The following is a 57,671-nucleotide window of genomic DNA, read 5'->3' on the forward strand; positions in this document are numbered from 1 at the left end:
TTGCAACAAATCGATACCTTGATTGCTACTCAACAAGTCACTACTGTCGCTTTTACTCAACACATCCATACCGTCAGCGTTGCATATCATGTCGAAACCGTCATTGCGGGCTTGCCCTGCAATCCATGTTTTAGGTGAGTTTGAGGGAACTACAACTTTAAGATCCAAAATGGACCCTGAAATAAATTCAGGGTGACGGGTTGTTGGAGGTGATAGGTTTTTGGTCGACTGGTTTGTGGGAATACGGCTTTATTCTCTCCCACCTTATGTTGAAAACAATTCTCATTACAATTTAACGTGTAATGTTGTTCCTATTATGTTTATAATCTTGCTCCCACAACTCTAATTAGCTAAGGACAGGAGCATAAGTTTGTACTCTTTTCTAATGGTGATATTGATAGGCATCGGTACACTTCTTTTATATTTATCAAATAGACATCAAAGACTTTTGGATAAGCCTTTAGCAAAACCAATGCAAAAGGTGGGGTATGCGTTTGCGGCCATAGCTATCGTTATTGGTGCATATTACTTTGTTGGCTCGGCTGGATTTTTTATCTGGCTTCTGATGTTAATGGTCGCACTATTTTCACTGCCTTTACTTATGCTCTGTCTTAATAGGAAGTAAAATCCATGACTCAACATAATAAAATTCAACCCCATTGGTGGAGTAAAACATTTGCGGGAGTGATCGGTGGGTTTTTCTTAACGCTTGGGCTTGTCGGTATTTTTGCGTGGTTGGGGCCAACGGGGTTAACTGAGCAGATCACAGAAGAACAAAGGCTTTGGAAAACGCAATTTAACATGTGGATCATAACGCCAATTTGGCTTTTAATCCTGTGTTTTGTTTATATGTTTAAAACTGGGCGTCAGGCATGGTTGTACTTAGGTGTTAGTGCTGTTATTTCCAACGCTATTGTCTATGTATTAAGGAGCCAATTATGAAAATTAGAAGCGATATTCTAAGGACATATCAATCACTGCATACATGGACTGGGATCACCGCCGGGTTGTTACTTTTCATTGGATTCTTTGCAGGCTCACTGACGATGTTTAGTGATACAATTAACGATTGGGCTACGCCTCCAAATTACCAATTGGATCAGGTTCATTCAGATAAACACGAGTTGTTACTTAAACAAGTGTTATCACAAAACCCGGATTCACTCAAAGCTGTCACGGTTAGTTATGATGAAAATAGCTCCCCAATTCACTGGTATGGACAAGGTTCTGCTCGCGGCTTTTCAATGGATGACCAAATCTGGCATGGTACGTTGAATGAGCAAGGTGAGTTGGTAGCGGAGTTACGACATGTCAATGAGTTATCAATGTTAATAGATTACTTGCATCGTTCAGCTGGGATTATCGGAGAGATTGGACACGATCAAGCGGGTGTGTATGTGCTAGGTATTGCCGCATTTTTGTATTTTCTTGCTCTCGTGTCAGGTGTTATTTTTCTCTTACCGAGCTTAGTAAAAAGCTTTTTTGCGCTTCGCAAAGAAAAGGGAGCAAATCGCTTTTGGCTAGACTCACACAACTTAGTTGGTATCGCGAGCTTACCTTTTCATATCATTATTGCGATCACCGTGGTTGTTTTTTCATTTCATGACTTGTTTTACGGTGGATTAAGCCAAGTATATGGAGACAAACCCATGTTTGGTGGTGGTGAAAAACATGAAGAGGTTCGATACGATATTCGAGAACTTGCGACATTAACTGAAATAAAACAAACCATTCATGACTATGCGCCAGGCTATGAAGTAAGTAGCATCAGGTTAAGCGGGTTGTCATCGGCCCACCCGTCTGCAAGCATATCTATCATAAGCGATAGAACTTTAATGCGTGGCCCTCACAATGACTATGTTTTTTTGAATCCATTTACGCTAGAAATTGACTCCAGCACCGTGAGGAATGAAAGTGGTGAGCAAAGTATATGGGCTGCCGTTGTCACGAGCTTTTTTGGACTTCACTTTGGGAGCTACGGTGGTGAACTTGGTCGATGGTTATATTTCGTTATGGGCTTAGGCGGTGCATTTTTGTTTTATAGCGGTAACTTGATATGGCTAGAGAAGCGACGCAAAAAGCAGTCATTAAAGCAAAGTCGTTCAAGCCACTTTATGGCTAATCTGACTATAGGTGTATCTTTGGGTTGCGCTATAGGTATTGCAGGCGTATTTGCAGCAAGCAAATGGCTAACGTTAACCAGTTGGAACATCAACATAGCCTATATGTGGGTTTATTATTTGTTGTTTTTTGTAACACTGGCTGGTGCATTTGTTTATGGTGCTGCAAGGTTTAGCATATTGAGTTTACAGATTTTAGCTGTTCTGTGTTTGATCATACCGACAAATTCTGTGATAGCGTTTGTACTCCCTTCAATTGGTATTTGGGCGCCAGACTCTCTTGGTGATCTAGGGATTGAACTTGGCGCAGTAGGTTTTGCTTTAGCTTCATTGTATGCCCTGAAACATGCAAAACGCCGTGTATATCACGGTGAAGAGAACAGCATTTGGTATTGCTCTAAACTCAGCAAAAAAGAGGTTGTTGAAAGCTTCAGCTAATGTATAAGTGGTCAGTTGAGTGCTGACCACTTCAATTTCACGAGTCTAAAATTGAGCCGAGTGAGACTTGGTTTCTGCCATGTTGTTTGGCGAAATAAAGAGCCATATCTGATTGCTTTACAAGTTCATGAGGCTCTAAATCAACTCCCCACCTAGTTGCTATACCAACACTGATTGTCAGTTTTATAATTGAGTCTTCGAACTTAACTACAGAAGCTTCAGTATGTCTTCTGATCAGTTCTGCTAGGTCAAATGCATCTCCCTCGTTGCACTCAGGTAGCAAAATACAAAACTCTTCTCCGCCGTAACGTGCCACAATATCACCCGCACGAGTACAGGTTTTTTTTAATACGTTGGCTATATGTGTAATACACTTATCACCACACTGATGGCCATATGTGTCGTTGATTTTTTTAAAATGGTCAATGTCGACCATTAATAAACTAACAGAGTGACCAAAACGCTTTGCTCGCAAGCATTCTGTATTTAAAGCGTCATTTAGGCTTCGCCTATTGAGCACTTGAGTGAGCTCGTCAATTCGAGAGATATGTTTAAGTTTGTCATAGGCAGTCTGAAGTTCCTGTGTTCTGTTGATTACTTCAGTTTCGAGCTGCATATTTGCTTTGCGGATTTCGGTCATACTTTTAGCTTGAGCTATGAAACGTTTTTTTCTCTCTGAATTGATTCTCTCTGCCATTGCGAATGACAAGCATGCTACCTCTATTGAGGTGCCTATTGTCAACGCATGTTCAGTAAACCAATTATTGGGTATAATATTCAATTTGTTGGCCGCAAGGATTATTCCCCCGCAAAGTGCGGCGTTCCAAGCTAATGAGTAGTAAGTCGAAAAATGTGTACCCTCAAACAGTTTTATTGTTCTTGTGATCACGCCCCACAAACAAGCTAATGACGCATACAGAATTATGACTCTGATCATTGTACCGTAGGAGAAGTACATTGATGCAAATAGCAGACAGACTCCGATTACGAAAAGTGACAAGCAACCTCTATACAGAATTTTACTATTTTTCTGTAATTCGAGTAATTTTACGATAAAAGAAGTGCCTGCAAGCACAGCCGCGAGTAAAAAGAATAATATTGATTGATCATTCCACCATAAGCTTCCTTGCCACAAGTATCTAAACCCTAGACCTGACAAGCTAAAATAGAAGGCGATAATGGCTGAAACGTACACAACATAGTAAAGAAAAGTTGTATCTCTTAGAGAGAAATACATGAGTACATTGTATATGGCCATAATGCTCATAAGGCCAAAATAGATCCCTAAAAAAAGTGTGGCTATTTGGTCGCTTTCGTAAAAGCTTGGTTGACTCCAAAGTCGGATAGGTAACTGTAGGGCACTGGTCGAATTCACTCTAACATATAGGGTGAGCGGTCCTTGGGTGTTTTCGTCTATAGGGAGGATAAAGTTATGGTGTTTGATCTGCCGATCTTCAAAATGCTGTTTATCGCCCAGTTTTGAATAACTGAGTACTTCATCTCCTTGCATCAAATAGAGCTTTATACTGTCCAGAACAGGGTAGGCTATTTCCAAAAAGTAACCGTTTGTGTCCCGAGGCAAACTAAAACTAACTTTTACCCAATAGGTCTCGGGGGTGTATCCAAGGTTAAAGTTGTCTGTTTCATTGATTTTCCAATGATTGTCCGGTAAGGACATTACGTCGACAATGCCAAATTGGTTATCTTGCAAATAATAGCTACCAGCACTTAAATTGACGTACTTTTCGTGTGTCAGTGTTAAGTCCGGTGCAGCGCTATGAGCAATTGAAGCGTAAAAAAATAAAAACACAAACAGGGTTTTCACAAGCGTTATATGCGTATGGTGATTCTATATAAAGCTTAGAAGTGTATAGAAGATAGAGCAAAGTTATATAAAAGAACACATCATACAGCTTTATGTATGTATCATCTGGAGCTTAGCGGTAAGTAATGACACCAAGTCAACAGGGGATAGTTGTTCGTTGCTAAGTCCGTATATTAGAGTCATAAAGTAGCAATCCATCATAGCTGTTGCTTTAATTTCATCATATTTATGGCCTTCAAAGAGCATATGTTTAAAGTCGTTCAATTGATCTTCAAAAAAGGCACTGTGCCACATTAAATCCTGTAATAGCGCTTTACTAAAAGGGCGGTTCTCGCAGTAAAAGCGGTAAAGAAATTTTGCGTAATGTCTGAGTCGTAGTCGAGGGCTCGTCTGCTCATTTTCTTGATGGGCTAATCTCAGTACCTCATCAATTCGCTGGTGCATCGCCAATTTTAATATGTCGATTTTATTTGGAAAGTGACTGAACACAGTGCCTGTAGCAACAGAAGCCTCCGCCGCTATTTGGCGAGTAGTTGTCTCGGCGTACCCATGTTTTTGGAATAATTGCCAACTAACGTCAAGTATTTTTTGGGCTGTAATTTCTCGTTTTTTCATACTAAATCAACATATTGAGCGCACCAAAGAGCTTACCACAAAATACGATACAGTGACAAAGTAATCTACACACTTGACAAAAATGAGCGCGCTCATTAAATTAATTGAGCGTGCTCAATAATTAAGGAGGTGTATGATGCTTACGCGGTTAATTGGTTATATTCTGTTTATTCCATTTATTGCTTTTTATAGTTACGTTTTGGGACCAGCACTGAAACTCGTATTGGTGCCAGGCGGTATGATGCTTTTCTTTTTTATTCTCGGTCCCGATGAGTTTTCAAAGCATTGGCAAAAAGCATTTTCCAATACTCAAAATGGGTGTAAAGATATGGCTGTAAAGCAAGGCAATTAGCAAGGCTCGTAGTTAGCTCAAAAAGCCATTGCTTGCAATAAGTTATATTTCCAGATAAAAGCCGCTATGAGCGGTTTTTTATATATTGAGGCTCGCTTTCAACTATCACTCGGGTATAATACTCACGATTTCGGCGCAACCCCTTTAGCGCTGTAGTAAGTATCGTTTAATTTAGAATTGAGGAATTATTATGACGGTTGGCATTATCATGGGTTCTAAGTCTGATTGGCCTACAATGCAACATGCGGCAGATATGTTAGATAAGTTTGGCATTGAGTATGAAACAAAAGTGGTTTCGGCGCATCGCACTCCTCAATTATTGGCCGATTATGCAACAACGGCAGCAGAGCGTGGTATCAAAGTGATCATCGCCGGTGCGGGCGGCGCAGCACACCTTCCCGGTATGGCTGCTGCTTTCACAAGTTTGCCGGTATTGGGCGTACCAGTAAAATCGAAAACTTTAAATGGTGTCGATTCATTACTTTCAATCTGCCAAATGCCAAAAGGTGTTGCGGTAGGTACATTAGCGATAGGTGATGCAGGCGCAGCGAATGCCGGTTTATTAGCAGCACAAATATTAGGTTGCCAGCAACCGGAAATATTTGAAAAAGTTGAAGCGTTTAGAAAAGCTCAGACTGAAACTATCTTAGCTAACCCAAACCCAGCTGAATAACATGAAAGTATTAGTACTAGGCGCGGGTCAGTTGGCCCGAATGATGAGTCTGGCTTCTACTCATTTGGGTATAAATGTTTTAGCTTACGATGTAGGTTCAAAACAAGTAATTAACCCAGTTACTTTTGAAGTGAAGCACACAACACTCGAACAGGAAGTAGAGCAAGCATATGCGATTACCGCAGAATTCGAGCATATTCCTGAAGACGTACTCGACGTATGTCAACAAAGTGGTAAGTTTTATCCTGGTGCAGAGTCAATCTCTATCGGTGGTGACCGCAGTAAAGAAAAAGCTCTTTTAGACAATGCTAAAGTTCCGTGCGCTCCTTATGCATTGATCACAGAGAAAAGCGCTTTTATTGAAGCAATCGAAAAGCTTGGTCTACCACTCGTAATTAAAACGTGTCAGGCGGGTTATGATGGTAAAGGCCAATGGCGTCTTAAATCAGCTGATGACGCAGAGCAAGTATGGTCTGAGATGAAAGGCTTTCTAGATACTGGCACTGAGGCTGCACCACACTCAATCATTGCTGAAAAAATGATCCCATTTGATAGAGAGGTTTCTATCATAGGTGTGCGTGATAAAGATGGACAATGCAAGGTGTATCCATTAACTGAGAACCAGCACACAAATGGCGTTCTGACCTTATCTATTGCTGGAAAAGAAAAGGCAGCGATACAAGCCCAAGCTGAAGCTGCATTTGAAAACTTGGCGTCAGAGCTAAATTATGTGGGTGTATTGGCAATTGAGTTTTTCGACGTTGACGGTAAATTACTAGTGAATGAAATTGCGCCTCGCGTTCATAATTCAGGGCATTGGACACAACAAGGTGCACACACCAGCCAATTTGAAAACCATATGCGCGCTATCACTGGCTTACCAATTGGCAGTACTCAACTTGTGCGACCGACTGCGATGGTAAATGTATTAGGTCAGCCTTCAATTCCTCAAGCGGTATTGTCTGTCGCAGATTGTACTAGTCACTGGTATGGAAAAGATGCTAAGCCAGGCAGAAAAATGGGCCATATTAATGTCTCAGCTGCTAATTTGCATCAGCTAGGAGAGCGGTTGGCAGAGCTGGCAGAACTACTACCTGAAGAAGATTACCCAGGAGTTAGCGCAACCAGCCATGCATTAATATTAAATTAGAAAAAGCCGAGCAACAGCTCGGCTTTTTTATGCAACATATACGCTAGAAGTTTTTATATGGTTAATATTAATTCAAATGTACTTAAGCTCTTGTTTATAGCTTGTTTCATTGTGTCAATTACCCCTCTAATTGGTTCCGCGATGGCTTTGTTTATGGGGATCTCTTTTGCCCTTTTATTTGGTAACCCATTCGACTTGCAAAGTGCACAGCTATCAAAGCTACTTCTCAAAGTATCTGTGATTGGGTTAGGTTTCAATGTAGATGTCATGCACGTCCTAGAAGTAGGTAGGAGCTCAATTGTATTAACGATTGTGAGTATTACCGCAATTATTGGACTTGGTGAAATATTGACCCAGTTATTCCGTTTGAATAAAAATACTGGCACGTTGATCTCTTTTGGAACGGCAATTTGTGGCGGTAGTGCTATTGCTGCGATGGCGCCTGTGATTAAAGCAAAACAAGATGAGATAGCAGTAGCATTAGCAATCGTATTTTCATTGAATGCGGTAGGTTTACTCATATTCCCATGGTTGGGGCACTATTTTGAGCTGACCCAAAGCCAATTTGCGCTGTGGAGTGCATTAGCAATTCATGATACGAGCAGTGTTGTGGGAGCTGCAGCTGCTTATGGTCCGGCTGCATTAGCCATGGCTACAACCATTAAACTTACGAGGGCAATGTGGATAGTGCCATATACTGCACTGGCTGGGGTATTCTGGCGCTCGGAAGAGAAGGCGAGTATCCCTTTATTTATTGTTGGCTTTTTACTTGCAGCAGCCATCAATACTTGGCTTCCGGAATACAAGCCGTTGTGGCAAATTGGTTACGAGTGCGCAAAAGCTTTGCTTGTAGGTACTCTATTTTTAATTGGTGCGGGTATTTCAAAAAAAGTGCTTAAACAATGCGGGTGGCAACCCTTTGTTATGGCGATAATTTTGTGGACGATTGTAAGCTCGGTCATACTTTTATTAATTATTGACGGTTTTATTCAATAAATTTACTAAATTTTTTTGAACCTTTTGAATAAGCGTCAGTCTGATTATTTGAGGCTTGGATATGCCTCATTTCATACTCGTTGTCCATCAACGACTATGTGAGCGCAGAGAGTATTTGGCCAGTAGCTTTACTGGCCTTTTTTTATACCTGTATGTTACTAAATTGTGTACACCTCCGCCACCAAGCTAAAAACTTTGGGTGTTTATCTAAAACCTGTCGAATATTGTTCTATCTTTTGATTAAATTGCGCTGATTAATAAATTAAAAGAAGAGCTCTGATGAAAAAATCCCTATTGAGCATTGCCGTCGCAGGCCTGCTGCTGACTGGTTGTCAAACAACAAGCAAACAATCAAACACTGAGGAAGCGAATAGTAACTCAGCTATTGTTTCGCAAGCCGTACAAACTCCGCTAGATTTTGGTAGTGAAAATATCACTCTAGAACAAGCGATGGCAGATCCGGATTGGATTAGTCGCTCTCCGGAAAGTGCATTTTGGGGTGCAGATAGCAATACCATTTATTTCAACCAAAAGCAGGTTGGAAATCAACTCAGGGATACATTTTCAATAAATAGCAAGGGTACAGAGCAAGTCGCCTTGGCTAGCTTGCACGAGATTGGCAGTAACAATGCTACTTTTTCTGCAGATGGTAAATACCAAGCATATACATTCCAAGGCAATATTTTTGTCAAGAACTTAGCTACCAAACAAATTAAGCAGATCACACGTTCAAGTGAAAAAGAAACGATTATCCAGTTTATGGTTTCTGGTGAGTTAGCATTTCGTGTTGCCGATACCTTTTTTACTGTTAATGTCGAGACTGGCTTGACCAAAGAGCTTGTTAAGATAAACGAGGGCAATACACCACAGGGTACACAAGAGCCAAGCACTTATATTGCCAAAGAACAACACAAGTTAATTGATTATGTGGCACTTACACATAAAAACGCGCTAGACAAAGAAGGTCGTCAGGCAGAATTAAAATCTCAAAATAAAACCATCGCTGACAAGCAAATTTATATTGGCGAAGGGAATAATCTTGTTGAAGCAAGTATCTCTCCAAGCGGCGACAAACTTATTGTGGTTGTAAGTAAAGATAACGTCTTTTCTCAATCAACGAAAAAAGACATGATGCCAAATTACATTGGTCAAGATGGAAATATTGTACCAGTGCCAGCCCGAAGTCGTGTGGCTGACAATAAGCCTGTCGAAGTTGAAGTGCTTTATTATGATTTAAAAGCTGATACACACAAGTCAATTAGCTTTGATGCATTACCTGGCTTTGACGAAGATGTGTTAGCAGACGTTAAAAAAGAGAATGCGGCAGCTATTGGTGAATCATACACATCTAAAAAAGAACCAAGAGCGATTAAAATGATGCGCGACTGGTATTGGTCTCAATCACCAATTCAGTGGAATAGCAATGGTGACCAAGTAGCCATGATGTTTAAAGCGTGGGATAACAAAGATCGCTGGATTGCTACATTAGATTTCGAAAACGGCGAACTCGAGCCTCAACATAGATTGCATGACAAGGCATGGGTCAACTATGCATACAACGATTTTGGTTGGTTGAACAACGAAGATGCATTATTTTTCCTTTCTGAAGAAAGTGGTTATAGCCACTTATATGTAAAACCAATTGATGGTAAAGCTAAGCAAATCACGTCGGGTAAGTTTGTAGTCTCAGATCCAAAATTGACAAGAGACAATAGTAAGTTTTTCTTTAAAGCGAATGTAGAGCACCCGGGTATCTACGAAATCTATTCAGTTGATGTCAATACGAAAGAGAAATCTGCTGTTACAGATTTAAATGGTATGACTGACTTTGTATTGAGCCCAGATGAGTCAAAAGTGTTACTAAAGCACTCAAAGATCATGATGCCAACTGAGCTTTATGTTGCAGATGCAAAACCGAACGCACAACCTAAACGATTGACAAATACGGTGTCGGATGAGTTCTTAAATAAGAAACTAATTGCACCTAAAATTGTAGCCGTTCCATCAAGCCATACTGATGAGCCTATCTACGCAAAAGTGTATTACCCAGCTGATTACAAACCAGGCGAATCAGGTAAAAAACGAAAAGCTATTATCTTTAACCATGGCGCAGGTTACCTGCAAAACTCGCATATGGGTTGGTCTGTGTACTTCCGTGAATTCATGTTCCACTCATTACTTGCAAGCGAAGGCTATGTAGTAATGGATATGGACTATCGTGCGTCTAAAGGATACGGCCGAGATTGGCGTACAGCAATTTATCGCCAAATGGGTACGCCTGAAATCCAAGATTTGGCCGATGGTGTTAAATGGATGACGCAAAATGCCAATGTAGATGAAGGCTCTGTAGGTACATATGGTGGCTCTTACGGCGGCTTCATGACATTTATGGCTTTGTTTACCCAACCTGAGTTATTCCAAGCCGGTGCTGCGTTACGTCCGGTAACCGATTGGGCATATTATAATGACCCATACACGTCAAATATTCTTAACAGACCTGATGTTGATCCAATTGCCTATAGAAGAAGCTCACCAATCTACTTTGCAGAAGGTTTAAATAAACCGTTGCTTATCAATGCGCCAATGATCGATGACAACGTATTTTTCCAAGACGTTGTTAGATTGGTACAACGTTTTATCGAGCTAGAAAAAGAAAACTTTGAAACAGCCATCTATCCAGTTGAGCCTCATGGATTTGTGCAGCCTTCTGGTTGGTTGGATGAATACCGTCGTATTTATAAGTTGTTTAAAGAAAATCTTTAGAAACTAGAATTTAAGGCCAGCGTCAAGCTGGCCTTTTTGGTGTTGTGTAACTTTCGGTTACGGCCTGAGTTACACGTTCTACTGCGCAAAACGTTACGTGATTTAGCTCTGTTTTCTAAATGATATATTTAACGCTTAATTTTTGTTGAAGATCAAAAACATTAAAAATGCAGATAGGTGCGAATGTACAGTAGATTGCGTTTGTGGATTACGGCCTGATATATTACAGGCCGCATTTTAAGACTTTACTGTTTGACAGTGAATCCCAGCTTATCTTTAAACAATGGCAATGCTAAAACTAAGCCTCCTATAGCGCCAATCAAGTGGGATTCGATGGCAACACGAGAGTCGATAAGATTGCCAACGTCAGCACTTGGCCCTGCATATTGTTCCCAAGCAAGTTTTCCAGCTATGCCCAAGAATAAAAGAATTCCTGTTGGCTCTTTAACCTGAATATCTTTTAGCGCGCCCCAAACAATAATTCCATGTAGCAATCCGCTTAATCCTGTGTATACTCTGATGTCGGGACAAAATAGCCAAATACCTATCCCTGTCCACAAGCCAAGAAATAAAACATGAATAAAATAGCGGCGTATTGAAGTATGCTCCGCGTGTAGTACCCATATAAATAGAATACCCACAAGATTTAGGGCCAAATGAGTCCAATTGGTATGTATATATTGACTACTCCATATCCGCCACACTTGACCTTCACTGATCAATTGGCGGTGAAACTCTAGAGTATCTCGCATATCGAATGCCATTAACAAGGTAGCAATTGTTGCTAAAACAATTGGTGGGACAATATATTGGCGGCTTATTGGAAGGTTGAAACCAAACATGCTATGTCTACAATAATAAAGGTATTTTTGTATATTGTGCCTGTTAACTTTTATGATGCCAACGAAGATTGAAAAGAAATAATGAATACATTGAATTTTAAGCACTCATTAATTGCGTTAATATTCGCATCTAGCTTACCTGTTGCGGCGGAACAGGCAGACCCTAAAAAGCGAGAAGCGCGCGAGCCTGAGGCCGCTACTGGTTTTACGGAAAAGAAAGACAAAATCTCAGAAAAATACATGGTGGTTGCAGCTAACCCTCATGCAAGTAAAGCTGGTCAGATCATGTTACAACAAGGCGGTAGCGCTATCGATGCCGCAATAGCTGCTCAACTTGTTCTAACATTGGTTGAACCTCAATCTTCAGGTATTGGTGGGGGAGCGTTTATCCTCCACTATGATAAAAGCAATAATTATCTAACAACATTTGACGGCCGTGAAACTGCCCCTAAAAAAGCAAATCATAAGCTATTTTTAGATAAAGAAGGTAAGCCTGTTAGGTGGATCGAAGCTGTTGTCGGTGGCCGATCTGTTGGAGTACCCGGCATTATACATGCGATGAAACAAGCTCATGACAAGTATGGTGTTTTAAAATGGCGCCAATTGTTTAAACCGGCAATTGAGCTCGCCAATAAAGGCTTTAAGGTATCGCCACGTTTGCATATGCTCCTTAAGAAGGAGTTTAATCCAGGTTTAACAAAGCTATCCCCAGCAAAAGAGTATTTTTACCCAAATGGCAAACCCTTGGCTATTGGCACTGTTGTCAAAAATCCACAACTGGCAAAGTTGTACAAAGAAGTTGCAGAGTATGGACCAAAGGCCTTCTATGAAGGTAAATACGCCGAAGATATGGTCAAAGCTGTACAAAACTCAAAAATTGCACCTGGCCGTTTGTCCATGACAGATTTAGAAAATTACCAGAGTAAAGAGCGTCACCCTGTCTGTACTTCTTATCACGGCTATAAGGTTTGCTCTATGGCACCGCCAAGTAGTGGTGGTTTGACTGTTTTACAAATTCTAAAATTGCTGGAAGGTAAAAAGCTAGCGCAATACAAACCAAACGACCCTCAAGCGATCCACCTATTTACCCAGGCTTCTCGCCTTGCCTTTGCGGATAGAAATTTTTACATTGCAGATCCGGACTTTGTAGATGTTCCAACACAAGGATTATTAAATCCGGTTTACCTTAAATCTCGAGCTCAGCTTATTGGTGAAAGAGACAACCCTAGTTTTCCGGTGGGTGATCCATCTATGGGCAAGCTGTCCTATGCACAAGATGATAGCTATGAGTTACCTTCTACAACGCACCTTTCAATTATCGATAGCAAGGGCAATGCTGTATCTATGACAAGCTCAATTGAAATGGGCTTTGGATCAACGGTTATGGTAAATGGTTATTTGCTTAATAACCAATTAACTGATTTTTCATTGTCACCAAAAATTGCTAATAAATGGGTGGCAAATAGGGTTGAGCCGAATAAACGACCTCGCAGCTCCATGGCACCTGTCATGGTATTCAACAAAGATGGTAGTTTGAAGCTTGTAGTGGGCTCGCCAGGTGGTAGTCGCATTATTAATTATGTTGCTCAAACCGTCATCGGTGTACTCGATTGGGGGTTAACGCCACAGCAAGCGATTAACCTTCCACGTGTGACGAACAGAAATAAATACACCACGCTTGAAAAAGGTACTAACTTAAAGGCAATAAAGCCTTGGCTTGAGTCAAAAGGACACGTCGTACGCATTTCAGACCTAAATTCAGGTATTCATGCAATAGAAATAAAAGAAGGCCTTTTATTTGGCGGAGCTGACCCAAGAAGAGAGGGCATTGCGCTTGGAGAATCTAGCGAGTAACCATAGGATATTACAGATTATTCAGTTATAATGTACGACCCTGTTTACGGATCTCTCATCCGTTTACAGGGTCGTTTTATTGGTCTGATGTGCATTAAATATATTGAAAATTTGTGTACTTAGACAATAATGATCCCTTATATCAAAAAATTAAGAGTCACAGCTTGTAAATATGACTAAACAAACCGATCCTAATTACCTCTACATCCCATATTCTGGCCCAACGTTATTAGAAACGCCTCTTCTAAACAAGGGAAGTGCATTTAGCCAGCGTGAGCGTGAAAACTTTAACCTAGCAGGTTTAGTTCCTCCTCGTTATGAAACCATTGAGGAGCAGGTAGAGCGTTGTTATCAACAGTTTTCAAGTTTTAAAGACAACCTCAACAAGCATATTTATTTACGAGCTATTCAAGATAACAATGAAACGCTTTACTACCGCTTAGTAAGAGATCACTTAGAAGAAATGATGCCTATCATCTACACGCCAACAGTGGGTGACGCATGTGAAAAGTTCTCTGATATCTATCGTAGTTCTCGCGGTCTATTTATTTCCTACGAAGACCGTCACAACATAGATGATATCTTACGCAATGCTACAAAAGGCAAGGTAAAGGTTATCGTTGTTACTGATGGTGAGCGTATTCTTGGTCTTGGCGATCAGGGCATCGGCGGAATGGGGATCCCAATTGGTAAGCTTGCGCTGTACACTGTATGTGGCGGTATTAGCCCAGCTTACACGTTACCTGTTATGTTGGATGTCGGCACTAATAACGAAAAGCTGCTGAACGACCCAATGTATATGGGCGCGAGACACAAGCGTATTAGCCAAGAAGAATACGATGAGTTTTTAGATCTATTTATAAAAGCCGTAAAACGCCGTTGGCCAAATGTGTTGCTACAGTTCGAAGATTTTGCACAGCCAAATGCTATGCCACTTTTAAAACGATACCGCGATGAGATCTGCTGTTTCAATGATGACATTCAAGGTACTGCATCTGTTACTGTCGGATCATTGCTAGCCGCTTGTCGGGTTAAAGGTTCTAAGCTATCTGAGCAGAAAGTGGTCTTTGTGGGTGCGGGCTCTGCAGGTTGTGGTATAGCAGAGCAAATCATTGCGCAAATGGTGTCAGAAGGTATCTCGGATCAACAAGCTCGTAGCCAAGTATTTATGGTTGACAGATTCGGCTTGCTTACCGAGGGTATGGAAGGGCTAAGAGATTTCCAAGCTGCGTTAGTTCAGTCTTCAACTAACTTAGAAAGCTGGAACTACAGTGGTGAATTTGCTTCTCTATTGGATGTCATGCACTGTGCTCAACCAGATATCCTAATTGGTGTCTCTGGACAACCTGGTTTGTTTACTGAACAGGTTATTAAAGCGATGCACGCTGGTTGCTCACAACCTATTATTTTCCCACTAAGTAATCCGTCTCGCCAAGTTGAGGCACATCCAAAAGACGTGATTGAGTGGACTGAAGGTAATGCAATTGTTGCGACTGGCAGCCCGTTTGAGCCAGTAGAATTTTCAGGTAAAACACATGTAATACCGCAATGTAACAATAGCTATATCTTCCCAGGCATTGGCCTAGGCGTTTTAGCAGCTAAAGCATCTCGTATTACGGAATCTATGCTTATGGTTGCCAGTGAAACACTTGCCGAGTCTTCTCCATGGGCGAACACCGGCAAAGGAAGCCTACTGCCGTCATTAGTTGAAATTGAGCAGCTAAGTAAGCGTATAGCTTTTGCTGTGGCTAAGAAAGCAATGGAAGAAGGTGTGACTTTAGACATGCCAGATGAGCGAATTTGGGCTGCGATAGACAAAAATTATTGGATGCCTGAATACCGCAACTACAAACGTTGCAGTATCTAGTCTAGAAAGTTTGCATAAAAACATAACGCCATGACTGAAAATTATTTGGTTATGGCGTTTTTTTATATAAGCCGTCAATCTATTTTATAAGTGTCAAAGTACGATTTGTTATTAGGTTAGGTGATTTACCCATCCATGAACGCAATCTAAACGTCAGACCTTCATAAAACAGAAACAATAAACCCCTCGGATTACATAGTTAACAAAAGTTAGGTTCACTCATTCAAATCAAAATTATATTCACTTTTTTAATTGCTTGTTATTAATCGAGTTTCTTGTTTAAGAAAGCCGTTTTTTCCGCTCTACATAGAAAACTAATTTATAAAAGCTATACTCAAGAGATAACTTTTCGCAAGGACTGCATACAGTAGGAGTAGCTATGCTGTCTAAATTTGCGTTTGTTGTATTTGTATTTTTGTCTTTTTCCGGCTTTGCCAACCCAATAAAAATCGAGATTGTTTCAGACTATAACCCTTCTTTTGGTGAAGCGCCCGGAGACTTGGCGACTCAGTTGCTGCTTATCATTACGCGTAATCTAAAAAATGATATGAAAATTGATTTTGTCCCAGCGAGTAGGGAACGTGAATGGAGGGAGCTGAAAAATCAAGAAAACGTGTGCTTGTACAATAAAGTAAAAACACCAGAGAGAGAAGCTATGGGCGTATTTGTGTCTTTTCCTCTAATGGCTTTCCCTTCAAACAGGTTGATTTTGCGAAACAAGAAATTTGTTTCAATCGAAGTTTCTCTAAAAGATGCCTTGTCTATGGGTCTGAGGATCGGTGTGACACAGGGCCGCTCGTACGGGTTAGAAATTGATGATTTTATTAAAGCTAATGCGGACAGACTGTTTATAAGTGAAGGCAATGACAGCGCATTTCGATTACGACAGATGTTGGTGCAAGGCAGGCTAGACGGTATTATTGAATACAGTTCGGTGTTTGTGACTGATTTCCCCTCAGAGGAGGTTCTTAAAGACATATCTTTTCATGCAATTGGAGATACTACCGCAACTATTTTTGGATATATTGCTTGCTCTGATACTCGAACAGGCCGAGCAGCAGTGGACTTATTCGAAAGAACACTGCAAAAGCGTGTGATTCAAGACTTGATCATTCAAGCCCACGCAAACCTATTCTTACCTCAAGAGGAAGTGTTTATTAGTAATTCACTTAAATCCGCGTTCAATATTAAAAATTAGCCGTATAAAACAAGAAATATCTTACAAAAAGGTGATTTGTATTGATGAAATAAATTATCAAATCACAATGCTTAATTATTAATAGTATTATTATTTAATAGTGTTGTTTTAATACTATTTAGCTATTTAGTTATACTCCATTATGATTCATTTCGATTCTCCATACATTCATTAGTCTTGCCTCACCATTAATTTACCATATTGAATTCTTATTTATTTTTCAAGTTATTGAAAAATGGTGTTTTATATTAATTTTGGAAAAGTCCGAACGCTTTTAACCCAGTTGTTTTTTAGTTTCAGAATGCTCATACACATTCAAGGGGATTACTGTTTTTATACTGAAATGACGATATTTTACGCATTTACAAGGCCAATTTTAGCCACTAACTTATGTTGCGAGAAAACGACGGGGTAGATAAATAATTTTACGACCCCCGTTAAAACAAATTTATATTTTCCTTTCAATTAGAGAGGAAGTTTTAATTAAACCAAAGTAAAAAAGGGATCAAAATGAAAATTAAACTTCTCGCAGCTGTAGTATCTTTATTTGCTATGAACAACGCAGTCGCAAGCGTTACAGTTAACGATGTAGATGGTTATGATCGTGAGTCTAACTATACGGGTGGATTTATGGACCGTATCGTAACTGACTCAGATCACTCACGTACTTTTGGCGCTTGGGCTTTCCGCGCTGATACATATGGTTCATGCTCTACTGGTGCTGTTTATGATGAAGTTTCAGGCGAGTTCATCGCGAACGTAGCGATTGCACCAGCTGGACATAACACTTGGCACATCGATAGAATCGTATTACAAGGCCAGTTTACTGAAGCTCAGTTGCAACGTACTCGTGTTCTATCTCTAAATTGTGAATCAGAAGCTGGTGAAAGCTTCACTGTAAAACACAAAATCCCAGCGGTACCAAAAATCACTTGGGATGCAACTCTAACGGGTGTTGGTGAATGGCAATCACCGGCTTGTGGCGGTCAGTCTTCACACTGTGGTGGTGCAGGTTGGTACGAGCAACTTAGCTATACATCATCTATTTTAGTTAACAATGGAACTGAAGACGGTTTCTGTACTTCTCAGATTAACGACGGCTTAGTCTCTAAAGTATTTAACGGCTATGATTCAACTCCTTTATTCCACACCAATCACTATGCCTTGAATAATGAGGTATATAACTACAACGGTCGTGTATTTAGACAAACAGTTTCTTGCCAAAACCCAGCTGGTACAACTGAACATGTAACTATTTGGGAAGTTACTGGTGAAAATGACATCAACCTAGTTATTGACCAAGTTAACTACAAATAAAATTGAACACCGATTAGAAAGCGATAAATAAATGGGCCAATAGGCCCATTTTTCGTCGTGGGGGCAAAAAACTCAGGCCGAACGATTACCGTTGTTGTTAATCCAATATTCTAGCTTCTCTATTACCTTGTCTGTTTCAATAGGCTTCGTTATGTAGTCATCCATACCCGCATCAAGGCATTTTTGCCTATCACCTTGCATAGCATTGGCAGTCATCGCAATGATAGGTATATTCGAATGAATTGCCCCGGCATTGGCCGCTCTAATATTTTTGGTGGTCTCATAACCGTCCATTTTAGGCATTTGACAATCCATTAAGATAGCTGTGTAGGGCTGTTCACCTTCCGCAGCTTTAATTTTATCAAGTGCTTCGAGTCCATTTTCCGCAATATCAACCACTAATCCGATGCTATCTAAAATGCGCATAGCAACCATTTGATTTACTTTGTTGTCCTCAACAAGCAAGATCCTCGTTTTCGCAGCCCAACTTCCTTGATTTTTACCACCTTTGTTACTTTCTTCAATGATCTTTGGCCTGTCTAAATAATGCCTAATATCGGCACAAATAGTTGACAATGCATTAAGCAAATCCTGTTTGGTGGTCGGCTTAGAAAAATAACCGTCTAACTTAACCGTGCAAGATTCAATAGCTGTGTATTGTTCTTTTAAGAGCGTCATCATAACTAATTTAACATTGTTATTTTGCTCATGCTTTCTTATCTCTTTAGCCAGTAATTCACCATCCATGCTCGGAAGAGATTTGTTAAAGAAAACAATATCAATTTGCCGTTTAGAGATCACGCGAAGTGCTTGGTCGGCATTGGTTGCGTCAAAAACAGTGACACCCCAAACCTCCAATTGCCTGCGAATTGCTTTGTTACTAGATACGATAGAATCAACAAGTAAGGCAGTTATGTTATAGCCCGATAAATTCACCGTGGTTGGGCTTAGCTCATCACTTTTGGATACGGCACAAGTTACCTCAAAGCAACTTCCAACCCCAACAGTACTTGAGACATTAACGTCCCCATTGAGCAGTTGGCATAAATTTTTGGTGATACTTAACCCAAGGCCAGTGCCACCGTATTTCCTTGTTGTAGAAGCGTCCACTTGTATAAATGAATCGAAAAGAGTGGTTAACTTTTCTTCGGGGATCCCGATGCCGGTATCTTGGATTTTACACGTAAAGATATAGCCTTGAGCTTCTTTGTCTGGCTCAAGCGTCGCGGATAGCACTATTTCGCCTTGATCGGTAAACTTGATTGCATTACTGACGATATTGGTAATAATTTGTCTTATTCGGCCAGGGTCCGACTTCACAATTGAACTGTCAAGATCAGCAAAATCCAGAATGATGCTTACGCCTTTCGTCTGAGCTGATAGAGCCATCGATTCAGCTAAATTTTCCAATAACTGACGAAGATCAAAATTGACATACTCTAATTCAAGCTTATCTGCCTCAATCTTGGAGAAATCCAATATATCATTAATCAAAGAGAGCAATGAGTGGGCACTGGTACTTGCAATATTAACGGAATGAGCTTGAGTTGAAGATAAACCGCTCTTTTTAAGCAGCTCAAGCATACCTATCACTCCGTTCATAGGTGTTCGTATTTCATGGCTCATATTAGCGAGAAATTCAGATTTTAACCGTGTCGCTTCCTCAGCCTTTTTCAAAGCTTCTTCGAGCCTTCTTGCCTGAGTTTCCAATGAGGCAGTTTTCTCGGACACTTGCTCTTCTAGTTGGACAACAAATTGTTTTTGTCTGCTAATTTCTGCTTTTTGTAGTTTGGTCCGTAAATATATGACCGCAAAAATACTGCTGGCAACCAATAAAACATAAAGTGAATAGGCCCACCATGTTTTCCAAGGGGGAGGAGATACATGCACATTAATAGATAAAGTTTTAGATCCCCACTCACCGTTACTATTGGTCGCTTTCACTTGAAATTTGTAGGTGCCACCATCGAGATTCGTAAATGAAGCGGTATTTCGATTACCTATTTCTATCCAGTTATCATCATAACCTTCAAGTTTATAAGCATATTGATTCTTATTTGGTGAAAGAAAGTCCAGCACAGAAAACTCAAGAGAGAAAATGTAGTCGAGGTATGAAACATAAATGTCTGTCACGTAGGAATACGGGGTATCTAAGTTGATTGGTAGGCCCATCTTGTTAAACCCGGTGAGTACAATGCCGGGATCGTTAAGCGTAGACTGCTGAACCAATGTACTGAAATACTCAACACCTCGCTGGCTATTTGTAAACAGTGTGTCATTTTTGCCTTTGATAAGGCTACTTGGGTAGTAATTTAAGCCGAGCAACCCGTTTCGGCTATCGAAGTTTATGACTTGACCAGAGGAAGGGGAAAACTTGGTTACGCCTTTGTTAGTGGTTAACCACAAATTGCCTTGCCGATCATCTGATATTGCTCTTATTAGATTGCTTGGTAATCCGTTTTGCATGTTAAAGTGAGTAAAGTTGTCTTGATCTGCTTGGTATAAATTAAGCCCTTGTTGCGTCGCTACCCAGATACTACCATCTTTAGTTTCATAGATATCTTGAACAATACTGCCTAATAAACTATTGGCCTGATAGGGGCTATTTACAAAAGATTGAAACTCTTGACTGCTTTCAACCCAACGGTTTACACCATTTCCAGTTCCAACCCAAATATTTTTGGAATTGTCTTGATAGATCGTGAGTACTTCCAAGTGAGACAAGCCAAATGAAGTACCCATATGCTTAAAAGTCTTTTTTAAAGGATCGTATAAATAGACCCCATTTTTGTATGTGCCAATCCATAGTATTCCCTGATTATCGACACATAAAGCTCTGATCTCGCGAAATTGTTCATGATTCATCGCTGTTTTTGGATAGGTAATAATTTCGCTTTGTTTGGTCTCTAGGTTAATTTTAGCTAAACCTTCATCCTGAGCCATCCACAGTGTGTTCTCCTGATCTAAATACAAAACAGGGCGCTCCAACAAGCGATTTTCACTAAAGCCTTTTTCAGAAGTGAAAACTGCGGGAATTAACATATCTAAAGTTTGGGACGCAACGCTCCACTTAAACAATTCAGATTTAGAATTCGCAACCAGAATATCTCCTTGATGGTCAACGGTAATCCCATTTGGAGTGGTTAATTCAGGGTTGTCGATGGACTTAAACTTGCGATGGGGCACAAGTTTAAAGATCCCCTGAAGTTCGTTTGTTATCCAGATCGTATTTGCATTGTCTTCGAATATAATTCGTAGTCCACTGTTATGTTCCAAATCAAGTTGAACTAGCTGCCCATTGCCCTGAGATAGTCTAAAAGCTCCTCTGCTTGTGATAAACCAGATGTAACCTTCATGATCTTCTATCATTGAGTTGACCTGACCAAGATGTTTACCATCCACAACGCCGATCTCTGAAAATGTTCCTCTTTTGTGATCAAGAATAAAAGGTCCTTGCTGGGTGCCGACGTAAATGTGTCCCTTTGAGGATTTCAATACATGCCGTATTTCGTTGGCGCCCGTTGGCGTGCTATTTTCAGGGTCTGGAAAAAAGTAGCGGTAAGTATTATTTTCTTTGTCGTATAGATTAAGCCCGTAGCTTGTAGCAACCCAAAGGCTCTGTATGTCGTGATTTTCAATATCCCAAATACGATTGTGTGATAGACCCAATGAAGTATTTGTGGTTTTCTTTATGTGTTCAAATTTATCGCCACCTAAATACCGACTCAAGCCATTATCATAAGATCCTAGCCATATTGAACCATCCAAGTCGTGAAGCAAAGATTGTATCCTGTTCGCTGCTATTGAATCAGTCCTTTTCGAATCGTGAATAAAGTTCTCAAACTGACCAGTTTTTGGGTCATACCTATTTGCACCACCTCCCCAGGTACCTATCCATATATCGCCACTTCGATCTAACATCAAGTTACCCGCGTCATTGTGGGACAAACCGTTCATCGTCTCACTATCAAATTCAAACAACGTGACTTTTCTGCCATCATAACGCATCACGCCGTTCTCAGCGGTTCCGAACCACAGCAATCCTTGTTGGTCTTGGATAATAGAATAGATCTCTGATGACACAAAGCCATCTTCGGCAGTGAGTTTTTTGACTGAATATTGATTTGACAGTACAGGGATATTCCCAAAACAAATAGAAGGGGCTGCGGTTACTATCACCCAAAAGGTGTACAATACTATAAGCCGTTTACCCATAAGCAATTTAATTAACCGGAGAGAGTTAAGTCTACTCATATTAGGCTAGTTTATATCGTGAACAATTTCTACGCTCAATAATGAAATTCGTTAAAAATTAAGTGTCTAATTTACCTGTGTCATTGAGTGGGACAGCGAAAATAGGGTACTGATAGTATTAAAAGACAAGTCAAAATGTACTGCTCATTCAAGAATGAAATATAGCATTCAGTAATGATTAATTTTAATATGGTTCAATAAGCCCGTTACCAACATCAGATTCAGGAATTTTGGAGAGTTTATGCGTTTACTCACAGCTGTTTTCTCAGTTTTATTAAGCACTTCTGCTGCTGCGGGAAGTATTCCGAATACTCCCCATTTATATGTGAAAGGCTATTCGGAAGTTTCGGTACAGCCGGATACTGCAATTATCAATGTAGCGATAAACGAAAAAAGCAAAAACCTTAAAGACGCAAAATCAAATGTCGATCGTGTTGTCGCCAAAGCGTTAAATATAGCAAAGAGCTTTGGTGTTAAAAGCAATCATATTCATGCGGAGCAACTGAACGTATACAAGCAAACAAGGTACAATAGAAGTACAAATGAGGAAGAGTTTACTGGCTTTAAAGTTTCGAGAAACATAACGTTGAAGCTAAAAAACATCGATAGATATCCGGAGTTACTACAGGCATTTGTTGATAGTGGTATCAACCAGTTCAACAATACTCAGTTTGTTGTAGAGGACAAAGCCGAAATCATGAAAGAACTCAACCAAACAGCTATTAAGCAAGCACAACTGGGTGCACGAGAGCTGGCAGAAGGGTTTGGTGTGAAAGTTGGGGGACTATACTCAGTGTCTTTTTCACCGATGAATACGCCTACTCAACCTTATGCAAGAGGTAAAGTAATGGCTGCAGAATCTATGAGCTTGCAAGATGCATATAGCACCGGGGATACCAAGCTTACAGCTGAAGTTTACGCTGTTTATTACATTGATTAAACTACACTTTTAAAGTCCCTTAAAAACAACGTATACTGTCTGGTATAAAAAGGAATAGGGGACTTTATTATGTTCAGCGGATTGTTTGCTGCAATTTGTACACTTTTCTATATCAAGCTCAGCCTCGATGTTATAAAATTGAGGAAGGGTCACCAGGTAGGCTTAGGTGATGCTGGGCATAAAGATTTGCAGGCCCGTATTAGAGCACATGCAAATTTTATTGAGTACACACCACTTGCCGTTATTTTAATTTTTATACTTGAATACCAATTGATAAGCGAAGCAATATTGCTCCCTTTTGCTGCGCTATTTTTAGCTGGAAGAGTTTTACATGCGCAGGCCTTAGCCAAAGCTAATATAAAAATGAGAGTCGTCGGTATGGGCTGTACATTCTTATCTTTGATTGGAATGGCGTTAATGAACGCATATTTATACATAATATGAACAAGAAATTTTTCGTTTTAGGTCTACCCAGGACCGGAACGACGAGCCTATGTGTCGCGAGTCTGGATATTGGGCTTAAAACGGCACATACGGCATATACCCAGCACACGTTGAAAACCGCTGAATTTATTGCAGACACCCCAGTCTTTAATGATTACAAACAGCTTCATGAGAAGTTTCCTGACGCCAAATACATCTATTTGGAGCGTGAACATGAGCTATGGGTCCCTTCCATTCGTCGCTTGTTACTGAGAATGTTGCCTAAATTAACAAACCAAAGTGGCGGCTTTAACGATACTCTAAAACGTTGCTATTTCGACGTTTTCCCAGAGCTATCTGAAGGGAAAATTCATTGTGATGAATACTTAATCGAGAGCTACAACAGACATAAAAAGAAAGTTTATACATTTTTCGAAGATTCAAATGTAGAACATATTTCAATAAACTTGTCTGATCCTGTGTCCTGTGAAACATTTTCACGGTTTATGTCTGTGCCAATGGCAAATATTCCTCATTTAAATAAAAAGGGAAAAGTAACTGCTTGGAATGATATTAAACATCCACTAAAGATTGAGTCAACAAGAGTTGGTAAAGTTGATAAAGACGTCAGCTTATACGATTTTTGTAAGTAATAATGTCCGATATTAAATAATTAATAAAGTTCTGCTTTACATAGCAGTTGTAGTAAGTGAGATAGAAATACCTATGTTTGAATTGAAGTATCACACTCCATTCGAGTGGACACACAAAGTAATGGATGATTTTGTAACATTTTTACAGGATCATGCAGCCGCAGAGAAAAAAGCCTCAGGAATGGCCATGTCAATGCTAGGGCATTACCCTGATAGAACTAAGCTTGTAAAAGCGATGGCTGACCTAGCGATAGAGGAAATGATTCACTTTAAACAAGTGCTTAAACTTATAAATGAACGAGGCTTAGCACTTGGAAATGATAAACAAGATCCTTACATCAAAAAGATGCGCTCTTTATTTCGACAAGGTAGCGATGAGTTTTTAATTGATAGATTACTTGTTGCTGCTGTTATTGAAGCCAGAGGACATGAACGATTTTCTTTGGTTGCGCAGGCATTGCCTGAAGGTAAAGATAAAGACTTCTATGTTGCGATTGCCAAGTCAGAAGAAAAACATAAAAACTTGTTTGTTGAATTAGGTTATGAATATTTCGATAAAGATATAATCGATGCGAGACTGGAAGAGATATTGATAGCAGAAGCACAAATATGTGAAAGTATTCCATTTAGTGCCGCATTACATTAATCTGGTTTCAAATAAAAGCACTCGTTATTAGAGTGCTTTAAATTATGTTAAATTGAATCGTTTATTAAATCCATCTAGAACAAAGTGGTAGAAATAGATCCACAACGAGGCTAAATCTAAACTTGTAAAGCGATTTTGATCGTCGTCTCTTCTACTTAAAAACACACAAGCGGCAAAATTATTTTGACTAAATCTAGTCATTAGCTTTTCAGTTCATAGGTTGGCTGAGATCTCAGGGTAGGGGCGATATCAGCCAATCAAAAGAAATATGGTTTGTACGCTTTAAACTCTAAACGTCGCTACCGATAATATTATCGAGCCTAACTTGATCATTATTTGTTTTTATCTGTAACCAAAGAGGAAAGTGGTCGCTGAGTTGAAATGTTGCCTCTTTGAAAGTTAACTCAGGAAATAAGACTGTTTCCATGAATTGGTCCTTAGAAAAATCAATTACGCCACCTCTACCTGAAAAGCTCACTTGATCACAGCGATGTAAAATTTGGTCATAATTTTTAGGTGTCCCTTGAGCTGCTGCAGTATCATTTATTCCTTTTAAGTTGTCGGGCATTTTCAATTTACTTTCGACTGTCAAAGCTTGATAAAAACGATCGTCATTAGAAGGAATATTGAAATCGCCAACTACAATTAAATCTTTATCAAATACTTTATCCTCATTGTCTTCCCATCGTTTTTTTATCCAGTTTCCAAACCCATTTAATTCGTCGATTCTGCCTTCGGTAGTTCCCCAACGAGCATGCATGGCCATTAAGATAAAATCAAATTGACCGGCTGAAAAACTCGCAAAGTAAGGGGAGCGCCACCAACTTTGGTTTGTATAATAGTCGCCATCAATTTTTTTTCTAGCTGGTGCTGCTTCAGCAGCCAAACCGGTAAAATTTACCATTCGTTCATCGTATAAGAAAGCTACACGCTCTCGATTTCCAGCTCTATCAGGTTGCCAGTCATTGATTACAAATTTCCAATTGGGGCCAAGTAAATTTAAAACTCGCTTAAAATCAGTTAAATCATCTCTAACCTCAGTGATTGCTATCAAGTCGAATTGGTAGAGAATTTGGGCGATGAACAAAATCCCGTCATCTGAACGACGCGATTTACCAAAATCTCGAATGTTCCATGTTGCCACATTGAGTGATTCATCTAGTGAAGATGAAGGTATGTTGGCCAACTCAATACGATTATTGAGTTGCCGAAGTTTGATAGCTTGATCTTTAGAAACTTTTGAATAGTCCATAACGGTTTCCTTGCTGTTTAGTTAACAACCATGTAGGTATAACACGAGATTTCCATATTTCAAGATGAGCTACGCTTAGGTTAATTGAGAAGTAAGTTGGTAAAATATCTAGAAGAGGTATCTCACGTTCACATCAATACAGAGTAGCTGAGTACACCAATAGCCTTGAAGCAATTAGTTTATTTACAAAGATACCGTACTTAATGTGAAAAAGTACTCATGTTATCTATCATATAGAGAATCAGGTAAATTATAAAAATCAGGAAGAGTTAACACTCAATGTCGTTAATGGATTGACTTTCAAGCTATTGAATTTATACAGATAATTACGAAGTAAGAGGTACGGTATTATCAACTGCCCAAGGTATAACAATCATTAAATATATCCCATAATTTACGTTATGTTAAATAGGATTTGTATCTAAATATCAAAGATAACACCTCTGCTTTTGTGGCGCTGTGAACGCCAAATCCAAGGTATGTCCAATACTAGACGGTATCGGACATATTAAGATTTCTAAAGTTCTCTCTTATTTTTCTGTCACTTCCCACGTTACATACAACGGATGTCCGCCACTAGGCACAGAACCAGGGTTGGCAGTTTCCATATCTTCAAACCCGTCGTCACCAGACCCAGCTTTGATGATGACGTCTAAAGAATTGTCTGAGACAGACGCTTTTGCAAAATTACTTTGTGCATACCCGCATTGAAAATCTATTTTTACTGTCGTTAGAGCTTGGTTACCAACAATCAAAGAAATACTACCTTCTGAACCAAGTGCTGCTGTAAGGGGTCGTTCATTTCTAGATTTAACCAAACTCTGAAATTCCACTTTCGATTCCTCTGAAAGCCCCGTAAATACTGGACCTCTGAAATTTTCGAGCCGAATAAACAAAATCAAAAAATACATTTGTTTTTAGACAAAACCCGCTCATTCCATATCATTTTGCGCTCATTCCTGCTCACAATACGTTTAGAATTAGACTAAAAATCGCCATTTTTAAAAACGTTTAAATGCACTTTAAACAGACTTTAAACCCGCTTTAAATACGGTTTAAACATCAACAAGCTTAACTTCAACAACTCGATTCATATCTGGATCGATTTGAATTGTGATCTGAATTCCGTTTGCTACAAATTGCAAAACGCTTTGGTTAAATGCCGAATTAGTTTGAGCTTGGACCAACTTCATTAACTCGGTCGTTTGTTCAAACCCGATAATTTGAATCGCTGTTTTTAGCATTGCTTCATCGATAACTACCAATGTGCTTTTGGTTTCGGGCGCAACATCTAAAACTGATTTGAATAAATTCGGATGCAAGTGCCCTAGCGTCAATTTCGTGCCTGACTCTGGTTTTCCTAATGCGTGCTTTGCAGCAACTGTTGAAACCTGAGATTTAAAATAATCTTTGCCTTCATTTATAGCGGCATTAAAAATTGGCGTGGCCACTTCTCGAATTGGGTGATCGAGTTTCGCAAGCATTTGGCCCGTTGCCTTATCGGCTCCTAACCATGCAAGACCAGGATTGTAATCCCAACCTAAATCTATACCCGGCAATCGTTCTAGCTCTTCACCTGTTTTTGGATCAACTTCGGTAAATGGCTTTTGATAATTCTTAAGTGCTGAATCTGGCGTAACAGTTATTCCCATTCGTTTGATGTCAGCGTCACTCATGCTCACGACTTTACATCTACAGTTCCAACCGTTCGGCGGATAATGTGTGTGCCAAAAATTATGTTCAATTGGTAAAAGTATGTAGTTCCACGCGCTATGTTGCGGTCTTACTCGCGAGTCACCTGCAGTTAAATATAAAAGATATGGCCTACGATGTTTTATCCTTTCTTGCTGTTGCCATCGCCCAGCTGCACGCGCGGTGTTTTTATTGTTTTGATAAATTACTTGAGTTCGCCAACCGCGTTTTCCATTGTATGACCAACCATGTTTAGCAACGGTTTTATCAAAGCGCGCTCTAAAATCAGTGATCGTCTCACCATTTTCAATTGCAGCAAGTACAGCTTTATATAAGTCATCTAACAATTCAGTTTTGGTAGCTCCGGCAACGGTAAACGCTCTTGCATGTATGTGACCAAGTAAATCTTTGTAAGACTCAGTTGGTATTTGAACTTTTGATTTTAGATTTGAAATGGCCTCGTCGAACTTTACGAGTTGGCCATATTTGGAAGGGATATCGGACATATTAGAGTTTGGCTATATCAAGGGAAATTGCCTGATCAGCGCCCTGCTCATCTCGCTTGTAAAACCGGATAAATCGACAGCTATCAATGGTGTTTACAGACTCGGCAATGATGTCCATGGCCTTTTGCCATTTGCCTGTTTCATCATCAATTTCAAGCTTGCGAAGACTCAAAATACGCTGCGGATTAATCGTGCCTTGCTTGTCAGTTGAGAACACTTTATTGACGATCGCTTTGATGTTTTGATTGCCACCTTCGGTCCAATCACTAATGCATTCATCTATCAATTCTTTGGCTATTTGTAGCTCTGGACCAAGCTCGATACGCTCCTGAATTTGTATTTTTACTGACAACGAATGGTCAAAAGATCGCAGTGTTAAATTGCCTTTTTTACCGCCTAAATTTACGCCATGCTCTTGTGCTAACAGGTCTAAAAAGTCGTCAGCTTCATCCATTTGTTGCTGCTTAAATTCAGCGAGTTCGCGTTGTTGTTTCTCTGCAAGTTCTATCGCTTTTTTGACATATTCGTCCTTTATCAGGTCAGTTTGCTTCACGTTCGTAAGTGCTACTAAGTTGCCTTTACCATCTTTTAAAAAGCCTTCAGGTATCGCATTCATATGGTTAAATCTCCTGTTGATTTGCCTCGTCCATTCCTTCTAAAACCTCTAATTCAAACGCCTTTACAGCAACCTCTGCCAAGGCTGAATTAGATATATTTGGGAACTCATCAAGGATGTTTTGTTTTAGTTCGTCTAGGTTGTTTGCTTGTTTAGCAAACTCATAAATCTTCTTAATTTCGGCATCTGTTGCCTGGTCAAACTCGTTAAAAACAGCGATATCAGTACCCTGTTGGTCACTTGAAAACTCCTGTTTTGATGGGGTCGCGATGCCTTGGCCATCGTCTTTTATTTCTAACAGTTCTTCGCCTTGTTGGGGCTCTGGAATACCCAAAGTCTTGTACACATAATCCTTTGAAACAGGCACCATTCGGGCTGATTCACGAATAACGTTAACGGTTTCGAGGTTAACTTCTTTCTTGTCACGCCAGACATATTTGGGTGCTTCACCACCGTCGAAATTCACTCTATGGATGGTTTCTAATAGTTGGTTTCGATAACCAGATACAAGCGCCCTATCAGCCCGTTGGTTTTCACCTGCGCGTTTAGCATGAGTCTCACTGGCTGCACGCGCACCGGCTTTTTGCTCTGTGGCGAGTGTTTGGGAAGTCAGCGCTTTACTCATTTCTGAGTTACATAAATTGATAAGCTGCAACTGGACTGGTTCGCCAGACATTTTGCTTTCTATAATCTCTAAGCTGGCGTCATCTGGGATGACTGCAATACCTTCAGTGATCAACTTAGCTAGGCCTTCTAGCAATTCGCCTATTTCCTTATCCTGCGTGCCAATTGGATATTTGCCCACAGGGAATGGCACACCAAATCGCTCGCATAACTGCACGAAAAACTTAAAGCCGCCGTGCTTAAACATCCAAGGCCAAAAACAGCTACTGAGTAGTGCAATACCATACGGGTTTTTAGCCTCTGGCATATGCCTAACACACGTCCAACGGTCTTCATTTATGGGCTCGCCTTCTGGGTTTTGGCGGGTTTTTACAAGGAGTTCGTGATCTGAATTAAAAGCAAAGCGCCCTGCTGGCCATTGCTCTATGGTGCTAGGTATCCAGGCATTATCGCTTTTTTCGAATTTGCCTAAATGCGTTACTGCAAACCCATGTAAAATCGCACTGTAGTTGTGCCAATCAATGTCCATCCACTGTGTATTTTTGGCGGGGCTAGAGGCCATGAGCGCTTTTGCAATCTCGAAACTTTTCATACTCGATTCGTCATTGCCGCCTGGCACCAATTCCGCATTGAATGCGAACATACCAGAGCGCAAACTACGTAATTCACCAATTACATGGGCATCACGGGCTATTTCGTCATATATCAGTGAGCTTTTACCTGCTTTGCGAAGTATTGGATCTGGGTTGGGCAGCTCACGCATCATGGCCCATAAAGCAGGATCGGTTTTACTCATCGAAAAGGCTTTTTGTAATGCGCGATAGCCTTTGTATGAAAGGTGGGGTTTAGACATGATAGCCCCCTATTGGTTTGGTCACTTTTCGGCTTCTCACCTTTGGAATACCACCCGCGCCTGTGCTGGATATCATCCATAAAATGGTGAGTGCACAACTGAGGTCATAGTGATGATTGCTTTGTTTCTCTGGCCAGTTTTCTAGCTCATCCATAAGTAATCGTGTGCGTCGAGTATGGAAAAGGATTTGAGCAGGTTCGTTGATCACAAAGGGTTCTAACCCCTCGATGCGTTCTTCTTGTGGCACAGTCGCCGTAATACCTCTAAGCGGTAATGCAACGCCTTGGTCTAAAGCGTCTTTGATGTAGGTTTGGCGCATAAAATCAAAGGCGTTATTGTTTTCAAAGCCCCAAACCAAACAGTTGTACTCAAGCTGCAGCTTTATCAAATCCTTTAAAAGTCGGCTGGGGCCGCGTACCTTGCGGCTTTCGTATTCAAGGTGTAATTGACCTAACTCTTTGGCCCAAAAACCGACGAGCAAAGCACTGGGGTCAGCGCTGGCTGTTTTGCCCATGCTTGGGTCGCATGCGCCATAGGGTGTCCACAGGTTTAAGCGGTTAATCCAAGTCTCAAACCGATAAAAGATCTGTTCTTCGTCTGACTTGGCAATACCTTGCATCTCACGGTTAAACTCACGTTTGTTCGATGCCCACATCACCATCAAGTCATACAAACTACGCACACTCGGCCAGCTGGTTTTAGCAGCCTTAGACATTTGCCTTTTGTTCTTAATCCAAAACCTAAAGCTGGGCTTTTCTTCCTTGGAAACAGCTCGGCCTTTGGCTGCCGCTTTTTTCTCAAATTCTTTGTCTTTATAAAGCATGAGCTCACGGCATTGCTCCCATAAATCCATTCTTTCTGGGAACTGTGAAATGGCCTTAAACCTATGCACTAAATGACCAGGTGCATGCTCTGCACGTGAGATGGGGTCGTCGCTATTAAGTACGGTGTTAACGCCTAAGAATTTAACCGAACCATCTGGTGGGCCAAGGTACTGTACAGCGGCTTCAAGGAATGCCCAGCGGCTATCCCTTTCTGTTGCTGAGCGTGCTTCTTTATCGGTGATGATGTCATCGGCTAACAATAATTTGGGACGGCTGGCCCCATGGAATGCACCCCTAACAGACTGATCAGCACCACGGCTTTCAAAGCGAACGCCTTGCGCAGTAACAAACTCACCAATTTTCCAAACCGGAGATGTTTGGCAAACCTCTGGAAAGTCGAGCATTAAGTTACCATTGTTTAGCAGTTCGGTTTTAACCACCTCTAGTGTTTTAGCTGGCATTTTGGCTTCAGCGCCAAACAAAATGGCGTAATCTATAAAGAGCTCAGGTTTTATAAGGCCCAGTTCGTTGCATACTGCCTCGTCTTGAAGTAGCGCCAATACGGCTACATAAACAGGTGCGAGTTTAACGCCAAGCGTTGATTTTCCTTCGCCTCGGGGCGCTACAAACCAGTTTTTCCAACCGTTTTCTAACGCAATGGCTTCAGGAAACCAATCCATGAAGTATTGTTGGAATTCACTTGGCTTTTGGCCTTCATCCAACCACATATGGTGCGGGAAATACGTATAGACAAAGTACTCAAAGTCGCCACTCAATACGCGTTTTCGACGCTCTTTGATCGCTTTTGGGCTAGGGTCAATATCACGGTGTTTTGCTTCTATGTCTCGTCTTAGTGACGAGGTAAGTTCTTCGACTTCCTTCAAAAAGTCTTTTGAATTGATATCTTTGGCCATTACTCTTCCAACTTCCTAGCTATGTATGGCCCAAAACCATCAATGATTTTTACAAAGGTCTCAGTATGTTCACTATGATGATGTGTGATGTACTGACCAAACTCTTTAATGACGGTGGCTGCAACGGCTAACTTTCCGATTTTCTTATCACCGCCCGCTAAGTCGATGACCGAGGTATACATGTCCTTTAGCTGCTTGAGCACCTTTGCCCGCTCAGCCAACGGCATGTCATCGCCCTTTTCTTTCAGGGCTTCAAGTGCCGAACTTACTTCAAGCGAGAACTCCTGAATAAACATTTCAGTAAATTCGCCTGCCGGTCCCGTTGCTTTTCTAGCGGCAGCTCGGGCTAAATCCCAGCAATCACCACAGGCTTTCGCATCAAGCTTCCATCGTCTTGCAGTGCTTTCTGGTACTTCATGCTTTCTAGCTGAGAGGGTCAGATTCAAAAGCCCGTTTACATAGCTATCACGGACAGCAGTCATCACTTCATCACCATGAGCCATTAACCGCCTCCTAGCTTCATCAGCTCTGATGTAATAGCTGCGGCCACACCTGTTAAGCCACTCGCGCCTGCTATTTTCAAGCGCGTATTTGTGAGCTGCTTTTCGGCTTTTTCGACTCTCACTTCAAGCTTATCTACTCGTGCATTGACGTCTGTTTTTATCTGTCTGACTTCATTCAAAATAGATGTTTGCGTCGCTTGAATTTGGCCAATTGATTGGAACAGCTGATTCTCTTGTTCAGGCGTCATACCATTCCCCTGTTTTCATCTGCTCAGCCAATTGGTCAGCGCGTTCTCCCACTTGCACTGCCCAGCGGCTATCGAACATTTCAATTGCTGCTTTATCCCAGTTTCCTTGCTCTACGGCAGCAAGTGTCTTTTTGAAAGCTAACAAGCCATGAATGCCAAGGTTAAAGGCCATGTTGATAAGTACGGCTTTGCGAGCGGGATTACATTTTGAGGTGTCGATGTGCTTTTCAACTTGGGCAGTAAAATAAGCAATATCGTTATTGAGTAGGTAATTGATTTCGTCGTCAGTCAGGCCTCTTTGCTCAAGGTTTCTGCCAACGCCTATCGATTGGTAGCCGCCAGGGCAAACATAGACTTTATGCTCGTATCCTTCATGGCCAATGAGTTGTTGTTTTAGTTTTTCCATGCCATTTCCACATGTGGTTGATCACGTGGCTAGTCTGGCAAATTAGGAGTGGGAAATTAGGTGTAAAATGTTTTACACCTGATCGTAGTAATGCTGCTCAATCTTTATTGAGGCCTATTTAGGAGAACTAACGTTTATTACATTTAGTAAATTTTCTCTTGTCCGTTTCCACCATACCTCATTTTCAATGCCAAATAAATCTAAAGCCTTCAGCAAGAGTGGTATCGCTTTTTCATTATCACCTACTTTCATTAGACACTCGCCTTGCATAGCAAATGCAATGTTTCTTTTTTGTTTGTATTCATTTGCTAATGTCTCAAGAGGTATGAGAGGTTTCAGTTTTGAATAAGGAAATTTTTTCTTGTCGTCATAGCGTGCTCCATAGTATGGATCTAGAGTTGCAGAAATCATGTTTGCAAGCCAATTCGCTTTTTTAGAGTACTCAATGAGAACAGGGATTGCCTTATCACAATTCCCTGATGAGAATAAATTTTTGGCTTTTTCTTCTAAGGCATCTACCTCTGGTTGTGTGATTAAACCAAGCTCTTTTACCTTCGAAGATGAGGCTGTTAAGTCAAACGGGTCAATTGCTTTTTTTACTTCCTCAGCATGACAAGTTACAGAAGCTGTGATCAAAATAGCCATAATTGCTTTTTTCATTTTATATCCTTTGAAAATCAAATTTATAGATATATTACCCCTTTAAATGCTATAGGTTAAGAATAATTACTTCCTGATATTAGCTTGCTACTACCGTTGGTCGCGCAAGTGATGTTTTGGTATAGTTCATCTAGCTTATCTAAAAATAAAACAAAATTTTTTAAGGAAGATTTAATTTGAGTGAGAATAAAGTAGATTTGGTTGATACCCATTCGAAATCAACTGTTGTAGACAACGGAGAAACTGTAGAGTTAAACGATGTTGGTAAATTAGTTGAAGGGTTTCTAACCCCCTACATACAAGGCCAGCAGTTAGTTGCTGCTGAGGCTACGAAGCGTGCTGAAATTCAAGCTAAGTTGATAGGTCGGGGTTTAAATTACTTTTTCGGGATAGCATTTTTGATACTAGCTATCGCATTATTTGCATTGTTTACTGGAAAAGATGACCTTGGAGAGAAAATTATTTTTGCGGTTATTACTTTTATTGGGGGGTTAGGCCTAGGTAAAAGCCTACCCAAAGGGAGCTAAACAGTCAGTTTTCACTGCATAGTACGAAAACTGACATCCAACAAACCTACAACTTCAACTCCATTTGCTTATGCGCATCTACTACTAATATCGGTGCGCCATTGGCTTCGGAGGTCACTATTAAGTTGATCATTTGTCTGGTCAACTTATAGCGGCGAACCAAATCTTGGACTGAAGCGCCCTGCTTAAACTTCTGTCTTATCTTGATGTTTCTTAGCTGGATTAAAATCTTGTCCAACTTTTGTCTTTGGTAAGTACTAACCGCATGATTAGAGGTGGGAAATTAGGTGTAAAATGTTTTACTGGCTATTAAGCTTTGTACAAAAAATGGTCTTTGCATTATCATAATTCGCTGAATGCTTTTGTAAAGGGCTGTTTTTTGGCATATATAGTTAATTCCTTGTATTTTGTAAAACGTTTAATTACTTTATAGCTAGATTTTTTAGTATTTCTACATGAGTTAAAAGGATTATTTCTATGGAGCCAAAACCAACATACTTAGACTGGCAATTTTGGACCGCTGTAACATCTATAATCGCTATAATCTTATCGCAAATACCACCGTTGCGTGTTTTTTTTAAAAAGAAGATGTTAACGGTAGAAAAGCATGGGTTGATAACTTTGAGTCACCGCATTGGCTCACCAACCATGGGTATATTTTTAATACTCCAAAATGAAGGAGGAAGAACTATAAATGTTAAGTCTATTGAGTTAAATGTTGTCAAAGACAAAAGGGAGTCTTTTAAGCTTGTTGGAAAAGGTTATTTTAAAGAGTCAAGTGATACAAATAGCACGCTACTTACTCCATTTAGTATCAATGTCGGAGAGTCATGGAGACACTCAGTCTTTTTCTATGAAGATTGGTCAAGAAAAAAGCAAACAGAATATAGAAAATTAGAGTCGGCTGTTAGAGACCATATACAAGCCCAAAGCCTCGGGTCTGAAAAACTGCATGAAGCAAAGCCGGAAGATGTTCAATCTTTAATTAACATTTTTGAACGGAGTTTTAAGTGGGAACCAGCTGAATATGAAGTTCAATTAAAAGTACTTGGCGACCAAGGGGACTTAATAGCACAGGATTCGTTTAACTTTGTTCTATTTGACAGTGATTCTGAAGAGTTGGCATCTTACCACAAGCAATATAAGTATGGTGATGGCGTTTACTACTATTCAAATAAATTACCTGGTGTATCTATAGATATATCCTAATTGAAACTGATTTCTCGTATTTTTAGGCCAGCCCCCACACCTAACAACGAAGGCTGATCACAAACCTACAACTTCAACTCCATTTGCTTGTGCGCATCGCCAACTAAAATCGGTGCGCCGTCGGCTTCGGAGGTCACTATTATGTTGATCATTTGTCTGGTCAACTTATAGCGTCTTACTAAATTTTGGACTGAAGCGCCCTGCTTGAGCTCCTGTCTAATCTTAATGTTTCTTAGCTGGATTAAAATCTTGTCCAACTTTGGTATTTGGTAAGTACTACCTGCATGGTTAGATAACGCCCTTGCCATATCAACGCTAAACCGCTTACAAAATTCGTGATTAGGCGTTGGCGTATCGGGAATAAAAAACAAGTTGCCCTGCTCTTCACTTAAGGCGTTTACTGCGTCATCCAGCCCCATAACTTCCACAAACAACCGCAAACCGTGTGGCAGCAAAGATGCATCCAATTCATGCTCAGCCATCGTCTAATTCCTCTAACAACTGCTCAATGCTGAACTCATTTGATGCGGCCTGCATTTCTCTTGTTTCATCCCATTTGGTCCTAAGCTTGCCAATACGCTTAATATTTGGCGGTAAGTTATCGTACTGGGCCTCTTCGTAAAGCGGTCTGTCTGGGTTAATTAGGATTGGTTCACCTCTAGGCATGATTCGTCTCCTTACGATGTAGCCATTGCTTTAAAATCTCTATCACTGCTTGCCAGTGACCTTCGGCATTATATAGGCGCTTACCGTCACAAAACTTCTCACAAAACACATCACATGCCTGTTTTGAATCATCTTCGACTTTCCCAGCACTGGCCAATTGACTCCAGAGGCTATAAATCAACCTCAATTGCTTTGGCATTTCAGCCATATTCCGATATCGCCATAATAATGCCTTTTGTTGGTTCTTATTAAGGCCAGTACAACTATTTGTGAGACCACCGCTTATCTGTTTAACGTTTTTTACATGGCATACCTGATCAATGCCTGCCGCCCTTTGCGCTGCTTTAATTGCTTTTATCATCGGGTTCATGCTGCATCCTCCACGCGTTCTACTCGGTGTTCTGGAAATACCACAAACTCTTCTAGTTCAAAGTCCCACGGTTTGGAGTTATCAACACATAAAGTCGCTATGTGCCCAAAACGGTTGGTAAATTCCTTGGTAAAACTTACCTCTAAATTAACCTTGGCTATTTGCTTGCACTCGTATAACCTCTGCCCAAGGAAAATACAAAACGCCGCTGGTACATTGCCGTTTGCGCCATCTAATATGGACCCGCTTGGGTCTTGCATGGCTAAAACATTCAGCATGTGTTGGTCGGTTAGCGTGTCATTTAGTACAAAATGACCGCCAAAGGTATTGTGATATATCTTTACTCTTAACATGGTGTTTTCCTTAATTTATGAGCCCAGTTGCAGCTAGGCTCGTTGCTTTATACAGCTTGTTGATTCAGTACATTGGCGAAGATCGAGTTCACCAAGAGCTTGTCTAACTTTTTGTTTGGGTTTTTCCGGCTGTGACTCAGGATATGAGGGAGCAGGTTTTCGACTAGGAGCCTTGAATTTCCCTCTACCCTTTTATGCAACCACTGCCACCACTGCTCGTCGTTTGATTCAAGCGGCACAGTGCCCTGAGTTAATTCATTGAATAGGTTTTTGATGTCTTCTACGGGTACTTCACCAATGGGTTTTGGCCAAAAACACACACGAGAAGAGATAAGCTCATAGCGTTCGTTAGTTTGCAGCTTATCGACCAGCTGAATATTGCCAATCAAACACACACCAACTTTTGCAGCATCTGAAATGGTTCTAAGTGGGTCTAACGCGCTAGGTTTACACTTGTCGGCTTCATCTAACAGGATGATGCGCTCGGTGTTTTCTATGGTTCTAATGATGTTTTCAATATTCTGCGATACGCTTGATTTTTTCGGTAATCCCAAAGAGCGACATAAAGACTCAATTACTTGCTTGCTGGTCGTTTGCTCACTGCCCACAATCAAAATCGCTTGTGCGTTTTCTTCGCAGTAGCGCTCTAGCCCTTTGCTTTTACCAATACCCGCTTGGCCTGCCACAACCGCAAAACGACGCCTCGCTCTTGCGTGTTCACACGCCATATTAATCATCTTCGCAACGCTGGTTGATACAAATGGCACTTCGCCGTATCGAATGGTAATAACAGGTCTATCATCACACTCATTGTCGGCTGCGGCGTCGTCGCCAGCGGGGGCAACAATGGCATATATGTCATGCAAGTACTTGGTTGGGCTCGCCGCATACTTACCAGAGAGTAGCTGGCTAACCGTCGAAGGTGACTTATTAATCTTTTTGGCAATGTAAGTGCTGTTTACCCCTTGGTTTGCAATGTCTTCATCGGTCATGCGCTTTTTAATGCGCGCTACAATCAACTTATCATTGGCGTTATAGCAGTCCGCAAAGCCACTCTCGCTGCCAAACTCTTTGGGGTCAAAGTCACCAAAAAAGTGTGCCCACATTACATCTAGTAGCTTTTTAGGGTTTGTTGGTGACTCGCCATTCAGTACTGAATTTACTTGGTTTAAGTCATAACCTAAGCAATAGTCCTCTGGCCCTAAGGCATAAAACTCAATTTCTTCGTTAATGAGCTTTACTTGAACTTGTTGCTCGTCGCTGTAATGGTTGGTGAACTTATTCATGAATGTCTCCTAAATCTAATGGGTATTCGTTAGTAACGGGGGCAACGTGTTCAACCTCAAAATCTGAGAGGTCCATGTTTAATACTTCAGGTTCAATTTCAGGAATGGCTTGTACATCTGCGGCCAGTTCTTCAACGGCGTCTACGTCAATCACACGTTTTTGGTCAGCTCTTGCACGCTTTTCAGAAAGCTGGTTTTGAATGCGCTTTTCTTGGCCTTTAAGCCGATTAAGGTCGGCTTCTTCAATTCGGCTAGTAGGCAACGCCTCAACCTTGTGCTTAATGCGGCAGTTCATAATGAACTCGCCAGATTGCTCATACAGCACAAGGTAGGTGTCGTCGTGCAAGTCATAGCCTGCAACCAGCTCTTTACCGTTAAATTGAAATAAGTAGTCAGCGGTATACACGCGCTTATGTAACTTTATTTGGCCACGGGCTACTTTCACTTTGGTCCTTGGCAGTACCACAAAATCCGTAATGGCAGGCTGCTCTTGAATAAGCCCCTCTTCCCATACTTGCATGCGGGTTTTACCCTTTATCTCCGGGTGTGGGCTGTTGTGGTAATGCTCTAAAAACGCTTTAAACTCCGTTATCCACTGGTCTAAAGATGGCAGCTCTCGCTTGCCTTTTTTCACATCGTTAAGCAGCTTAAGCTTTTCGCGCTCGTTATGGTCTGGGCCGCAGTAGCTTTTAAAGCGCTTGCCAACGTGCTCTTCCATATGTTTAAAAAAGCGCTCAATCCACTTAGCACGGGCATTTCCGGGTATGGCAAAAATGACCTCAATATCAAACTGCGCATAAACACCACAGCACTTATCAGACATCATTTTTGACCTATAGCCACTGCCGTTATCGACATACAACATGCTTGGAATATGCTGATGGGTTTTAATTGAGCGGGTTAACGCCGTCATGGTGGCGATGGCATTTTCAGACTCGCTAATCTCCCAGCCAACAATGCAGCGGCTCGCCACATCTTGAAATGCCGTTAGCTCAAAGCGCCATGCTTTACCTGTTTTTGGGTGTGCCACATATACATCTACTTGGTGGCCGTCGCCGTTATAAATAAAGCCAGGGGCAATATGCTTAGTGGAGCGAATAATAAAGTCTTTGTGCTTTTCACGATAAAGCTTTGCGCCCATACGGTATGGGCTTTGCGGGCCAAGTTCGTGCGGCATAGAGTTTATAAAACGTCTAACTTGGCTTGCCGTTGCATCAAAACCGAGCTTTTTTAAGTCTTCAGCAACCAATGCGAAGCTGGGTGAGTTAATACAGTGGTATAGCTCCAGCGCTTTAGCTGCCCATTTAGGCTGCGCGGGCGTTCGGCCTTTGTGTTGTGGCAGTAGCCCTTCAACACCTTGTTGTCTATAGGCATTGACCCAATTAAAGGCCGTTGCACGTGTTGGTACTTTGCCAAGCTCACGAACGGCTTGGTGTATGGCAGGTGTTACTAGCCCATTATTGAGTGATTCAACAAGTGCAGCCCTTGCTTTATCTACACTTAAGCCACTTGCAATCCAGTATTTAACCAATGCGGTACGGTTTTGTGCCGTTTTGCGTGCTTTGTCGCTGGCCTGTGACCATGCACTTTGGCTCACAACCGCAGGTAAATTGTTAAATCTAATTACAGCAGGATGCATTACTTGATCTCCTTGCTTTGCTTTTCTACTAAAAATTGTTCGAGCAGCCGGTTACGTTCTGTTTCAACGTATTGCCACTCAGCTTTTGTAAACTTCGGTAGGTGTTCAATGCCTTCAATATGCCCAGCAAACTCGCCACTTAAACGCTCAAGCGCTGTACCAATTTGGCTGTAGATTGCCGCCCAGGTGTGATGCAATACTTGCGCAGCACTTACACGCGAGTCCAAATCCAATTGACGGTTATCACACAGCTGACTAATTTGCGTGATGGTGCTAACAAGCGCTTCGTTTAGTAGCTCGGTATTACAAATGGCGTCTTTGCGTATCTCACTAATAAACACATGCATGTCAAAACGTACTTGTGGCACTTTACGTAGTTTTTCATGTTCCAAGTCATTAATGGCCCGCGCCGCAGTTACCTGTAATTCGTCACGCTCTTTTATCAAATCGGCCACTTGTTGCTTTATGGCGTTACCTGATGTCTCGGCCAGCACTTCGTAGTCTTCGTCGTCTAGCTCTTTAAGCGTTTCGATTGGTACTTTGGTAAGTTCGTTAAGTTGATGAGTGTTCAAATTCAAAATGGACAATTTGTCCACTTTGCTTTTGGGCAAAGCTTTTAGCATTTTTGCTATAGCCATGGCCCTGCTAGCCGTTCGTCTATGAATGCTTTTCTCATGTAATAGAGAATTAAAACGCCCATGTTCTGTTTGCGACTTCAACCAAAGCAATAACACGCCCATTTTTGCGGCGTCTGTAAATTGTCTATTTGCTAGGAAAGCCACTTGATCCATGCATTCATCAATGGTCGCTGGTAACTCGACATACAAAACAGATTCAAGCTGACCTATTTGGTATTCGATCTCTTCAGCAGATTCAGGACAAACTAAGTCAGAACTCATAACAACTCCGAAATTCAGGCAGATCTTGGTCTTTGATAGGCATGGTTTAAGCTCCGAAATTAGGTATTGATTTTGACTGCTTCGAGAATGGATTCGCGCTTATCATTTAGTTCGCGTATTTGGACCTCACATTCTGAGGCTTCTTGCAGTTTTTTAGCGCGTTCGTCTGAGGCGCTGTACATAAGAGGCATAAGCAATATGTTGGCAGGTTCAACACTTTTAATGGCCCAACATAAAGCTGGTAGGTATTGAATTGGCATTGATGTGGGTTGGCTTGGAGCAAACCACTTATTAAGTTTAGCCTCGTCTACTTCAACAATGTCTACCTTAAGTGCCGCGTTCATGCGTTGGGCAAGGCCATTGCGGGTAAACCCACACCTGCGCATACAAGCATTAACGCATTGGCTAAAATGGTGGAGTATTTCGCAATCAGGCGGTATCTCGCTCTCTAAAATGTTCATGGATTCTTGATTCTCAGACATGGTAAAAATCTCCTTAAATTAACCTAGACTTGGTGGTTCTATGGGTTCATGCTTGGGTCAGGCACAGGCTGGCCCGCTTGGATTGCTTCAATGATTTGATTCCGCCTTTGGGTCCGATCTTTTGGACCGCGTTTTGGCTTCGTAAGGTATTTGTTACCGAAGACTTCTGTTCGTTTCTTGTTTAATGCTAAGCATATTGCTTCGGCGATGACGAAAGATTGAACCGCGCCTCTTGCAACGTTAGCGACGTGTGAGTTTGAGACTCGCTTTGCTTTTGCGATATCTTCAATCTGTATGTCTTTGTTTGATAGTTCTTTCTTTATGTCTTCATATGACATTGTTGTGTAAGTCATGTTAGATTTACCTGTGTTGTAAATTAATGTTGGTAACTATATTTGTCAGTGTTCGTTTATTAAGCTAGTGATAAATATTCTTACTGTCAACTGGAAAGTTATTTTGTTTTTTATTTTTTAAAGGTATTGACTGTAAACTATGGTTATCGATAGTATCTCAGAGTCAGAGATTGATCTTGTGATTGAGCGCTTACGAGAACAACTAAGCGTGAAAAGTAATCGAGCACTTTCTGAAAAGTTAGGGTTGTCCCACAGTGGCGTTGCTATGGCCAGAAAGAAAGGTACGTTACCCTATGGTCCAATAGTTAATGCATGTGTTAACTACAAAATTTCCTTGGATGAGGTGTTTGGAATTGATGTAGACCAAACATCTGACAGTAGCTCTACGGAAGAAAAACCAACAAAGAGTGAAGACGTAAGCAGAAACAGTGCTGAAGATGCGTTAGCTGCAATCGCCCTTGTTGAACAGATAATAGATGATTTACTTTACTCGAAAAACTTGGATGCAGAGCGCGAACTTCTGATCCGTAAAAAGTTAAGGCCAATGTTAATTGAAAAAACATTTGAGCATAACTTTAACGAAGTCATGGTTAAAACCATTGCGGAGGGAGCGCTCTATATGGCCTTTTAAAGGATAAATTATGATTAAAACAAAACTTGCTACAGCAATGCTCGCGCTTGGATTGCTGTCAGCCCCTTCTCTCGCTCTTGAGCCACTACCAGACAGAGCTCGTGTTCAGCACATGAATACCGACTTGTTACTACCAGATGGCAGCACACTCAATGTGGATGTGTCGTTTGACTGTGGTAGCGATTATCAAAACACTGCTGTTATGGTAATGAGCGATTCCGGCGCAAAATTAATCGCCGCTGCATACACCCACCTATACGGCGAAGCCGCTGGCCAAGCAGTAATGGATACATGGCAAACTAAACAAAACGCCTCCGACCCACGCAAACCAACTTACCTATTTATCCTCGCACCAAGAGATCAAGATATTAACTGGCAGTCGAAAAATATAAATAAACTTAACAATTTTTTATCGCGTGTTAGTATTAGTGAAACAAATAAGTTGGACCAAGCATCAGAATCTAAACCGGAAATACCCGTAGTATTGGCTGGTTGCGGTGTAAGAAACCATAATTCTCAACAGGTTCAGTAACGCATTTATGGGGTGACAGTTCGCCCCTAAGCAGGAAGGAATTCTTAGCGATGTTACCAGCAAGGACAATAATTGCAGCGCTAGCAATGCAAAGTAGCTTAGCCTGCGCGTTGGATTTAGAGCATTTAAGTAGTGTTGCTCAAGACAGCGATAACTATATTTATTTCCCGTCTCACAAAGGGTTGTTGAGATATGACGGGCAGCACATTTTAAACTTAAGTGAGTTCTCTAATTTACCTAAGGGATTAGCAAACGATATTGAGATCAGCAAAACCGATATTGCCTATGTTTTGTATACGTCTGGGCAAGTTTGGTCTATTGATTTAAAAACGCTTAAATCAGAAAAATTTGCTGAAACTTCTGCAACTAACATTGAAATCACTCAAAGCTCTTTATTTGCGCAAGAGCGCAATCGAATCACTGAGTACAACTTAGTGACAGGCGCGTTTTCAGTTAGGTTATCTGGCAAAGAACATATCTTAGATATTGATACTGGTTATGAAAGTGTTTATGCGCTGGCCAATGATGGTTTATATCATTTTAAAAAAGTCGACATCGAGAACGTAGTACCAAAGCAAGTTAACAGGGGTAACCTAGAAGTCACTCCGCATGGTGCCGTTTATTTTGCTAATGATCACTTGGGCTATTATTCACATCTACAAGACACAACAATCGTTAACGATAAAATAGAGAACGCGAACAACTTAACTTATGTGCCTCCCTACTTTCTTTATTATACGGATCGAGACACAGTAAATGAGGTTGCGCTGTCTACCTTGGAACAGACCAGAGCTGATATCAGTTCGACAAGTAAGTCTTACCTCTCGCTTTTTGCAGACAAACGCCAGCAGCTTTGGGGACTAAACATTAATGAGTTTGGTGTGGTCGAAGGAAATAGCCGTACAACACCTCTTAGACTTGGTTCCGCATATAACCTGATAGAACGCGTAGGTAAAAGCTGGTGGATTGGCAGTACAAAAGGCGTTTATTCAAATGACGAGCCTATTACTTGGCTAAATAATGCCATTGGTGAAGGTAAAGAGTTTGAGGTCACAGCGTTTTCGTATTTTGCTGGAAAGCTAATTGTATCGACTAGTATTGGCGCTTTTGCAGTATCTCCAGAGCTTAAAACTGTAGACAAGATATACGCGGGTTACGTTTTAAACTCGTCTGTTATAGACGAAAAGTTTTATTTGGCAACAAATGATGACGCGATGGTTGGCTACAATGCAAAGCTAGAGTATGAAAACTTTAATACCATCAATTCAGTCTTAGTCAGTAAAGAAGTTTTAAACGTTACCCAAATTGAAAGCGATATATACATCAGTACGGCGGCTGGTCTAGATAAAGTTGTTGGCGAAAACGCGGTTACTCAACTGTACCAGGGTGATCATAAAGTCACAGATGCGGCAGAGCTGAACGGCCAATTGTATATGGCCACATATGGTGACGGGCTTTTAGTTAGTGTTAACAATGAATGGACTAAGGTGCCCTCTCCATCTCATATCCGAGAAATTGTAGAAGCTAAAGACAAGCTTTATCTGTTAACGAATAACGGTATACATGTTTTTAGCGGTGATTATGATGCAACTCGACTCATCAGAGAGACACAAAACCACTCTTTCATCGTAGGTAGCTTACGAATTGTTGATGACCAGTTTATCGCGATCAGCGACAAGGCATTTATAGAACTGGTCGAAACCCAATTGCACGAGTTAGCCCCACCCGTTGTGAGCTTTGTAGAAACTAGCAATGGCATTCACTTTCAAGATGATAAGCTGGAAATAGAAAGCAGCGAATGGATGGTGATATCTGTTTCAAACCTTCAATACGCAAATAATGAAGGCGTACACTTTGAATATCAGTTTAATGGCAGTGATTGGCGTCCTATCAATAGCGCTGAGCTGCATTTAAATGGTTTGGAGCCGAATAGCTATCAAATACAATTTCGCCAAGTACTGGGTAACACGGTTAGTCAGCCAAGAACCTACAACTTTAAAGTTCGTTCGCAGTGGTATAACTCTCCCAAGGCTCTCAGTATCTATTTCACAATTGCCTTACTAGCTGTGGGTGCAATTGCGTTTTACACCTACTTTTGGATCCAATCGTTTAGACGAGTATACAGACAAAACGAATACAAACGTCAAAGTAGCAATGTTGGCCAAGTTGCCATGTTAAATGAGCAAGCAAAAGAGCTTATTAGCTCAGGCGACGACACAATGTTTACTGAGGGTTTAGTTAAGTTAGATAAAATATCTGAGCTGGTTGCTCCGATAGTTAACAACGGCCCTTATCTTGGAGATCAAAAGCTCACCTCTGGTGTTGATTTATTGCAAGTTCAATCAAGCCTGCAAGCCAAAATAAAAGTTAACTTTGAGGTTGTGCTTGGCAATATCAAGCTCGACCCGCAATTAGAGCAAGACATTTATGCTGTTGTGTATCACGGCCTTCAAAACGCGATCCGTTACAGTGAAGGAAGCCAAGTAAACGTGTTCATTCACAGGCACAGAGCAAAAATTGAGGTTCATATTGAAGACGACGGCATTGGTATACCGCTACGTTCTCGCCTCCACTTCGGCGAAGGCCTATACAAGATGAGCGATGTAGCTAAATCATACAAAACCAAGTTTAAGCTTAAGTCGTCGCGCAAAGGTACCAAGATTCAGATCATCTTCCCGCTTATTGAAAGAGATAGAATGAGTAAGGAAGATATTGAGAGAGAGATTAGGGAAAGGATGTAGTAAATATGTATATCAAAAAAGTTTTGAATGGGGGCAGCGCTTGGGAGCATTTAAAGTCCGACCGATCCGAGGTTTTAGAACAGCTTCAAGCCGCATTAAAAGGAATTACATTAAATGATATTTGTAATAGTGCACTAATTCGAAGCATAGGATTAATAAGGAAAAAAGAAATAGAAAAAAGTATAATCGCTAATGAGTTGCTTGGCTCCTTTTCTGAGACTAGTAAGTGGCATTATTATTTCATAACAAGTGAGTCGTTGGAGGCGCTTCAAATTGATAACTTATTGTTCTTTACTCCAGAAAGATTTAATAGAAGGTACTTTTTACCGAGAATATGCAGAAGGGAAATAAATTTCGATAACAGATTTTATGGTTTAAGATTTGACAGTCACATTCCAGTATTTATCGTTCTAGACAAAGAGTTTCTTATAGAGCATTTTAAAGACAGTTATGATTTGCAGTCTTTTTATCGATTTGACTATGCAGAAGTTGATCTTGAAGAAGTATTTGGACACTCAGTTCCCCCTTTCCCATTTCTGGTTTTGGAAGTTGGCGACGAGCTTACCGAACAGCCTAAAATAATAAGTATCGCGTGTTCCAATGACTTGGGTGGTACATCAGTTTCGTATATAGAAGAAACATTTGAATTTCCGGATGCATATTATCAAGCAGGAGCATCTGTTTTATCGTATTTTGGGGATGTATTAAAGCAAACGGCGCCAGATATAGATACTAAAGTACTGCTCGAACAAAATGGTAATGAAATTGTAATAACGATAACTCTACCAGTCGAACATCGAAAATTAATAGATTCAATTTATTCTAATTTCAAAAAGATATTGGCCAGAGAAACTACAATAGATTCGCTCTTTAATGCCAATAGTGTAAATGCTCTCAGGTTAATTCAAAAGCTTGAGTTGGCCGAGCTAGAAGTTAAACAAACTAATCGTGCTTTCTTGATGCAAGGCAAAACTATAGACAGGCAAGAAAAGGTTATCGATACATTAGTTAGACGGATTGAAAGTTTGGAAGAGTTATTTGCCTCATCAAATAAGGGACATAAGGAAATAATCAATAACTGTCAGAGTACAATTCATGCAATGGTAGAAAAAGAAGAGCGTCTATTGACGGCTCAAATTCACCAAAATGAAAAAACTCTGGACAGTTTAATTACGTCGTTAGAAAGCTCCAGTGATATCCAGCTATTACTAATTGACCTTAAAGAAACGTTAGAAACAAATACCCTATCACCAAAAAAAGCAGAAGAAGTCGCAACTCTTATTTGCAAACAATCTCCTTCAACTTCAAAATCATTAATTGATCTGATGGAAAACTCTATCTATGGGGCTAGTGGCAATTTGTTGTTCACAGCACTTCAAGAAGCTGTAAAGGCGATCGTTTGATCGCCTTATAGTTAATTTATGAAGTGATAGAGCTGGCAAGCTCAACATAATCAAAATATTTATCTAAAGCCCAGTGCTCATCAGTTAAATCAAAGCTATTAGTTTCCTCTTTGTACATATACTTTACGTACTTTTGGGGATCTTTTGTTTCATTAGGCATAGGTAATTTAGTTGGTTCATTTCTAGGGCCGGTGGTAGTCTTTCTTGTTTTGTAAATTTCAAAGATTACGCCAAACATACTGGATATACTATTAGCTTTTTGTGGAACGTTTTTATATAAACTGCGCGCAAAGACTGCTGAATCATTACTGCTAGAAGTTACATTCTTATTGTGCTTTTCTGCAACTTTAGGGTCTACTCTAGAAACTTTTTCAGTTTTCTTCTTTTCATACGAAAACTTAAAGTCCGGATGATCGTACTCACAAAGTAATTGAAGGAGTAAGAAAGAGTCAAACTTTTCATCTTCAGGAACACATATAATAATTGATTGGTATTTTTCGAATAATTGGGTCATTCTCCTAAGAGACAAGCCATAAATAATACCGATACAGGCAAGTGCGCTTGCAAGATGATCATTGATGGATTCACCTTTTTTAAGTAATGGCCAGGACAATACATCTATTTTGTCCAAGTTATCTGAGCTTTCGACCAACAGTCTAGAAAACTCAACTTTATTGGGCTCAGGTAATCGAGCACTCCTAGTAAAAAAACGAGATAGATATTCTTCACCATTGAACTGAGGCCCATATACCGCCTGTACTGAGTGGCTTAATTGCTCAGTATCTGTTGCCATGACAAAAACAAACCCTTTGATACCAAACAAATGTTTCACTATCTCTAAAAACTCAATAGCGTAACTAGGCCTACACCTATCTAGTTCATCAACTAGAATGATAATATTTTTGTTTTCGTAATGTTCGGCAAAGTGAGTTAGCTGCGTTTTGATATCGGTTAATGCATTCTTCTGATAGATATAATTTTCTGAAAGCTGTTTTCCAACTACTTGCTGTGTATTTATATCATTAAAAATAGCTTTGTCTTTTGTGAACTCGTAAATTGTGGAATTCTCAAACTTTCCCGAAAGGTAAGTTGCTCCGCCAAGTGCTACTACATTCCAAAGCTTTTTAATTTGGCCTGCTATCTTTTCTTCTATTTGTGCAGCCTGTTCACCTGAGTGAAGTTGGCCGATCTGGCATATTATCTCATTAATAATTACCAAAATTGGATCTTTGCTAAAGTCAGATTCCCAAGCGTTAATATATATAACTGGGAATTCATCAGCGAACCTAAGTTGACTGTATAGCTGTCTTAAAAAATGTGTCTTTCCTATCCCCCAACTCCCATTTAAATTCATAACCAATGGTTGAGTTTGGCCTTTTATATATGCAGAGATAAAGTCTCCATAACCTTTGTTTCCCAGCTTACATTTTTCCCAATTGTACTCGCCCTTCCAACTTACAAAAGGGTCCTGTTTACTAGACATAATTTTATTCCTTTTAATAACTTTGCAAATTGCAGCTTGAAAGCCTACATGTCGTTTTTGGCTTCAAAAAGAGCTTCATACAACTGTTTAATGGTCTGGTACTTCGTGAAATCACCCTTATTAAGTACTCTTAGATTTGGTCTTTCAGCTTTAACGCCATCCTGGTTTCCTTTTGTATGTTTAGCAACGTTTGCATCACTCAGGCTTGGCAACGGTTGGCCTGGTATATCTCCAAAAAAATAGTAAGGACCTAACTTAAGGCTTTCTTGATCAAAATAAATCCAAATGATACAACCTGAGGGTTTATCTGCGAGTTTTAGGTTTACGTTTTGACGTGAGGTCTTGCTTCCGATAAATGAAGCTTTTAGCTGGACATGTCGTACTACTTTATTCTCTTGTAAAATGACATCATAGTATGAATTGCCAATCTCGGGTTTTCCCACTTCTAATCGACAATCCTTTTCTCTCCATGACAGTTTTAACAACTCACCTATAAAAAGGTGCTCTATAAGTTTCTCTCTATATGAGGAGTTTTCTGAATGTTTGCTCATAACATAGCTTACTTTTAATAATTTTAAATATCTTTGTACTTGGATAGTTTTACCTTGCCCTTTGTGAATAATATATTCCATTAAGGTATCCGCAATCAATAAAAGTAAACGGCAATATGACCCATGCTATGCCAAGTTTATAAATCGATGAAAAAGCTCTGTAGTTCATTCTAAGCGTTTAAAGTTAAAACCCGTGTGTTCGTTCGACTCAAGAGTTTTTAAAAAGATTGAGGGGTTTTTAAAAAGGTTTTAAAAAGTGTTCCTGTGCACATCAAAGTCATGTTTCGGGTTTGGGTGGTAACTTTACAAGTAAATTTTACCTGCCAAGTTACTTGATTAGTGTAAGGTGCAGAGGGGACGTTGCTTGCTGTATTCAACTATTTACCTTTAATAGTTGATCGTTTTTTCTTGGCTGTTTAGTCTATTAAATTGCTCTAACTACCTTATATGTAAAACCTTTTACGCCTAATTTTCTATTTCTCCCCCGCTATTCTGAGCTCATTGATTCAACGATGAGCACCCACAATGGAAAACACTGAGTTTGACTGGTATGAGATTTTTGCTGCCGGCACCCACACCGACTCAAACGGTAATACCCAAGAGTTTACTGCCGCAGATTTAGATTCTGTGGTCACAAACTTTATTCCTAAAACTAGCCCCTTGGTCATTGGCCACCCTAAGACAAACGACCCTGCATGGGGTTGGGTCAGCGACTTAAAAGTCGAAGACGGTAAGTTGTTTGCCAAAGCCGAAGAGGTCGCCGCTGAGTTTGCAGAAGCGGTCGAAGCAAAGCGCTACCCAAATCGCAGCGTGCGTTTAGAAGGTGAACCAGGTAACTACTTTTTAGGTCACGTTGGTTACTTGGGTGGTAAGCCACCTGCTGTTGCGGGTATGCCTTGGCAATTCAATGAGGAGTCAAAAGGCGCTGTATTTGAATTTGCTGCCAGTGAAGCCAGTGAGCGTGTTGAAGATGTAGCTATGCAAACCGCGCGTTTATTTACGGACTTTATGGGTAACTTACGCGAGTGGGTTATAGAACAGCACGACCTAGAGACCGCAAACCGCCTTATCCCTAATTGGGAAGCTGACTGGCTTAACCGCAAAACCATCATCGCTGAACACGAACAAGACAAGCAGCGCTATGGCAATCATGCCTTTAGCACCCCTTCCAATAACTCCGAGGAACTAGAAGTGAGTGACAAAACTAAAAACGAACCCACCGAAGCCGAAAAAGCATTGCAGGCCAAACTGGACGCGGCGAACGCAAAGAACGCCGAGCATGAATTCAACCAACGTAAATTTGATGCACAAACGTTTATTGACACCAAGGTCAATGGTGGTAATGCCCCGCGTATCACCAAAACAGACGGTTTGGCTGAATTCATGGCACACCTTGAAACAGACAGTGCCAACACATTTGAATTTGCTGCTAGCGATGGCAATCAAACCTCGTCGGCCAAGCCAGCCGAGTTCTTTAAAACCTTGCTGCTCTCATTGCCTGAGCAAGTCGGACTCACCAAAGACTTTAGCCGACAAGACGACAGCGACGAAACCGAGATTGATAACTCGGCTGATGCGTTGGCTGCAAAGGCTTTGGAGTTCCAAAGTACGCAAGCCAATAAGGGCATAACAATTAGCCTAAGTACAGCCATGGACCACGTGACGCAGGAGGCAAACTAATGGCCATACCAGGATTAATCAGAAACTTTGAGTCTGACGCCCCATTACCTGCAAACCGTTTTGTCGCGGCTGATATCGGCGATTTTATGGCAACCAAGGCAACAGGCATACAAAGTCCCATTTTAGGCGTTACTGAGCAAGGCACCGACAAAAAGCTGCGTGTTGATGTGGTCATGACACAGCTTGCGCCGATAGAGCTAGGCGGCGACTTTGCGGGCGGTGAATACGCTGTGAGCGATAGCGAAGGCCGAGCAATTCCGCTAGACCCAACGGCACTTGCAGACGATACCGAAATCCACGTAGCTGGCAAGGTGCTCGAAAAAGGCGACGCGGGCACCATTGTTGATATTCATATCGCCCCATTTGTGATCATTAAATAAGGAGCATTGCCATGAGTGATGGAATGCCATTTACCCCCGATGTACAGCAAACGGCGATTGCAATTGCTTATAACAACCGCCAATTAATCGCAGATAGATTACTCCCCTATGCGCCAGTGAACAGACGCGAATATAAATGGGGTGAGTACAATCTAGCGGATAAGTTCACAGTGCCAGATACCAAGATTGGCCGTAAGTCAGAACCAAACCAAGTTGAATTTGGTTATGAAGAGCGAACAGGTGGAGTAACTGATTATGGTTTATCTGACGTTGTGCCAAACGACGATATTACCAATGCACCCGCTAACCACAGCCCTTTGAATGTAGCCACTGAAAACATTACAGACTTGGTCCTGCTTGGTCGTGAAGTTCGCGTAGCTCAAAAATTTTCAGATCCTACCAACTTCGGTATTCATAAAAAGCTGGGCACCGGGGGGTTAAAAAAGCTGGATGACCCAAACCTTGATATCTTGCGCTGGCTCTTAAACTTGCTCGACGAGCCATTGATGCGCCCTAACAGCATGACCATGTCATTTAGCGTTGCAACAGCGCTTAGGACCAATAAAAAGTTACTGAAAGGCTATAACGGCACAACAGGAGACGAAGGGCTGGTGCCTTGGGCCTACATCAAAGAAGCACTTGAGATTGAGCACGTCAATATTGGTCAAGCGCGATTAAACATCGCTAAAAAAGGTAAAACCCCAGTCTTTGAACGCGCGTGGGGCAATAACCTAGCGCTTACCTACCATGACCCACTGGCCAGCTTTGAAAACAAACGTATGACCTTTGGACTCACTGCCCGTTACAAGAACCGTGAGTCGGGTAGCAAGCCAGTGTCTGCGGGTTTACGTGGTGGCACCAAAGTCATTGTGGGTGAATCAGTCGAAGAGCAAATCATTGCCAAGGGGTGCGGTATGTTACTCACTGATGTACTGACCCCAGCTTAACTATTTAGCCATTAACTCCCTATGGGGCTTCGGCCCCTTTATTGATAAGGAAAGACCTATGTTTGTAAATGCACAGCACACAGTCAATACCTTGAGTGTCAAACTGTTGGTTGAATATGCCAATGGTCGATTTTCACTTGTCTACGGTTCGCAAGAAATCACAGCAGAAGATATAGAAAACGCTCTGTTAGCGACACCTGAAACAGACATTCAAACCACTGTATTCAATTGGTTTGAAACCGCCTCTACTAATGTAAATAACACGATTGCAGGTTATGTGGCCAAGTTTGAGCTCACGCAAGCGGAGGTGAATGCCTCACCACTACTTGGCATTGCCGCAGACCTCATGCGCTACGAACTGTGCAACAACGACGCTGACGAAGGCCTTTTGACCAGGCGTAAAAATGCCATGTTGGAGCTAAGTAAAATTGAGTCTGGCACCATTCAAATTAAAGCGCCCTCGCCTGTGGCCTCTGGGCCTATTCAAACCAAAACCCCAAGCAGTAATTTTGATTGGGCTAGGTACTAAATCACTCACTTTATATAAAGGAAATGATCATGTTTAACTTTTTTAAAAGAAAGAAGAGATACAACAAACGCCGCTTAGTGGATTCAAAACCACAGGTTTACGATTCAAAAATGCATACTTGGGTTTGGCTTGAGAGTTTGAGCTTATCCGAAAGAGAATATGACGAATTACCGCAAGACAACAGCGTTGCTGATTGCACTCATAGTTCTCGTAGTGACACTGACAGTAGTCAAACATGCAGTTCGATCTCTCATAGTAGCAATGATAGTTGGTCCCCTAGTTACAGTTCCTCTGACTCGTCATCGAGCTATAGCGGTTCTTCTAGTTCATTCTCGTCGGGTTGTAGCGGCTCTTCAGATTCTGGTAGCTGGGATTAAAGCATCATGGCGGGCGTATTCATTGATATCTCGGGCGATGCGTTAGAGAAGCTACAAGTGCTCAACCATAAAAGCCAAGTTCCTGAAGATGTGTTGGACGACATAGGCGCATTTTTAGATATGGATGTCACCACGCGCTTTTTAAACGAACTTGCACCGGATGGCACTCGTTGGGAGCAATCCGACGCCGCAAAAGCGCGTAAAGGGCTAACACTGACCGACCAACGTAATCTTGCTGGTTCAGTAACCCATAACGTACAAGATGATGAATTAGTGCACGGTTTGTGTGAGAAGTACGCCGCGATACACCACTTTGGTGGCAAAGCAGGACGCGGCCATGCAGTCACCCTCCCTGCTCGCCCAATTATCGGCGTTGAGCAATATCAAGCTGGCGTAATCATTGAAACGCTGACCGACTGGCTTGTTTAAACGGAGTTTAAAGCATGTTTAATTTCGATTTAAACCACATTGAAAAGGCATTAAACAAAGCGCGTATTGCCAAAGTGGGCTTTGCCCCTGACTTTAATCAAGCGCGCAGCAAATCCGTGCACACTCCTTTGTTGTATGTGTTGCCGCTCGACGAAGATTATCAGCCAACAAACAGCATCACGGGCCAAGACGAATATGCGGTTACTGAATTGTTTGCGGTGATGATTGTGATCCCCTGCCACAACGCCAACAGGCAAACCGACCAGCAAATTGAAACACTACGGGAGCGTGTAAAAGACGTACTTGCTGGCCTCACAATTGCGCCTTATGAACCCATCAAGCTTCATCGAGGCCGCATGGTGGAGCTGAACCAACAAACCAAAAACCTCATTTATCAGTGCCAGTTTTCAGTCAGTGGGCACATAACCATCAACACCAAGGAACCAACATGAAAGATGACAAACCAACCCCTAAAAAGCACAGCCCAACTGAGATTGCCAATCAAGTTCAACAAGCCCTTAAACAAAACGGCAATCGAAGCAATGCAGCCGGTGCATTTGTACTCGATGGCGACACCATTAAACCAGGAGCAAGCAAATGAGCTGGCGATTTAAAGACAGGCTAATTATGGCCGACTCCCTCGGGACCACCCTCACAGGCAACCATGCGATATATGCGAGCGAGGTTGAATTTAACATTGAAGCCGAAACCGAAAAAGACGAAATTGAGCGCGCTCATTCCGGCTCTAGCCTAGAGATTATCTATGGTGAGCATGTGACGCTGAATTTTAAAACGCCATTGGCCATGAGTGGTAGCGCAGGCTCAGCGCCAGCCATTGCACCCCTGCTATTAGCGTGTGGCATGGTGCAAGTATCGAGTGCCAATGCGGTTACATTCACCAAAGGTGCGGCCACCAAAGCAACGTGTTTAATGCGCTTTGGCCAAAACACACACGTGCTTTCTGAGATGCTTGGCACTTTTAGCATTAACCTTGAAAAAGGCCAGCCCATGATTAACTGGCAGTTTAAAGGCCTATTCAGTGCGCCGATACAATCAAGCGGCCCGCCACCTGTTGATTGGTCCCGTTGGAAAAAGCCCGCAACGCTTGGTGTGACCAACAGCAGCGCATTTAAATTAAATGGACTAAGCCGTACCTTACACAAACTCACCGTTGATGTAGGTAATAATGTGATCTTCGACCGCGCCATTAATCACGAAGAAATCCTCATTACGGGTCATGAATCCACGGCGAATATTACTGTCACCAGTGATTCCCTATCGCTATTTAACCCGTTTGAGCTGGCTGGCAGCATACAAACTTTTGAGTTTAACCACGGCCAAGGCGCTGGTAACAAAGTGACGTTGTTAGGCCGTTTTCAAATGCCCACGCCTAAGTATGCAAGCTTAGAGAGTGAGCTCACAGGCTACGAACTGGACGGAAAGCTCGTCCCCAGTGACAATGGCTATGACGAATTAACCTTAGTATTTGAGTGATCCTTATGAAATTAAAAAAATTAGAGCAATTAAAAGACGCCACTATTCATGCCCCACTTCATTTTGAGTATGGCGGCGTGGAATTTAAGTTCAATGCACATATTAAACTTGTGCCAGAGCAAGACATTGAAAAGCTCACCGACCCGCGTAACACCACAGATAAAGCCATCGTAGAGCAGCTGCTTGTAGGTTGGGACGACTTTGTAGATGAAGGTAAAAGCATCCCGTTTTCAAAAGACGTGCTGGATGAAATGCTGGGCTTTGGCGGTATCGCCGGGCGCTTATCAGCGGAATGTATCAACGCGCAATATCGAGTGCAGGAAAAAAACTAATCGACGTGGCCAAGTGGTTTGTGGGTGACTTGGCCACACAATCCAAAGCACTTGATGATGATTTAGCCTATTTTGGTGCGCCAGTTGAGGTGGAAACAAGCAAAGCAGATTTATACGTACTCCCACAAAACTGGACAGCGGTTAAAGCGCTCTCAACAGCAAACACCCAGTGGCAATACTGCAAAGATGGCATTGAACTGGCCCTCGATTATGCCAGGGCTGAAATCGCTTGGCGCTATGCAGATATAGCCCTGACCCCCACTGATTTTGACAAGCTCCAATTCTTAGAGCGCACTGTAATAGGACTACTAAGGCGACCCGATGAAAAACCAATTGAACCTAGCGCTTCGCTTAAAGTATGACGGTAAAGCCGTTACCGCAGGTACTAACAAGAACATTCAGGATTTAAACCGCCTGCCCGGAGTTATTCAAAATCAGGTGGGCGCTAATCAGCGTGTGAGTGACAGTCAGTCCAAGGTCGCCAAGAGTCAAACAACAGTCAGTAAAGCGGTCACAACTGGCACTAATCAAAACCTACAAGATTTAAACCGATTACCAGGTGCTATTCAAAATCAGGTAAAGGCTAATCAGCGCATAGGGGCAAGCCAAGCTAAAGTGATGCAGCAGCAAACGGCGATGAGTAAAGCGACGTCTGCAAGCACAAACAAAACGATTAATGACTTAAACCGCTTATCCAGCGCCATTCAAAACCAGATAGCAGCAAATCAACGACTGGGTGAAAGCCAAGCAAAAGTGCTGCAACAGCAAGCGGCCATGAGCAAAGCGGCAGCTTCAAGCGCGAACCAACATATCCAGACGTTAAATCGCGTACCGCAGAGTATCCAAAATCAGGTGGCCGCAAACCAGCGACTAGGCGCAAGCCAGGCGAAGGTGATGCAACAACAATCTGCCATGGGTAAACAGCTAGGTGTGCTACAAAATGGCTATGAGCAATTGGGTATGACCCTCGCAGGGGTTGCATCCATAGGCACGGCGGCCATGTTTATTCGCGATACAGGCGCAGCGCAGCAATTAGATACTCGGCTGCAAGGGGTGACCGATTCTACCCGTGAATACCAACAAGTACAAAGCTATCTGTTTGAAGCTGCAGACAGACTCAATACGCAATACACCACCCTTGCTGATTCCTACTCTAAAATCCTTAACCTGCAACAAGTCGGTATTGTGACTCAAACACAAGGCAAAGCGATACTTGAGGGCATGGCCAATGCAGCGGCTAAAACAGGCGCAAACAATGTGCAGCTGGAGCAATCGCTATTTGGTATGACCCAAGGTATGACTGCAGGCGTACTAAGAGCAGAAGAACTCAACCAAGTCACTGAGCCGTTACCCGGGCTTTTACAAAAGCTTGATAAAGCAGCGGGCGTTGCTGCAGGTGGGTTTAGGCAACTCGTCAATGATGGCCGTATAACCAGTCAAATGTTTAAACGTTATTTAATAAAGGCGTTAAACGAGTATGCAGGCGCAGCTGAGGCGACTGAGGGTAAAATCAATGCGTCGTTCGCAGAGATGAGCAACGAATATCAGCGCCTTATTCGTGAGTATGAAAAACCAGTAAATTTTGCGGTAGTTGAAGTGGCTAATGCTGTTACTGCAGGCATGCGTGAACTGCGGGAAAACAAAGAACTCGTAGAGGGACTAACGACCTCAGCTGCAGCTTTAGCAATCGTATACGGGGGTAAACTGGCAGGCGGTGCCGCTAAAGCAACAGCCGCAATCACAGCCACAACAATCGCAAAACACAAAGCGCTACAAGCTGACCTACAGCTAGCTGCATCCAATCAACGCTTAGCTGCGGAAGAACACAGACGCGCAATTCAAGAGCAAGCTGCAGCTCAGCGCCAACTCGCGATGGCCAGAAATACAGCCCTTAGAACAAAGGCCATTCATCAACTGGCACTGGCCAATCAACGGGCGACACTTGCACAAACAAACCTCAATGCTGCAACGGCCACGTATTCTGTCGTGTCTAAGCGCGCGGCTTTATCCAGTCGAGTGCTTGGTGGCGCAATGCGCATGCTAGGTGGCCCTGTTGGTCTGGCCGTCACTGCTGGTTTAGCTATCGCTTATTTTGCCACCCAAGGCGACAAAGCATCTACGAGCTCAAAAAAGCTTGAAACACACTTGTATGATTTAGGCGATGCGTTCGATTCCGTTAACAACGTCAGTGCTAAAGCGCAAATCGCCTCGGCTGCAAAGCAAACAATCAACTACACAAACAACATTCAAAATGCTTATAAACGGATAAAGCAGCTGCGCCAGCAAATGAACAATGCGGGCAGTGACCGTGCTAAATTTACGTACCAAAATCAAATTGCAGGCATTGAGCGCTA

Annotated in this window: 59 protein-coding genes (1 of these 59 running past the window's edge); 33 read left to right on the forward strand and 26 right to left on the reverse strand. The window is 41.5% G+C overall.

Annotated features, from left to right (window positions below):
* Window positions 1–630: 630 nt before the first annotated feature.
* Complete coding sequence (locus N483_RS18365; protein WP_023397535.1) at window positions 631–942, forward strand: hypothetical protein; 312 nt, start codon at window positions 631–633, stop codon at window positions 940–942.
* The gene (locus N483_RS18370) at window positions 939–2,558 is read left to right on the forward strand and encodes a PepSY-associated TM helix domain-containing protein (RefSeq protein ID WP_023397536.1); all 1,620 of its coding nucleotides are present in this window, start codon (window positions 939–941) and stop codon (window positions 2,556–2,558) included. Before N483_RS18365 ends, N483_RS18370 begins: the two co-directional genes overlap by 4 nt.
* Window positions 2,559–2,595: 37 nt before the next feature.
* Here N483_RS18370 and N483_RS18375 read toward each other — a convergent pair whose 3' ends face one another.
* Window positions 2,596–4,368: a sensor domain-containing diguanylate cyclase gene (locus N483_RS18375; protein WP_155735418.1), complete on the reverse strand. Its 1,773-nt coding sequence runs from the start codon at window positions 4,366–4,368 to the stop codon at window positions 2,596–2,598.
* 105 nt (window positions 4,369–4,473) lie between these two features.
* Complete coding sequence (locus N483_RS18380) at window positions 4,474–4,998, reverse strand: TetR/AcrR family transcriptional regulator (RefSeq protein ID WP_063383374.1); 525 nt, start codon at window positions 4,996–4,998, stop codon at window positions 4,474–4,476.
* 133 nt (window positions 4,999–5,131) lie between these two features.
* On the opposite strand from N483_RS18380, the gene N483_RS18385 reads away from it, so the two are divergent.
* The 5 genes from N483_RS18385 (at window position 5,132) to N483_RS18405 (ending at window position 10,932) form a co-directional block, all read left to right on the forward strand.
* Window positions 5,132–5,350, forward strand: a complete 219-nt coding sequence (locus N483_RS18385; RefSeq protein WP_231105480.1) for a hypothetical protein — start codon at window positions 5,132–5,134, stop codon at window positions 5,348–5,350.
* A 190-nt stretch (window positions 5,351–5,540) separates the two neighbouring features.
* Window positions 5,541–6,023 (forward strand): 5-(carboxyamino)imidazole ribonucleotide mutase, encoded by a 483-nt coding sequence (gene purE, locus N483_RS18390; RefSeq protein ID WP_023397540.1) that lies wholly within the window; start codon window positions 5,541–5,543, stop codon window positions 6,021–6,023.
* A 1-nt stretch (window position 6,024) separates the two neighbouring features.
* Complete coding sequence (locus N483_RS18395; RefSeq protein WP_023397541.1) at window positions 6,025–7,173, forward strand: 5-(carboxyamino)imidazole ribonucleotide synthase; 1,149 nt, start codon at window positions 6,025–6,027, stop codon at window positions 7,171–7,173.
* Between the two features lie 141 nt (window positions 7,174–7,314).
* Window positions 7,315–8,169 (forward strand): YeiH family protein, encoded by an 855-nt coding sequence (locus N483_RS18400; RefSeq protein WP_419555114.1) that lies wholly within the window; start codon window positions 7,315–7,317, stop codon window positions 8,167–8,169.
* 279 nt (window positions 8,170–8,448) lie between these two features.
* Window positions 8,449–10,932, forward strand: coding sequence for a prolyl oligopeptidase family serine peptidase (locus N483_RS18405; RefSeq protein ID WP_023397543.1), 2,484 nt, complete (start codon window positions 8,449–8,451; stop codon window positions 10,930–10,932).
* A 245-nt stretch (window positions 10,933–11,177) separates the two neighbouring features.
* Here N483_RS18405 and rrtA read toward each other — a convergent pair whose 3' ends face one another.
* Window positions 11,178–11,774 carry a rhombosortase gene (gene rrtA / locus N483_RS18410; RefSeq protein WP_023397544.1) on the reverse strand — a complete coding sequence of 199 codons (597 nt, stop codon included), beginning with the start codon at window positions 11,772–11,774 and terminating at the stop codon, window positions 11,178–11,180.
* 90 nt (window positions 11,775–11,864) lie between these two features.
* Here rrtA and ggt point away from each other — a divergent pair, with 90 nt between their 5' ends.
* The 4 genes from ggt (at window position 11,865) to N483_RS18430 (ending at window position 18,010) form a co-directional block, all read left to right on the forward strand.
* Complete coding sequence (gene ggt / locus N483_RS18415; protein WP_036975040.1) at window positions 11,865–13,628, forward strand: gamma-glutamyltransferase; 1,764 nt, start codon at window positions 11,865–11,867, stop codon at window positions 13,626–13,628.
* 172 nt (window positions 13,629–13,800) lie between these two features.
* Complete coding sequence (locus N483_RS18420; RefSeq protein WP_023397546.1) at window positions 13,801–15,495, forward strand: NAD-dependent malic enzyme; 1,695 nt, start codon at window positions 13,801–13,803, stop codon at window positions 15,493–15,495.
* A 379-nt stretch (window positions 15,496–15,874) separates the two neighbouring features.
* Window positions 15,875–16,693 (forward strand): hypothetical protein, encoded by an 819-nt coding sequence (locus N483_RS18425; RefSeq protein ID WP_023397547.1) that lies wholly within the window; start codon window positions 15,875–15,877, stop codon window positions 16,691–16,693.
* A 510-nt stretch (window positions 16,694–17,203) separates the two neighbouring features.
* Window positions 17,204–18,010, forward strand: a complete 807-nt coding sequence (locus tag N483_RS18430; RefSeq protein WP_023397548.1) for a hypothetical protein — start codon at window positions 17,204–17,206, stop codon at window positions 18,008–18,010.
* A 72-nt stretch (window positions 18,011–18,082) separates the two neighbouring features.
* Here the strand turns inward: N483_RS18430 and N483_RS18435 are convergent, their stop codons facing one another.
* Complete coding sequence (locus tag N483_RS18435; RefSeq protein WP_023397549.1) at window positions 18,083–22,264, reverse strand: hybrid sensor histidine kinase/response regulator; 4,182 nt, start codon at window positions 22,262–22,264, stop codon at window positions 18,083–18,085.
* Window positions 22,265–22,505: 241 nt separating this feature from the next.
* Here N483_RS18435 and N483_RS18440 point away from each other — a divergent pair, with 241 nt between their 5' ends.
* The 4 genes from N483_RS18440 to N483_RS18455 all read left to right on the forward strand — a co-directional run bounded on the left by N483_RS18440 (window position 22,506) and on the right by N483_RS18455 (window position 24,926).
* A complete protein-coding gene (locus tag N483_RS18440; RefSeq protein WP_023397550.1) occupies window positions 22,506–23,204 on the forward strand; it encodes an SIMPL domain-containing protein in 699 nt (232 codons plus the stop codon).
* 69 nt (window positions 23,205–23,273) lie between these two features.
* Window positions 23,274–23,648, forward strand: coding sequence for an MAPEG family protein (locus N483_RS18445; RefSeq protein WP_023397551.1), 375 nt, complete (start codon window positions 23,274–23,276; stop codon window positions 23,646–23,648).
* Window positions 23,645–24,280, forward strand: coding sequence for a sulfotransferase (locus N483_RS18450; protein WP_023397552.1), 636 nt, complete (start codon window positions 23,645–23,647; stop codon window positions 24,278–24,280). Before N483_RS18445 ends, N483_RS18450 begins: the two co-directional genes overlap by 4 nt.
* 73 nt (window positions 24,281–24,353) lie before the next feature.
* Window positions 24,354–24,926, forward strand: a complete 573-nt coding sequence (locus tag N483_RS18455; protein WP_023397553.1) for a tRNA-(ms[2]io[6]A)-hydroxylase — start codon at window positions 24,354–24,356, stop codon at window positions 24,924–24,926.
* A gap of 289 nt (window positions 24,927–25,215) precedes the next feature.
* Here N483_RS18455 and N483_RS18460 read toward each other — a convergent pair whose 3' ends face one another.
* The 10 genes from N483_RS18460 to N483_RS18505 form a co-directional block, all read right to left on the reverse strand.
* Window positions 25,216–26,178 (reverse strand): endonuclease/exonuclease/phosphatase family protein, encoded by a 963-nt coding sequence (locus N483_RS18460; RefSeq protein WP_023397554.1) that lies wholly within the window; start codon window positions 26,176–26,178, stop codon window positions 25,216–25,218.
* A 530-nt stretch (window positions 26,179–26,708) separates the two neighbouring features.
* A complete protein-coding gene (locus N483_RS18465; RefSeq protein WP_155250709.1) occupies window positions 26,709–27,011 on the reverse strand; it encodes a hypothetical protein in 303 nt (100 codons plus the stop codon).
* A gap of 222 nt (window positions 27,012–27,233) precedes the next feature.
* Window positions 27,234–28,376, reverse strand: coding sequence for a phage minor head protein (locus N483_RS18470; RefSeq protein WP_023397556.1), 1,143 nt, complete (start codon window positions 28,374–28,376; stop codon window positions 27,234–27,236).
* Between the two features lies 1 nt (window position 28,377).
* Window positions 28,378–28,992: a DUF3164 family protein gene (locus N483_RS18475; protein WP_023397557.1), complete on the reverse strand. Its 615-nt coding sequence runs from the start codon at window positions 28,990–28,992 to the stop codon at window positions 28,378–28,380.
* A 4-nt stretch (window positions 28,993–28,996) separates the two neighbouring features.
* Complete coding sequence (locus tag N483_RS18480; protein ID WP_023397558.1) at window positions 28,997–30,469, reverse strand: phage portal protein family protein; 1,473 nt, start codon at window positions 30,467–30,469, stop codon at window positions 28,997–28,999.
* On the reverse strand, window positions 30,462–32,207 hold the full coding sequence (locus N483_RS18485) for a hypothetical protein (RefSeq protein WP_023397559.1): 1,746 nt from the start codon (window positions 32,205–32,207) through the stop codon (window positions 30,462–30,464). Before N483_RS18485 ends, N483_RS18480 begins: the two co-directional genes overlap by 8 nt.
* The gene (locus N483_RS18490) at window positions 32,207–32,710 is read right to left on the reverse strand and encodes a DUF1804 family protein (protein ID WP_023397560.1); all 504 of its coding nucleotides are present in this window, start codon (window positions 32,708–32,710) and stop codon (window positions 32,207–32,209) included. The genes N483_RS18485 and N483_RS18490 overlap by 1 nt, the downstream gene beginning before the upstream one ends.
* Window positions 32,710–32,958 (reverse strand): hypothetical protein, encoded by a 249-nt coding sequence (locus N483_RS18495; protein ID WP_023397561.1) that lies wholly within the window; start codon window positions 32,956–32,958, stop codon window positions 32,710–32,712. The genes N483_RS18490 and N483_RS18495 overlap by 1 nt, the downstream gene beginning before the upstream one ends.
* On the reverse strand, window positions 32,948–33,364 hold the full coding sequence (locus N483_RS18500; RefSeq protein WP_023397562.1) for a glycoside hydrolase family protein: 417 nt from the start codon (window positions 33,362–33,364) through the stop codon (window positions 32,948–32,950). Before N483_RS18500 ends, N483_RS18495 begins: the two co-directional genes overlap by 11 nt.
* Window positions 33,365–33,478: 114 nt before the next feature.
* Window positions 33,479–34,024, reverse strand: a complete 546-nt coding sequence (locus tag N483_RS18505; RefSeq protein ID WP_023397563.1) for a hypothetical protein — start codon at window positions 34,022–34,024, stop codon at window positions 33,479–33,481.
* A gap of 176 nt (window positions 34,025–34,200) precedes the next feature.
* Between N483_RS18505 and N483_RS18510 the strand changes: the two genes are divergently transcribed.
* On the forward strand, window positions 34,201–34,551 hold the full coding sequence (locus N483_RS18510) for a hypothetical protein (RefSeq protein ID WP_023397564.1): 351 nt from the start codon (window positions 34,201–34,203) through the stop codon (window positions 34,549–34,551).
* A 46-nt stretch (window positions 34,552–34,597) separates the two neighbouring features.
* Here the strand turns inward: N483_RS18510 and N483_RS18515 are convergent, their stop codons facing one another.
* The gene (locus tag N483_RS18515) at window positions 34,598–34,789 is read right to left on the reverse strand and encodes a hypothetical protein (protein ID WP_036975019.1); all 192 of its coding nucleotides are present in this window, start codon (window positions 34,787–34,789) and stop codon (window positions 34,598–34,600) included.
* A 239-nt stretch (window positions 34,790–35,028) separates the two neighbouring features.
* Between N483_RS18515 and N483_RS18520 the strand changes: the two genes are divergently transcribed.
* A complete protein-coding gene (locus tag N483_RS18520) occupies window positions 35,029–35,760 on the forward strand; it encodes a hypothetical protein (protein WP_023397565.1) in 732 nt (243 codons plus the stop codon).
* 65 nt (window positions 35,761–35,825) lie between these two features.
* Here the strand turns inward: N483_RS18520 and N483_RS18525 are convergent, their stop codons facing one another.
* The 9 genes from N483_RS18525 to N483_RS18565 are packed head-to-tail and all read right to left on the reverse strand — an operon-like array spanning window position 35,826 to window position 41,808.
* Window positions 35,826–36,242 carry a Mor transcription activator family protein gene (locus N483_RS18525; protein ID WP_023397566.1) on the reverse strand — a complete coding sequence of 139 codons (417 nt, stop codon included), beginning with the start codon at window positions 36,240–36,242 and terminating at the stop codon, window positions 35,826–35,828.
* The gene (locus N483_RS18530; protein WP_023397567.1) at window positions 36,235–36,426 is read right to left on the reverse strand and encodes a hypothetical protein; all 192 of its coding nucleotides are present in this window, start codon (window positions 36,424–36,426) and stop codon (window positions 36,235–36,237) included. The genes N483_RS18525 and N483_RS18530 overlap by 8 nt, the downstream gene beginning before the upstream one ends.
* Window positions 36,419–36,796 carry a phage protein GemA/Gp16 family protein gene (locus tag N483_RS18535; RefSeq protein ID WP_023397568.1) on the reverse strand — a complete coding sequence of 126 codons (378 nt, stop codon included), beginning with the start codon at window positions 36,794–36,796 and terminating at the stop codon, window positions 36,419–36,421. The genes N483_RS18530 and N483_RS18535 overlap by 8 nt, the downstream gene beginning before the upstream one ends.
* Complete coding sequence (locus tag N483_RS18540) at window positions 36,793–37,149, reverse strand: hypothetical protein (protein ID WP_023397569.1); 357 nt, start codon at window positions 37,147–37,149, stop codon at window positions 36,793–36,795. The genes N483_RS18535 and N483_RS18540 overlap by 4 nt, the downstream gene beginning before the upstream one ends.
* Before the next feature lie 47 nt (window positions 37,150–37,196).
* Entirely contained in the window at window positions 37,197–38,435 is a 1,239-nt protein-coding gene (locus N483_RS18545; protein WP_023397570.1) for an AAA family ATPase, read from the reverse strand.
* The gene (locus N483_RS18550; protein ID WP_023397571.1) at window positions 38,428–40,074 is read right to left on the reverse strand and encodes a Mu transposase C-terminal domain-containing protein; all 1,647 of its coding nucleotides are present in this window, start codon (window positions 40,072–40,074) and stop codon (window positions 38,428–38,430) included. Before N483_RS18550 ends, N483_RS18545 begins: the two co-directional genes overlap by 8 nt.
* On the reverse strand, window positions 40,074–40,973 hold the full coding sequence (locus N483_RS18555; RefSeq protein WP_023397572.1) for a hypothetical protein: 900 nt from the start codon (window positions 40,971–40,973) through the stop codon (window positions 40,074–40,076). Before N483_RS18555 ends, N483_RS18550 begins: the two co-directional genes overlap by 1 nt.
* Before the next feature lie 59 nt (window positions 40,974–41,032).
* On the reverse strand, window positions 41,033–41,455 hold the full coding sequence (locus N483_RS18560; protein ID WP_023397573.1) for a hypothetical protein: 423 nt from the start codon (window positions 41,453–41,455) through the stop codon (window positions 41,033–41,035).
* A 38-nt stretch (window positions 41,456–41,493) separates the two neighbouring features.
* Window positions 41,494–41,808, reverse strand: a complete 315-nt coding sequence (locus tag N483_RS18565; RefSeq protein ID WP_023397574.1) for a hypothetical protein — start codon at window positions 41,806–41,808, stop codon at window positions 41,494–41,496.
* Window positions 41,809–41,947: 139 nt separating this feature from the next.
* Between N483_RS18565 and N483_RS18570 the strand changes: the two genes are divergently transcribed.
* Genes N483_RS18570 through N483_RS18585 form a run of 4 tightly spaced genes read left to right on the forward strand, consistent with a single transcriptional unit; the run spans window position 41,948 to window position 47,115 of the window.
* Window positions 41,948–42,439: a peptidase gene (locus tag N483_RS18570; RefSeq protein ID WP_023397575.1), complete on the forward strand. Its 492-nt coding sequence runs from the start codon at window positions 41,948–41,950 to the stop codon at window positions 42,437–42,439.
* 10 nt (window positions 42,440–42,449) lie between these two features.
* Window positions 42,450–42,971, forward strand: coding sequence for a hypothetical protein (locus tag N483_RS18575; protein WP_023397576.1), 522 nt, complete (start codon window positions 42,450–42,452; stop codon window positions 42,969–42,971).
* A 50-nt stretch (window positions 42,972–43,021) separates the two neighbouring features.
* Window positions 43,022–45,712 (forward strand): ATP-binding protein, encoded by a 2,691-nt coding sequence (locus N483_RS18580; protein WP_023397577.1) that lies wholly within the window; start codon window positions 43,022–43,024, stop codon window positions 45,710–45,712.
* 5 nt (window positions 45,713–45,717) lie between these two features.
* The gene (locus N483_RS18585; RefSeq protein WP_023397578.1) at window positions 45,718–47,115 is read left to right on the forward strand and encodes a hypothetical protein; all 1,398 of its coding nucleotides are present in this window, start codon (window positions 45,718–45,720) and stop codon (window positions 47,113–47,115) included.
* A gap of 16 nt (window positions 47,116–47,131) precedes the next feature.
* On the opposite strand, the gene N483_RS18590 is transcribed toward N483_RS18585, so the two are convergent.
* Together N483_RS18590 and N483_RS18595 are read right to left on the reverse strand one after the other, a co-directional pair.
* Complete coding sequence (locus tag N483_RS18590; protein ID WP_023397579.1) at window positions 47,132–48,598, reverse strand: KAP family P-loop NTPase fold protein; 1,467 nt, start codon at window positions 48,596–48,598, stop codon at window positions 47,132–47,134.
* 44 nt (window positions 48,599–48,642) lie between these two features.
* Window positions 48,643–49,230: a hypothetical protein gene (locus N483_RS18595; protein ID WP_023397580.1), complete on the reverse strand. Its 588-nt coding sequence runs from the start codon at window positions 49,228–49,230 to the stop codon at window positions 48,643–48,645.
* Between the two features lie 444 nt (window positions 49,231–49,674).
* On the opposite strand from N483_RS18595, the gene N483_RS18600 reads away from it, so the two are divergent.
* The 12 genes in view from N483_RS18600 to N483_RS18645 are tightly spaced (at most 58 nt apart) and all read left to right on the forward strand, a layout consistent with a single transcriptional unit that may run on beyond the window.
* Window positions 49,675–50,829: a hypothetical protein gene (locus N483_RS18600; RefSeq protein ID WP_023397581.1), complete on the forward strand. Its 1,155-nt coding sequence runs from the start codon at window positions 49,675–49,677 to the stop codon at window positions 50,827–50,829.
* The gene (locus N483_RS18605; protein WP_023397582.1) at window positions 50,829–51,209 is read left to right on the forward strand and encodes a hypothetical protein; all 381 of its coding nucleotides are present in this window, start codon (window positions 50,829–50,831) and stop codon (window positions 51,207–51,209) included. The genes N483_RS18600 and N483_RS18605 overlap by 1 nt, the downstream gene beginning before the upstream one ends.
* A gap of 11 nt (window positions 51,210–51,220) precedes the next feature.
* Entirely contained in the window at window positions 51,221–52,156 is a 936-nt protein-coding gene (locus N483_RS18610) for a hypothetical protein (RefSeq protein ID WP_023397583.1), read from the forward strand.
* 58 nt (window positions 52,157–52,214) lie between these two features.
* The gene (locus tag N483_RS18615) at window positions 52,215–52,685 is read left to right on the forward strand and encodes a phage protein Gp36 family protein (RefSeq protein WP_023397584.1); all 471 of its coding nucleotides are present in this window, start codon (window positions 52,215–52,217) and stop codon (window positions 52,683–52,685) included.
* A 29-nt stretch (window positions 52,686–52,714) separates the two neighbouring features.
* Window positions 52,715–53,062 carry a hypothetical protein gene (locus N483_RS27310; RefSeq protein WP_023397585.1) on the forward strand — a complete coding sequence of 116 codons (348 nt, stop codon included), beginning with the start codon at window positions 52,715–52,717 and terminating at the stop codon, window positions 53,060–53,062.
* 6 nt (window positions 53,063–53,068) lie between these two features.
* Entirely contained in the window at window positions 53,069–53,491 is a 423-nt protein-coding gene (locus N483_RS18620; RefSeq protein ID WP_023397586.1) for a phage virion morphogenesis protein, read from the forward strand.
* Between the two features lie 14 nt (window positions 53,492–53,505).
* Window positions 53,506–53,943 carry a phage tail terminator protein gene (locus N483_RS18625; RefSeq protein ID WP_023397587.1) on the forward strand — a complete coding sequence of 146 codons (438 nt, stop codon included), beginning with the start codon at window positions 53,506–53,508 and terminating at the stop codon, window positions 53,941–53,943.
* The gene (locus N483_RS27085) at window positions 53,940–54,092 is read left to right on the forward strand and encodes a hypothetical protein (protein WP_023397588.1); all 153 of its coding nucleotides are present in this window, start codon (window positions 53,940–53,942) and stop codon (window positions 54,090–54,092) included. Before N483_RS18625 ends, N483_RS27085 begins: the two co-directional genes overlap by 4 nt.
* Complete coding sequence (locus N483_RS18630) at window positions 54,089–54,985, forward strand: hypothetical protein (RefSeq protein ID WP_023397589.1); 897 nt, start codon at window positions 54,089–54,091, stop codon at window positions 54,983–54,985. The genes N483_RS27085 and N483_RS18630 overlap by 4 nt, the downstream gene beginning before the upstream one ends.
* A gap of 5 nt (window positions 54,986–54,990) precedes the next feature.
* Window positions 54,991–55,317 carry a hypothetical protein gene (locus N483_RS18635; RefSeq protein ID WP_023397590.1) on the forward strand — a complete coding sequence of 109 codons (327 nt, stop codon included), beginning with the start codon at window positions 54,991–54,993 and terminating at the stop codon, window positions 55,315–55,317.
* Window positions 55,318–55,322: 5 nt separating this feature from the next.
* Entirely contained in the window at window positions 55,323–55,679 is a 357-nt protein-coding gene (locus N483_RS18640; RefSeq protein ID WP_231105481.1) for a DUF1799 domain-containing protein, read from the forward strand.
* On the forward strand, window positions 55,639–57,671 hold the 5' portion of the coding sequence (locus tag N483_RS18645; RefSeq protein WP_023397592.1) for a tape measure protein. The gene runs 1,324 nt beyond the window's last position; 2,033 of the gene's 3,357 nt are visible here — the first part of the coding sequence; its start codon is at window positions 55,639–55,641; its stop codon lies beyond the right edge, outside the window. The genes N483_RS18640 and N483_RS18645 overlap by 41 nt, the downstream gene beginning before the upstream one ends.

This window comes from Pseudoalteromonas luteoviolacea NCIMB 1944 (assembly GCF_001625565.1).
Lineage (GTDB): Bacteria > Pseudomonadota > Gammaproteobacteria > Enterobacterales > Alteromonadaceae > Pseudoalteromonas > Pseudoalteromonas luteoviolacea_F.

Bases quoted from the DNA above. Each gene is read 5' to 3' on its own strand.
- N483_RS18365 (WP_023397535.1), top strand. From the start codon at position 631: ATGACTCAACATAATAAAATTCAACCCCATTGGTGGAGTAAAACATTT.
- N483_RS18370 (WP_023397536.1), top strand. From the start codon at position 939: ATGAAAATTAGAAGCGATATTCTAAGGACATATCAATCACTGCATACA.
- N483_RS18380 (WP_063383374.1), bottom strand. From the start codon at position 4,998: ATGAAAAAACGAGAAATTACAGCCCAAAAAATACTTGACGTTAGTTGG.
- N483_RS18385 (WP_231105480.1), top strand. From the start codon at position 5,132: ATGATGCTTACGCGGTTAATTGGTTATATTCTGTTTATTCCATTTATT.
- purE (WP_023397540.1), top strand. From the start codon at position 5,541: ATGACGGTTGGCATTATCATGGGTTCTAAGTCTGATTGGCCTACAATG.
- N483_RS18395 (WP_023397541.1), top strand. From the start codon at position 6,025: ATGAAAGTATTAGTACTAGGCGCGGGTCAGTTGGCCCGAATGATGAGT.
- N483_RS18400 (WP_419555114.1), top strand. From the start codon at position 7,315: ATGGCTTTGTTTATGGGGATCTCTTTTGCCCTTTTATTTGGTAACCCA.
- N483_RS18405 (WP_023397543.1), top strand. From the start codon at position 8,449: ATGAAAAAATCCCTATTGAGCATTGCCGTCGCAGGCCTGCTGCTGACT.
- rrtA (WP_023397544.1), bottom strand. From the start codon at position 11,774: ATGTTTGGTTTCAACCTTCCAATAAGCCGCCAATATATTGTCCCACCA.
- N483_RS18420 (WP_023397546.1), top strand. From the start codon at position 13,801: ATGACTAAACAAACCGATCCTAATTACCTCTACATCCCATATTCTGGC.
- N483_RS18425 (WP_023397547.1), top strand. From the start codon at position 15,875: ATGCTGTCTAAATTTGCGTTTGTTGTATTTGTATTTTTGTCTTTTTCC.
- N483_RS18430 (WP_023397548.1), top strand. From the start codon at position 17,204: ATGAAAATTAAACTTCTCGCAGCTGTAGTATCTTTATTTGCTATGAAC.
- N483_RS18435 (WP_023397549.1), bottom strand. From the start codon at position 22,264: ATGAGTAGACTTAACTCTCTCCGGTTAATTAAATTGCTTATGGGTAAA.
- N483_RS18440 (WP_023397550.1), top strand. From the start codon at position 22,506: ATGCGTTTACTCACAGCTGTTTTCTCAGTTTTATTAAGCACTTCTGCT.
- N483_RS18445 (WP_023397551.1), top strand. From the start codon at position 23,274: ATGTTCAGCGGATTGTTTGCTGCAATTTGTACACTTTTCTATATCAAG.
- N483_RS18450 (WP_023397552.1), top strand. From the start codon at position 23,645: ATGAACAAGAAATTTTTCGTTTTAGGTCTACCCAGGACCGGAACGACG.
- N483_RS18455 (WP_023397553.1), top strand. From the start codon at position 24,354: ATGTTTGAATTGAAGTATCACACTCCATTCGAGTGGACACACAAAGTA.
- N483_RS18460 (WP_023397554.1), bottom strand. From the start codon at position 26,178: ATGGACTATTCAAAAGTTTCTAAAGATCAAGCTATCAAACTTCGGCAA.
- N483_RS18470 (WP_023397556.1), bottom strand. From the start codon at position 28,376: ATGTCCGATATCCCTTCCAAATATGGCCAACTCGTAAAGTTCGACGAG.
- N483_RS18475 (WP_023397557.1), bottom strand. From the start codon at position 28,992: ATGAATGCGATACCTGAAGGCTTTTTAAAAGATGGTAAAGGCAACTTA.
- N483_RS18480 (WP_023397558.1), bottom strand. From the start codon at position 30,469: ATGTCTAAACCCCACCTTTCATACAAAGGCTATCGCGCATTACAAAAA.
- N483_RS18485 (WP_023397559.1), bottom strand. From the start codon at position 32,207: ATGGCCAAAGATATCAATTCAAAAGACTTTTTGAAGGAAGTCGAAGAA.
- N483_RS18490 (WP_023397560.1), bottom strand. From the start codon at position 32,710: ATGGCTCATGGTGATGAAGTGATGACTGCTGTCCGTGATAGCTATGTA.
- N483_RS18495 (WP_023397561.1), bottom strand. From the start codon at position 32,958: ATGACGCCTGAACAAGAGAATCAGCTGTTCCAATCAATTGGCCAAATT.
- N483_RS18500 (WP_023397562.1), bottom strand. From the start codon at position 33,364: ATGGAAAAACTAAAACAACAACTCATTGGCCATGAAGGATACGAGCAT.
- N483_RS18505 (WP_023397563.1), bottom strand. From the start codon at position 34,024: ATGAAAAAAGCAATTATGGCTATTTTGATCACAGCTTCTGTAACTTGT.
- N483_RS18520 (WP_023397565.1), top strand. From the start codon at position 35,029: ATGGAGCCAAAACCAACATACTTAGACTGGCAATTTTGGACCGCTGTA.
- N483_RS18525 (WP_023397566.1), bottom strand. From the start codon at position 36,242: ATGGCTGAGCATGAATTGGATGCATCTTTGCTGCCACACGGTTTGCGG.
- N483_RS18530 (WP_023397567.1), bottom strand. From the start codon at position 36,426: ATGCCTAGAGGTGAACCAATCCTAATTAACCCAGACAGACCGCTTTAC.
- N483_RS18535 (WP_023397568.1), bottom strand. From the start codon at position 36,796: ATGAACCCGATGATAAAAGCAATTAAAGCAGCGCAAAGGGCGGCAGGC.
- N483_RS18540 (WP_023397569.1), bottom strand. From the start codon at position 37,149: ATGTTAAGAGTAAAGATATATCACAATACCTTTGGCGGTCATTTTGTA.
- N483_RS18545 (WP_023397570.1), bottom strand. From the start codon at position 38,435: ATGAATAAGTTCACCAACCATTACAGCGACGAGCAACAAGTTCAAGTA.
- N483_RS18550 (WP_023397571.1), bottom strand. From the start codon at position 40,074: ATGCATCCTGCTGTAATTAGATTTAACAATTTACCTGCGGTTGTGAGC.
- N483_RS18555 (WP_023397572.1), bottom strand. From the start codon at position 40,973: ATGAGTTCTGACTTAGTTTGTCCTGAATCTGCTGAAGAGATCGAATAC.
- N483_RS18560 (WP_023397573.1), bottom strand. From the start codon at position 41,455: ATGTCTGAGAATCAAGAATCCATGAACATTTTAGAGAGCGAGATACCG.
- N483_RS18565 (WP_023397574.1), bottom strand. From the start codon at position 41,808: ATGACTTACACAACAATGTCATATGAAGACATAAAGAAAGAACTATCA.
- N483_RS18570 (WP_023397575.1), top strand. From the start codon at position 41,948: ATGGTTATCGATAGTATCTCAGAGTCAGAGATTGATCTTGTGATTGAG.
- N483_RS18575 (WP_023397576.1), top strand. From the start codon at position 42,450: ATGATTAAAACAAAACTTGCTACAGCAATGCTCGCGCTTGGATTGCTG.
- N483_RS18580 (WP_023397577.1), top strand. From the start codon at position 43,022: ATGTTACCAGCAAGGACAATAATTGCAGCGCTAGCAATGCAAAGTAGC.
- N483_RS18585 (WP_023397578.1), top strand. From the start codon at position 45,718: ATGTATATCAAAAAAGTTTTGAATGGGGGCAGCGCTTGGGAGCATTTA.
- N483_RS18590 (WP_023397579.1), bottom strand. From the start codon at position 48,598: ATGTCTAGTAAACAGGACCCTTTTGTAAGTTGGAAGGGCGAGTACAAT.
- N483_RS18595 (WP_023397580.1), bottom strand. From the start codon at position 49,230: ATGGAATATATTATTCACAAAGGGCAAGGTAAAACTATCCAAGTACAA.
- N483_RS18600 (WP_023397581.1), top strand. From the start codon at position 49,675: ATGGAAAACACTGAGTTTGACTGGTATGAGATTTTTGCTGCCGGCACC.
- N483_RS18605 (WP_023397582.1), top strand. From the start codon at position 50,829: ATGGCCATACCAGGATTAATCAGAAACTTTGAGTCTGACGCCCCATTA.
- N483_RS18610 (WP_023397583.1), top strand. From the start codon at position 51,221: ATGAGTGATGGAATGCCATTTACCCCCGATGTACAGCAAACGGCGATT.
- N483_RS18615 (WP_023397584.1), top strand. From the start codon at position 52,215: ATGTTTGTAAATGCACAGCACACAGTCAATACCTTGAGTGTCAAACTG.
- N483_RS27310 (WP_023397585.1), top strand. From the start codon at position 52,715: ATGTTTAACTTTTTTAAAAGAAAGAAGAGATACAACAAACGCCGCTTA.
- N483_RS18620 (WP_023397586.1), top strand. From the start codon at position 53,069: ATGGCGGGCGTATTCATTGATATCTCGGGCGATGCGTTAGAGAAGCTA.
- N483_RS18625 (WP_023397587.1), top strand. From the start codon at position 53,506: ATGTTTAATTTCGATTTAAACCACATTGAAAAGGCATTAAACAAAGCG.
- N483_RS27085 (WP_023397588.1), top strand. From the start codon at position 53,940: ATGAAAGATGACAAACCAACCCCTAAAAAGCACAGCCCAACTGAGATT.
- N483_RS18630 (WP_023397589.1), top strand. From the start codon at position 54,089: ATGAGCTGGCGATTTAAAGACAGGCTAATTATGGCCGACTCCCTCGGG.
- N483_RS18635 (WP_023397590.1), top strand. From the start codon at position 54,991: ATGAAATTAAAAAAATTAGAGCAATTAAAAGACGCCACTATTCATGCC.